This window comes from Bradyrhizobium sp. LB14.3, assembly GCF_040547985.1.
GTDB lineage: Bacteria > Pseudomonadota > Alphaproteobacteria > Rhizobiales > Xanthobacteraceae > Bradyrhizobium.
Window position 1 is genome coordinate 55,012 of sequence record NZ_JBEPQT010000019.1, and the last position, 54,358, is coordinate 109,369.

The 54,358-nt window shown below is 64.5% G+C and carries 56 protein-coding genes and 1 pseudogene (1 of these 57 cut by a window edge); 21 read left to right on the forward strand and 36 right to left on the reverse strand.

Annotation, left to right across the window (positions count from 1 at the left end; all coding sequences use genetic code 11):
- Positions 1-282, forward strand: the end of a protein-coding gene (locus tag ABIB00_RS27925) for a phosphatase PAP2 family protein (RefSeq protein WP_354106568.1). Its footprint begins 495 nt before the window's first position; 282 of the gene's 777 nt are visible here — the last part of the coding sequence; the start codon falls outside the window, past its left edge; the stop codon is at positions 280-282.
- A 93-nt stretch (positions 283-375) separates the two neighbouring features.
- Complete coding sequence (gene argG / locus ABIB00_RS27930) at positions 376-1,713, forward strand: argininosuccinate synthase (protein ID WP_354106569.1); 1,338 nt, start codon at positions 376-378, stop codon at positions 1,711-1,713.
- A 160-nt stretch (positions 1,714-1,873) separates the two neighbouring features.
- Here argG and ABIB00_RS27935 read toward each other — a convergent pair whose 3' ends face one another.
- From ABIB00_RS27935 to sdhC, 10 genes are all read right to left on the reverse strand, one after another.
- Entirely contained in the window at positions 1,874-4,003 is a 2,130-nt protein-coding gene (locus tag ABIB00_RS27935; RefSeq protein ID WP_354106570.1) for an OmpA family protein, read from the reverse strand.
- Positions 4,004-4,190: 187 nt separating this feature from the next.
- The gene (locus ABIB00_RS27940) at positions 4,191-4,433 is read right to left on the reverse strand and encodes a hypothetical protein (protein ID WP_247344586.1); all 243 of its coding nucleotides are present in this window, start codon (positions 4,431-4,433) and stop codon (positions 4,191-4,193) included.
- Positions 4,433-4,942, reverse strand: a complete 510-nt coding sequence (locus tag ABIB00_RS27945) for a pyridoxamine 5'-phosphate oxidase family protein (RefSeq protein ID WP_354106571.1) — start codon at positions 4,940-4,942, stop codon at positions 4,433-4,435. The genes ABIB00_RS27940 and ABIB00_RS27945 overlap by 1 nt, the downstream gene beginning before the upstream one ends.
- A 72-nt stretch (positions 4,943-5,014) precedes the next feature.
- The gene (locus tag ABIB00_RS27950; protein ID WP_354106572.1) at positions 5,015-5,401 is read right to left on the reverse strand and encodes a VOC family protein; all 387 of its coding nucleotides are present in this window, start codon (positions 5,399-5,401) and stop codon (positions 5,015-5,017) included.
- Positions 5,402-5,422: 21 nt separating this feature from the next.
- On the reverse strand, positions 5,423-6,247 hold the full coding sequence (locus ABIB00_RS27955; protein WP_354106573.1) for an FkbM family methyltransferase: 825 nt from the start codon (positions 6,245-6,247) through the stop codon (positions 5,423-5,425).
- A 170-nt stretch (positions 6,248-6,417) separates the two neighbouring features.
- Positions 6,418-8,586 (reverse strand): hybrid sensor histidine kinase/response regulator family protein, encoded by a 2,169-nt coding sequence (locus ABIB00_RS27960; protein WP_354106574.1) that lies wholly within the window; start codon positions 8,584-8,586, stop codon positions 6,418-6,420.
- A gap of 192 nt (positions 8,587-8,778) precedes the next feature.
- Positions 8,779-9,561 carry a succinate dehydrogenase iron-sulfur subunit gene (locus tag ABIB00_RS27965; protein WP_247444127.1) on the reverse strand — a complete coding sequence of 261 codons (783 nt, stop codon included), beginning with the start codon at positions 9,559-9,561 and terminating at the stop codon, positions 8,779-8,781.
- 43 nt (positions 9,562-9,604) lie between these two features.
- Positions 9,605-11,440 (reverse strand): succinate dehydrogenase flavoprotein subunit, encoded by a 1,836-nt coding sequence (sdhA, locus tag ABIB00_RS27970; protein ID WP_247444126.1) that lies wholly within the window; start codon positions 11,438-11,440, stop codon positions 9,605-9,607.
- 3 nt (positions 11,441-11,443) lie between these two features.
- The gene (sdhD, locus tag ABIB00_RS27975) at positions 11,444-11,848 is read right to left on the reverse strand and encodes a succinate dehydrogenase, hydrophobic membrane anchor protein (RefSeq protein WP_354106575.1); all 405 of its coding nucleotides are present in this window, start codon (positions 11,846-11,848) and stop codon (positions 11,444-11,446) included.
- A complete protein-coding gene (gene sdhC, locus ABIB00_RS27980; RefSeq protein WP_354106576.1) occupies positions 11,845-12,243 on the reverse strand; it encodes a succinate dehydrogenase, cytochrome b556 subunit in 399 nt (132 codons plus the stop codon). Before sdhC ends, sdhD begins: the two co-directional genes overlap by 4 nt.
- 502 nt (positions 12,244-12,745) lie before the next feature.
- Between sdhC and ABIB00_RS27985 the strand changes: the two genes are divergently transcribed.
- Positions 12,746-13,606, forward strand: coding sequence for a sulfite exporter TauE/SafE family protein (locus tag ABIB00_RS27985; protein ID WP_354106577.1), 861 nt, complete (start codon positions 12,746-12,748; stop codon positions 13,604-13,606).
- Here the strand turns inward: ABIB00_RS27985 and ABIB00_RS27990 are convergent.
- Together ABIB00_RS27990 and ABIB00_RS27995 are read right to left on the reverse strand one after the other, a co-directional pair.
- Complete coding sequence (locus ABIB00_RS27990) at positions 13,599-14,105, reverse strand: hypothetical protein (protein ID WP_247444121.1); 507 nt, start codon at positions 14,103-14,105, stop codon at positions 13,599-13,601. The two genes, ABIB00_RS27985 and ABIB00_RS27990, sit on opposite strands and share 8 nt — an antisense overlap.
- Positions 14,106-14,132: 27 nt before the next feature.
- Positions 14,133-15,662 (reverse strand): malonate--CoA ligase, encoded by a 1,530-nt coding sequence (locus tag ABIB00_RS27995; protein ID WP_354106578.1) that lies wholly within the window; start codon positions 15,660-15,662, stop codon positions 14,133-14,135.
- A 115-nt stretch (positions 15,663-15,777) separates the two neighbouring features.
- Here ABIB00_RS27995 and ABIB00_RS28000 point away from each other — a divergent pair, with 115 nt between their 5' ends.
- The 4 genes from ABIB00_RS28000 (at position 15,778) to ABIB00_RS28015 (ending at position 19,008) form a co-directional block, all read left to right on the forward strand.
- Positions 15,778-16,539 (forward strand): SDR family oxidoreductase, encoded by a 762-nt coding sequence (locus tag ABIB00_RS28000; protein WP_354106579.1) that lies wholly within the window; start codon positions 15,778-15,780, stop codon positions 16,537-16,539.
- A 305-nt stretch (positions 16,540-16,844) separates the two neighbouring features.
- Entirely contained in the window at positions 16,845-17,399 is a 555-nt protein-coding gene (locus ABIB00_RS28005; protein WP_354106580.1) for a fasciclin domain-containing protein, read from the forward strand.
- Between the two features lie 182 nt (positions 17,400-17,581).
- Entirely contained in the window at positions 17,582-18,211 is a 630-nt protein-coding gene (locus ABIB00_RS28010) for a cytochrome b/b6 domain-containing protein (protein ID WP_354106581.1), read from the forward strand.
- A 14-nt stretch (positions 18,212-18,225) separates the two neighbouring features.
- Complete coding sequence (locus ABIB00_RS28015) at positions 18,226-19,008, forward strand: molybdopterin-dependent oxidoreductase (protein ID WP_354106582.1); 783 nt, start codon at positions 18,226-18,228, stop codon at positions 19,006-19,008.
- Positions 19,009-19,018: 10 nt separating this feature from the next.
- On the opposite strand, the gene ABIB00_RS28020 is transcribed toward ABIB00_RS28015, so the two are convergent.
- Positions 19,019-20,251: a YbfB/YjiJ family MFS transporter gene (locus tag ABIB00_RS28020; protein WP_354106583.1), complete on the reverse strand. Its 1,233-nt coding sequence runs from the start codon at positions 20,249-20,251 to the stop codon at positions 19,019-19,021.
- Between the two features lie 155 nt (positions 20,252-20,406).
- On the opposite strand from ABIB00_RS28020, the gene leuB reads away from it, so the two are divergent.
- A complete protein-coding gene (gene leuB, locus ABIB00_RS28025) occupies positions 20,407-21,519 on the forward strand; it encodes a 3-isopropylmalate dehydrogenase (protein ID WP_354106584.1) in 1,113 nt (370 codons plus the stop codon).
- A gap of 99 nt (positions 21,520-21,618) precedes the next feature.
- Here the strand turns inward: leuB and ABIB00_RS28030 are convergent, their stop codons facing one another.
- Complete coding sequence (locus ABIB00_RS28030; protein WP_247344536.1) at positions 21,619-21,996, reverse strand: hypothetical protein; 378 nt, start codon at positions 21,994-21,996, stop codon at positions 21,619-21,621.
- Positions 21,997-22,152: 156 nt separating this feature from the next.
- Positions 22,153-22,941 (reverse strand): hypothetical protein, encoded by a 789-nt coding sequence (locus tag ABIB00_RS28035; protein ID WP_354106585.1) that lies wholly within the window; start codon positions 22,939-22,941, stop codon positions 22,153-22,155.
- A gap of 116 nt (positions 22,942-23,057) precedes the next feature.
- Here ABIB00_RS28035 and ABIB00_RS28040 point away from each other — a divergent pair, with 116 nt between their 5' ends.
- The gene (locus tag ABIB00_RS28040) at positions 23,058-24,092 is read left to right on the forward strand and encodes an aspartate-semialdehyde dehydrogenase (protein WP_354106586.1); all 1,035 of its coding nucleotides are present in this window, start codon (positions 23,058-23,060) and stop codon (positions 24,090-24,092) included.
- 81 nt (positions 24,093-24,173) lie between these two features.
- On the opposite strand, the gene ABIB00_RS28045 is transcribed toward ABIB00_RS28040, so the two are convergent.
- Positions 24,174-24,818 (reverse strand): carbonic anhydrase, encoded by a 645-nt coding sequence (locus tag ABIB00_RS28045; RefSeq protein WP_247444113.1) that lies wholly within the window; start codon positions 24,816-24,818, stop codon positions 24,174-24,176.
- A gap of 111 nt (positions 24,819-24,929) precedes the next feature.
- Between ABIB00_RS28045 and ABIB00_RS28050 the strand changes: the two are divergent.
- Positions 24,930-25,818: pseudogene (locus tag ABIB00_RS28050) on the forward strand (HpcH/HpaI aldolase/citrate lyase family protein).
- Between the two features lie 17 nt (positions 25,819-25,835).
- On the opposite strand, the gene ABIB00_RS28055 reads toward ABIB00_RS28050, so the two are convergent.
- Positions 25,836-26,354, reverse strand: coding sequence for a hypothetical protein (locus tag ABIB00_RS28055; RefSeq protein WP_354106587.1), 519 nt, complete (start codon positions 26,352-26,354; stop codon positions 25,836-25,838).
- 305 nt (positions 26,355-26,659) lie between these two features.
- Here ABIB00_RS28055 and ABIB00_RS28060 point away from each other — a divergent pair, with 305 nt between their 5' ends.
- Positions 26,660-27,823 (forward strand): MFS transporter, encoded by a 1,164-nt coding sequence (locus ABIB00_RS28060; RefSeq protein ID WP_354106588.1) that lies wholly within the window; start codon positions 26,660-26,662, stop codon positions 27,821-27,823.
- Positions 27,824-28,052: 229 nt separating this feature from the next.
- Here the strand turns inward: ABIB00_RS28060 and ABIB00_RS28065 are convergent, their stop codons facing one another.
- The 3 genes from ABIB00_RS28065 to ABIB00_RS28075 form a co-directional block, all read right to left on the reverse strand.
- Positions 28,053-28,838: a glycosyltransferase family 32 protein gene (locus tag ABIB00_RS28065; protein ID WP_354106589.1), complete on the reverse strand. Its 786-nt coding sequence runs from the start codon at positions 28,836-28,838 to the stop codon at positions 28,053-28,055.
- An 81-nt stretch (positions 28,839-28,919) separates the two neighbouring features.
- A complete protein-coding gene (leuD, locus tag ABIB00_RS28070; protein ID WP_354048397.1) occupies positions 28,920-29,525 on the reverse strand; it encodes a 3-isopropylmalate dehydratase small subunit in 606 nt (201 codons plus the stop codon).
- Between the two features lie 90 nt (positions 29,526-29,615).
- Positions 29,616-30,017 (reverse strand): metallopeptidase family protein, encoded by a 402-nt coding sequence (locus ABIB00_RS28075; protein ID WP_354048395.1) that lies wholly within the window; start codon positions 30,015-30,017, stop codon positions 29,616-29,618.
- Positions 30,018-30,171: 154 nt separating this feature from the next.
- Between ABIB00_RS28075 and ABIB00_RS28080 the strand changes: the two genes are divergently transcribed.
- The 3 genes from ABIB00_RS28080 to ABIB00_RS28090 all read left to right on the forward strand — a co-directional run bounded on the left by ABIB00_RS28080 (position 30,172) and on the right by ABIB00_RS28090 (position 31,490).
- The gene (locus ABIB00_RS28080; RefSeq protein ID WP_354106616.1) at positions 30,172-30,453 is read left to right on the forward strand and encodes a hypothetical protein; all 282 of its coding nucleotides are present in this window, start codon (positions 30,172-30,174) and stop codon (positions 30,451-30,453) included.
- Positions 30,454-30,504: 51 nt separating this feature from the next.
- A complete protein-coding gene (locus ABIB00_RS28085; RefSeq protein ID WP_354106590.1) occupies positions 30,505-30,771 on the forward strand; it encodes a hypothetical protein in 267 nt (88 codons plus the stop codon).
- 152 nt (positions 30,772-30,923) lie between these two features.
- Positions 30,924-31,490, forward strand: a complete 567-nt coding sequence (locus ABIB00_RS28090) for a hypothetical protein (protein ID WP_247444105.1) — start codon at positions 30,924-30,926, stop codon at positions 31,488-31,490.
- Between the two features lie 53 nt (positions 31,491-31,543).
- Here the strand turns inward: ABIB00_RS28090 and ABIB00_RS28095 are convergent, their stop codons facing one another.
- The 7 genes from ABIB00_RS28095 to ffh form a co-directional block, all read right to left on the reverse strand.
- On the reverse strand, positions 31,544-31,753 hold the full coding sequence (locus ABIB00_RS28095; protein WP_247344503.1) for a hypothetical protein: 210 nt from the start codon (positions 31,751-31,753) through the stop codon (positions 31,544-31,546).
- A 94-nt stretch (positions 31,754-31,847) separates the two neighbouring features.
- On the reverse strand, positions 31,848-33,254 hold the full coding sequence (leuC, locus tag ABIB00_RS28100) for a 3-isopropylmalate dehydratase large subunit (protein ID WP_354106591.1): 1,407 nt from the start codon (positions 33,252-33,254) through the stop codon (positions 31,848-31,850).
- A gap of 326 nt (positions 33,255-33,580) precedes the next feature.
- The gene (rplS, locus tag ABIB00_RS28105) at positions 33,581-33,964 is read right to left on the reverse strand and encodes a 50S ribosomal protein L19 (protein WP_247344496.1); all 384 of its coding nucleotides are present in this window, start codon (positions 33,962-33,964) and stop codon (positions 33,581-33,583) included.
- Positions 33,965-34,072: 108 nt separating this feature from the next.
- Positions 34,073-34,828 (reverse strand): tRNA (guanosine(37)-N1)-methyltransferase TrmD, encoded by a 756-nt coding sequence (gene trmD, locus ABIB00_RS28110; RefSeq protein ID WP_354106592.1) that lies wholly within the window; start codon positions 34,826-34,828, stop codon positions 34,073-34,075.
- Positions 34,829-34,935: 107 nt separating this feature from the next.
- Positions 34,936-35,472, reverse strand: coding sequence for a ribosome maturation factor RimM (gene rimM / locus ABIB00_RS28115; RefSeq protein WP_247344490.1), 537 nt, complete (start codon positions 35,470-35,472; stop codon positions 34,936-34,938).
- A 9-nt stretch (positions 35,473-35,481) separates the two neighbouring features.
- Positions 35,482-35,814 carry a 30S ribosomal protein S16 gene (rpsP, locus tag ABIB00_RS28120; RefSeq protein ID WP_014438992.1) on the reverse strand — a complete coding sequence of 111 codons (333 nt, stop codon included), beginning with the start codon at positions 35,812-35,814 and terminating at the stop codon, positions 35,482-35,484.
- An 84-nt stretch (positions 35,815-35,898) separates the two neighbouring features.
- Positions 35,899-37,446 carry a signal recognition particle protein gene (ffh, locus tag ABIB00_RS28125; RefSeq protein ID WP_247444100.1) on the reverse strand — a complete coding sequence of 516 codons (1,548 nt, stop codon included), beginning with the start codon at positions 37,444-37,446 and terminating at the stop codon, positions 35,899-35,901.
- 330 nt (positions 37,447-37,776) lie between these two features.
- Here ffh and ABIB00_RS28130 point away from each other — a divergent pair, with 330 nt between their 5' ends.
- Entirely contained in the window at positions 37,777-38,841 is a 1,065-nt protein-coding gene (locus ABIB00_RS28130) for an MBL fold metallo-hydrolase (protein WP_354106593.1), read from the forward strand.
- A 145-nt stretch (positions 38,842-38,986) separates the two neighbouring features.
- Here the strand turns inward: ABIB00_RS28130 and ABIB00_RS28135 are convergent, their stop codons facing one another.
- Together ABIB00_RS28135 and ABIB00_RS28140 are read right to left on the reverse strand one after the other, a co-directional pair.
- On the reverse strand, positions 38,987-39,706 hold the full coding sequence (locus tag ABIB00_RS28135; protein ID WP_247444098.1) for an SIMPL domain-containing protein: 720 nt from the start codon (positions 39,704-39,706) through the stop codon (positions 38,987-38,989).
- A gap of 5 nt (positions 39,707-39,711) precedes the next feature.
- On the reverse strand, positions 39,712-40,494 hold the full coding sequence (locus ABIB00_RS28140; protein WP_247444097.1) for a GyrI-like domain-containing protein: 783 nt from the start codon (positions 40,492-40,494) through the stop codon (positions 39,712-39,714).
- A gap of 220 nt (positions 40,495-40,714) precedes the next feature.
- Here ABIB00_RS28140 and dapF point away from each other — a divergent pair, with 220 nt between their 5' ends.
- Both dapF and mtaB read left to right on the forward strand, forming a co-directional pair.
- The gene (gene dapF, locus ABIB00_RS28145) at positions 40,715-41,590 is read left to right on the forward strand and encodes a diaminopimelate epimerase (protein ID WP_354106594.1); all 876 of its coding nucleotides are present in this window, start codon (positions 40,715-40,717) and stop codon (positions 41,588-41,590) included.
- Complete coding sequence (gene mtaB, locus ABIB00_RS28150) at positions 41,590-42,843, forward strand: tRNA (N(6)-L-threonylcarbamoyladenosine(37)-C(2))-methylthiotransferase MtaB (protein ID WP_354106595.1); 1,254 nt, start codon at positions 41,590-41,592, stop codon at positions 42,841-42,843. The genes dapF and mtaB overlap by 1 nt, the downstream gene beginning before the upstream one ends.
- A 133-nt stretch (positions 42,844-42,976) precedes the next feature.
- Here mtaB and ABIB00_RS28155 read toward each other — a convergent pair whose 3' ends face one another.
- Together ABIB00_RS28155 and ABIB00_RS28160 are read right to left on the reverse strand one after the other, a co-directional pair.
- Positions 42,977-44,086 carry a DUF2336 domain-containing protein gene (locus tag ABIB00_RS28155; protein WP_354106596.1) on the reverse strand — a complete coding sequence of 370 codons (1,110 nt, stop codon included), beginning with the start codon at positions 44,084-44,086 and terminating at the stop codon, positions 42,977-42,979.
- 251 nt (positions 44,087-44,337) lie between these two features.
- Entirely contained in the window at positions 44,338-45,039 is a 702-nt protein-coding gene (locus ABIB00_RS28160) for an RluA family pseudouridine synthase (RefSeq protein ID WP_354106597.1), read from the reverse strand.
- Positions 45,040-45,099: 60 nt separating this feature from the next.
- On the opposite strand from ABIB00_RS28160, the gene ftsY reads away from it, so the two are divergent.
- Complete coding sequence (ftsY, locus tag ABIB00_RS28165; protein WP_354106598.1) at positions 45,100-46,047, forward strand: signal recognition particle-docking protein FtsY; 948 nt, start codon at positions 45,100-45,102, stop codon at positions 46,045-46,047.
- A 128-nt stretch (positions 46,048-46,175) separates the two neighbouring features.
- Entirely contained in the window at positions 46,176-46,778 is a 603-nt protein-coding gene (locus ABIB00_RS28170) for a septation protein A (protein WP_354106599.1), read from the forward strand.
- Between the two features lie 102 nt (positions 46,779-46,880).
- On the opposite strand, the gene ABIB00_RS28175 is transcribed toward ABIB00_RS28170, so the two are convergent.
- From ABIB00_RS28175 to ccmA, 5 genes are all read right to left on the reverse strand, one after another.
- Complete coding sequence (locus ABIB00_RS28175) at positions 46,881-47,468, reverse strand: DsbE family thiol:disulfide interchange protein (protein ID WP_247344457.1); 588 nt, start codon at positions 47,466-47,468, stop codon at positions 46,881-46,883.
- Entirely contained in the window at positions 47,465-47,650 is a 186-nt protein-coding gene (gene ccmD / locus ABIB00_RS28180; protein WP_247344454.1) for a heme exporter protein CcmD, read from the reverse strand. Before ccmD ends, ABIB00_RS28175 begins: the two co-directional genes overlap by 4 nt.
- A complete protein-coding gene (locus ABIB00_RS28185) occupies positions 47,647-48,417 on the reverse strand; it encodes a heme ABC transporter permease (protein WP_354106600.1) in 771 nt (256 codons plus the stop codon). The genes ccmD and ABIB00_RS28185 overlap by 4 nt, the downstream gene beginning before the upstream one ends.
- A 76-nt stretch (positions 48,418-48,493) precedes the next feature.
- Positions 48,494-49,162, reverse strand: coding sequence for a heme exporter protein CcmB (ccmB, locus tag ABIB00_RS28190; protein WP_247444087.1), 669 nt, complete (start codon positions 49,160-49,162; stop codon positions 48,494-48,496).
- A 76-nt stretch (positions 49,163-49,238) separates the two neighbouring features.
- The gene (gene ccmA, locus ABIB00_RS28195; RefSeq protein WP_354106601.1) at positions 49,239-49,841 is read right to left on the reverse strand and encodes a heme ABC exporter ATP-binding protein CcmA; all 603 of its coding nucleotides are present in this window, start codon (positions 49,839-49,841) and stop codon (positions 49,239-49,241) included.
- A 243-nt stretch (positions 49,842-50,084) separates the two neighbouring features.
- Here ccmA and acnA point away from each other — a divergent pair, with 243 nt between their 5' ends.
- Both acnA and ABIB00_RS28205 read left to right on the forward strand, forming a co-directional pair.
- On the forward strand, positions 50,085-52,805 hold the full coding sequence (gene acnA / locus ABIB00_RS28200; protein WP_354106602.1) for an aconitate hydratase AcnA: 2,721 nt from the start codon (positions 50,085-50,087) through the stop codon (positions 52,803-52,805).
- Between the two features lie 221 nt (positions 52,806-53,026).
- Complete coding sequence (locus ABIB00_RS28205; RefSeq protein WP_247444084.1) at positions 53,027-53,803, forward strand: DUF1223 domain-containing protein; 777 nt, start codon at positions 53,027-53,029, stop codon at positions 53,801-53,803.
- Positions 53,804-54,358 lie beyond the last annotated feature (555 nt).

The window sequence follows — 54,358 nt, forward strand, 5'->3', positions numbered from 1 at the left end:
CCGGCGTGGCGGCCGCTCGCTTATGCCGGAGCGGTGGTGTTCGGCCTCGTGACCAGCGGGCTGCGGATGGCCTTCGGCGGCCACTTCTTCACCGATGTCTCGATCGCCGGCCTCGTGACCTTCGTCGTGATCTGGTTTGCCTTCGCGCTGATCTACCGCTGGCCGCGGACCCGGTTCTCGGACGCGGCGGTCGATGCCACCCTGACCCGGCTGAACTGGCCCGCCTACAGGCTTCGTCAGCGCCTGTTCGGCCGCAAGACGGGCGCCGAGCCCTCAGTTTGAGCCATTAAATGGGTGCCGAGACCCGCGAAATTTGATAATCGCGCGGTCAACCCGTGAAACGACATCAGCCCTTCGAGACCGATTGGAAGCCCCATGACCACGATCCTGAAAAGCCTGCCCAAGGGTGAGAAAGTCGGTATCGCTTTTTCGGGCGGCCTCGACACCAGCGCGGCGCTGCTCTGGATGAAGCAGAAGGGCGCGCGCTGCTACGCCTATACCGCCAATCTTGGCCAGCCGGATGAAGCCGACTACAACGAGATCCCGCGCAAGGCGATGGAGTTCGGCGCCGAGAAAGCGGTGCTGGTCGATTGCCGCACGCAGCTCGTCCACGAAGGCATCGCCGCGATCCAGTCCGGCGCCTTCCACATCTCGACCGGCGGCATCACTTATTTCAACACCACGCCGCTCGGCCGCGCCGTCACCGGCACGATGCTGGTCGCGGCGATGAAGGAAGACGGCGTCAACATCTGGGGCGACGGCTCGACCTTCAAGGGCAACGACATCGAGCGCTTCTACCGCTACGGCCTTCTGACCAATCCGGGCCTGCGCATCTACAAGCCCTGGCTCGACCAGCAGTTCATCGACGAGCTCGGCGGCCGCGCCGAGATGTCGGCCTTCATGACGGCGCAGGGCTTTGCCTACAAGATGAGCGCCGAGAAGGCGTACTCGACCGACAGCAATCTGCTCGGCGCCACGCATGAGGCCAAGGATCTCGAAAGCCTCGACAGCGGCATCAAGATCGTCAACCCGATCATGGGCGTGCCGTTCTGGCGCGACGACTGCAGCGTCAAGGCCGAGAAGGTCGTGGTGCGTTTCGAGGAAGGTCAGCCGGTTGCGCTGAACGGCCAGACCTTCAGCGATCCCGTCGCGCTGTTCCTCGAAGCCAACGCGATCGGCGGCCGCCACGGCCTCGGCATGAGCGACCAGATCGAGAACCGCATCATCGAAGCCAAGAGCCGCGGCATCTATGAAGCGCCGGGCATGGCGCTGCTGCACATCGCCTATGAGCGCCTCGTCACCGGCATCCACAACGAGGACACCATCGAACAATATCGCATCAGCGGCATGCGTCTCGGCCGCCTGCTCTATCAGGGTCGCTGGTTCGATTCGCAGGCCCTGATGCTGCGCGAGACCGCGCAGCGCTGGGTCGCGCGCGCCGTCACCGGCGAGGTGGCGCTCGAGCTGCGCCGCGGCAACGACTATTCGATCCTCAACACCGAGAGCCCCAACCTCACCTATGCGCCGGAGCGGCTCAGCATGGAGAAGGTGGAGAACGAGGCGTTTACACCGGCCGACCGCATCGGTCAGCTCACCATGCGTAACCTCGACATCAACGATACCCGCGCCAAGCTGAAGCTTTACAGCGACACGGGTCTGCTCTCGGGCAGCGAAGGCTCGCAGATATTCCGGCTGGAGAACGACAAGGATTAGCCGGAACAGGGATTGCGATTTCGTTCGTCATTGCGAGCGAAGCGAAGCAATCCAGAATCTTTCCGCGGCGGCAGTCTGGATTGCGTCGTCGCTTCGCTCCTCGCAATGACGAAAAAAATGGCCGGGATCGCTCCCGGCCATTTTGCATTTGTGTGTCGCCTCAGCGCGGCGGCGCAGTGCCGGGCGGGGGCGGCGGCAGTGAGGCCTGGCCGCCGTTGAGCAATGGCGTGATGTTGCGGACGGTGACGCGCCGGTTGATCGCGCTCGGCTCTTGCGTCTGCTCCTTCAGGTACTGCTCGCCGTAGCCCTGCGACGTCAGGTTCTCAGCCGGCACACTGAATTGCTGGGTCAGCAATTCGGCCGCGGATTGCGCACGGCGGTCCGACAATGACAGATTGTCGACGTCGTTGCCGACCGCGTCGGTGTGACCTTCGATCAGGAAGACCACGCGCGGGTTGGCCTGGATAGCGCGGTTGAGACCGTCGGCGATCGCTTGCAGCTTCTCCGCCTGGTCCGGTGGGATGGTCCACGATCCTGTCTCGAAGTTGATCGTGTTGACGTCGATGCTCGGCATTTGCATGCGAACATTGGGGCTGTAGCGGATCTCGTCGAGCGTGTAGCGGCGATCGATCCGCTGCACCGGCGGTGCCACCATGGTCTGGTAGATCACGTCCGGCGACGCCTCCTCGGCGTCGACGATGTAGCGATCGTAGGGAATGTTGACCACCGGAGGCGGCGCGTCGACGTAGAAGCCGCCGACCGACCGCGGATCGCGGTAGCTGTTGTCGATGATGATGATCTCGCGCCCGGCTGGGTCCCTGCGGATTCGACGCAGCAATCGACCGTCCTGACCCACCACGGTGATGATCTCGCTGCCGTCGGGACGGATCACCACGGTGCGGTTATCGCCGCCGACAGTGTCGGTGCGGATGTCGCGGGCGCCATAGCGGAAGCGATAGAGATCGTTGCCGCGGACGTATGTCTGCCCACCCGGATCTCGAACGATGATGCGGTCCGGCTCGGTGTAAACGGTGCGGCCGCCTTCGACGGATTCGCGTCGCTGGTTGCGGTAGTCGGCGATGGTGGCGCCGATCACAGCACCGGCGACGACACCTGCACCGATCGCGATCGGCGTCAGATCACGCTGTGGCGGACGCGGCGGTGGTGGCAGGGGTGTGGTCGTCGTGGGCGCGGCGCGGAAGGCCGGCGCAACCGTCGGCGGAGCGTATTGCGCCCTGTTGGGCGGTGGGGTTGCGGCCGCCGAGCCGGGGACGGTGCTCGGCGCTGCGGCCCCGGGGGGAGGCGTCGGCCGGGGTGGGACACCTGCCTGCGGCTGGGTCGGTGGAGCTCCCGCAGCGGGCGCGCCAGCAGGAGGGGTTCCACCCTGACGACCGGGCGGGGACGTTACGGCGCCGCCTGGGGCCGGCGTCGCTGTCGGGGCCGGGGTAGCGCCGGGTGCGGGAGCCGAACCCGGACGTCCGGACGGCGGCGGCGTCGGAGCGCCACCGGGTGCCGGCGTGGCGGTCGGTGCGGGTGTAGCGCCTGGAGCAGGTGACCCTGCGGCCGGAGGCGCGCCAGGACGTCCGCCAGGGGGCGGTGCACCGGGGCGGCCGGTCGGCGGCGTGCCCGGCGTGCTGCGCGGAGCCGGGGTTGCAGTCGGCGCAGGGGTTGCTGTCGGAGCGGGCGTGGCGGTTGGGGCATTAGGCGTCGCCGGGCGCGCTGTGGGAGCGGCAGGTGCCGGAGCAGGCGTCGCCGTGGGAGCAGGCGCGGGCCGTCCCGAAGGGCCCGCTGCGGGAGGCGGCGGTGGCGTCGGGCGAGCCGAAGGCGGCGGCGTGGGCGCGTGCTGCTGCGGAGCTGCGGCGGGCGGCGGTGTGGGAGCCGGGCGCGCCGCGGGCGGTGCCGGAGGCGGCGCATGCTGTTGCGGAGCCGCAGCCGGCGGCGGCGAAGGCGGCTTCGGCGCGGCAGGCGGCGGTGGGGGCGTCGGACGGGCCGCAGGTGGCGGTGGCGGCGCTGCTGGGCGCGGCGGTGCGGCGGCCGGCGGAGGCGCCGCGGGCGGATGGGGCGGTGCAGCTGCGGGCGGCGGTGCGGCCGGGCGCGCGGGCGCCGCCGGAGGCGCGGCCGCTGGTGGTCCCTTCGGCGGCTGCTTCGGTTTTCCGTCAGGGCCGGTTTCCTGTGGCTGCGCCTGCGCAACCACGAGCGGCGCTGCGCTTTGCGCATGCGATGCCGAGTTTGCCAATTGCATCGCGGTCAGAGCCGTGGTGGCAAGCAGCACGAAACGAAGATTAGTCATGATGGTGAACTTCCCCGGAAGGTTCTTTGACGACACGTTGGGATGAACAGCTACGCGTTAGGCCGGATTGTGGCGGACAAAGCGGTCGTGGCCCGATTTATTTCTGCACGCAAATCACCGCACTATAAGTGACGTTCATTGCGCATTCAGGCGCAGGTTGCAATTGCCTCAGACCTGATGCTCGGTCTCAAACGCGATCCCGCGGCGGACTTGCGTCCTTCGCGGGATTCGGTGTGAGCGGGCCGTTCGGTCCGCGCGATGGAATCTCTTCAGGCATGCGGCCCGGCAATTCGTCGGGCGGCGCTGGCGAGCCGGGCTCGCGCACCGGCGGCGCGATTTCGGGCTGCGGATTACCGGGCGGAATCCCCGGCGGCGGCTCGGCGGGCGTGCCGGGTGTCGACGGCGGAATCTCGGGCGGCTCGATCGGCATTACATCGAGACCTTGCGGTTATCGTCGATATCGGGCCGCGTGTTTGTCACCGCCGCAGCCGCCATCTTCACATAAGAGATCACGGTGCCGGGCGAGTCCCAGAACTCGGCATCATCAGGCGTGACCTTGAGCACGCGGATGTTCGGATCTTCGGCAGAGTCCCACCACGCCTTGGCCGGCGTCGAGAACAGCTCCTTGATCTTCGCACGGTCGTTGGAGACGATTGCGGTGCCTGTCAGTGAAACGTACTTCTGGCTGCCGGCATCCGCGAACGACAGGTTGATGGACGGGTGACGCGCGATCTCCTCGTCCTTGTGACGCCGCGCGTCGGTGAGGAAATAAATCGTGTTCGCGTTGCGATCGAGATAGGCGCTCATCGGCCGCGCCCGGAGCTTGTCGCCGTCGCGCGTCACCAGCATCGCGAATCCGATCGTCTTCATCAGATCCCAGGCGCGGTTCAAATCGCGGTCCAAATCGCGGTCAACGTCGCGGGCATTGTCGTTGGCCATATCGTGCTCCCTGTTGCAAGAGACGACAACGGCGGGCCCGGAACGAGGTTCCGGCCGAAAGACGGAACTTATCTATTCCGGCGCGTGGCAAACCGCCTCGATATTGTGTCCGTCGGGATCGAGCACGAACGCGCCGTAATAGTCCGGATGATAATGCGCCCGAATGCCGGGTGGTCCATTGTCGCGGCCGCCGGCGGCCAAGGCCGCTTTGTAGAACGCGTCCACCGCGGAGCGGTCCTTGGCCCTGATCGCGACATGCACCGGCTTGTTCAGCGCGCCCTCGCCGCCGATCCAGAAATCCGGCTTGCCGTCGGCGCCGAAGCCGGCGGCCGGATCGTGGCCGGTCTGCTCCTGCGTGACCTCCATGATCAGGCTGTAGCCGAGCGGCGCCAGCGCTTTGGCGTAGAACGCCTTGGCGCGCTCATAGTCGGAGACCGAAAAGCCCATATGGTCGATCATCGCAACCTCCGTCGTTCGTCGTCAGCGCGACAGGAACGTATTGCTCCGCGTCTTGCGCGCAACGGCAAAGCCGCGCGCGGTCATGTCGGCAATACAGTCCTGCTGCCATTCCTTTTGTGACAGATGTTCGATCACCACCGCGCGCGGCCATAGTGATTGCGGCGCGTCGCGGAAGAAACCGATCAGCACGCGGTCCTCGAAGCCCTCGACGTCGATCTTCAACGCGTCCACCTTCGTGACGCCGGCCTCGTCGAGAATGCGCGTCAGCCGCAGCGACGGGACCTTGATGGCCTCCGCGCTGGCGGTGCCGGTGACGACATGCGTGGCGCCGAGATTGCCGCCGCCGCTCTCGATCATGAGCTCGCCGTCGCTGTCGCCTGCGGCAGCCTGCACCAGGCGCACCTGCGTCGCTTTCGATGCGGCCTGGTTGAATGAGAGCCGCCCAAACGTCATCGGATGCGGTTCGATTGCGACCACTTTCCCTGATGGCCCGACCTGCTGCGCCATCACCAGCGCAAAAGTGCCGACATTGGCGCCGAGGTCGACGAACACGCCGCCCGCTGGGGTGTGCTGGCGCAGGAAGTCGAGCTCGTCGAGATTGTAGCCGGGATTGAACAGCGCACCGCGCTCGGTCGCGCTGCCCTGGTGATAGAACCGGAACGATGCGCCCTGATACGTCACGTCGACCGGACCACCGCGCAGCAAATTGACCAGCCGCGACATCCAGGGCCGGAATGCGCCGCGCTTCAGCCCCGAGCGTTGTGCGAGGCCGATGATCGCGGCCTGCGCCGGATTCGGCGCAAACGCGCCGAATGGCGCGGACGAAGGGGCATTGTCGGTCGTCAAGTCAGAGTCCTCGTTGCAAGCGGCGCATGCATAGCCGGTTTTGCCGGGGACTCCAACGGCGGAAGACGTCTGTACGGGCTTTCCCGGATTGCGCTGCGCACCGTCCGAGCTACGCCTCACGCCGCCTTCTTGACCATCTTCATCATCTTGTCCTGATTCCATGTGCCGGATCATTCGGCAGCGCCGCCACGCACCCGGCGGAGCCGGGCGACCCGATGCAGGATGCGCGACAGCTGATCGATTGCGTAGGGCTTTTGCACGAGCTCGAAATTGCCGTCCTGGGACAGTGCCTCGCTGTAGCCGGTCGTCAGCACGACCGGCACGCCGATGCCGCGGTCGCGGATCGCCTGCGCGAGATCGAGCCCGGTCATGCCCGACATCACGATGTCCGAGAAAACGACATCGAAGCGATCGGCGTCCATGACCAGCTCGGCGAGCGCATCGGTTGCATTGTCGACCAGCGTGATGCTGTAGCCGAGTTCGGTGAGGCCGTCGGCGGCGAAATTGGCGAGCTCGATATTGTCCTCGACCAGCAGCACCGACATGCCGCTGCCGGCCACTGCCGGGGCCGTGTTCGGTGCCTGCCGCTGCGGCAGCAGGTGCGGCGCCACGCGCGGCAGATAGAGCGAGAAGGTGCTGCCTTGGCCCACCTCGCTGGTGACCGTCACCTCGCCGCCGGACTGCCGGGCGAAGCCGAACACCTGCGACAGTCCGAGACCGGTGCCGTGCCCGACCTGCTTGGTGGTGAAGAACGGCTCGAAGATGCGCTCGAGCCGCGCAGCCGGAATGCCGATGCCAGTGTCGCTGACGGCAATGCTAACGAAGCCCAGATGACCTGGAAGATCATGGGTGCCTGTTCGGTGATGGCTGCCCGAGACGGGAGCCCGCGTCTTCGCAATCGTCGTCACGGTCTCGACGTTGAAAACGATCCTGCCCTTGCCGTGCATGGCATCGCGCGCATTGGTCGCCATGTTGATCAGCGCAGTCTCGAACTGGCTTGCATCGGCATTGACGAGGCAGGGCTCGGCCGGCAGCCGCATCGCGATTTCGATCGCGGGTCCGAGCAGCGTCGCGAGCATGTCGTGCAGCGACTGCATCCGCGCGCCGACGTCGAACACCTCAGGCTTCAAGGTCTGGCGCCGCGCAAACGCGAGCAGCTGCGATGTCAGTTTGGCCGCGCGTGCGACCGCGTCCGCGATGGCGGTGATGTAGCGCTGGCGCCGCTCCTCGCTCAGTTGCGGCCGGTTCAACAGGTCGACGGAGGCGCGGATCACGGTCAGGAGGTTGTTGAAATCGTGCGCGACGCCCCCGGTGAGCTGCCCGAGCGCCTCCAGGCGCTGGCTGTGCTTGAGCGCCTCCTCGGCTTCACGCCGCGCTGCGGCCTCGGCCTGGAGATGCTGGGTGCGCCGGATCGCCAACGCCAGCAGCAGGAACAGCAGCGCGGTGGCGGGAACGCCGAACACCAGATGCTGGCCCATGGTGGCGAACCAGCGCGCGCGGATGGCCGAGGTCTCGAGCCCCGCGCTGACATAGATCGGATATTCGGCGACGCGCCGGTAACCGATGCGGCGCTCGATCCCGTCCGAAGGCCATGCGACGGTGATGAGGCCGTGCTCGGGGTGAGCTGCGATGTTCCGGCCGACCGGTCCGTTGGGATCGAGCCGAAGCTCGCGGTCGAGCCGCGGAAGATGCGCCAGCACCACCCCGTCGGTGCGTCCCATCGCGAAGAAGCTGCCGGGATCGGAGCCGATCCTGGCATAGAAGCTCTCGAAATATTCCGGCAGGACGGAGGCCTGGATCACGCCCATGAAACCGCCGTCGTCGGAGTCACGGCGGCGGCTAACCCCGAAGAAGCGCGCACCCTGATAGGGCGCGCGCGGCGTCAGCGAGGCGCCGATGAATGTGCCGATGGTCTGGTCGACATGGGCATAGAAATAGTCGCGGTCCGCAAAGCTCTGCTCCGGCGGCGGCGAGGCAAGGCTGTTGACCAGCGACTTTCCGTCCGCATCGAATATCCAGGCCGATTTGAGCTGCGGCAGCGCATTGGTCAGCTGCTTCAGGCGGCGGTGCAGGGCCGGTTCGCGCGAGCGGATGACGTCGTCGGGCAGGCCGCGCACCACCTCGTTGAGCTCGGCGAGGCTGCGGTCGATCGTCTCGAACACCTTGAGTGCGTGCTCATGTGCGACATCGAGGGTGCGCTCGATCTCGCGGTCGGCGATGTCGTGTGTCGAGGTGTAGGAGATCGAGGATGCGATCGCGAACAACGCAATCGGGAGCGCCAGGGATGCGCCCATCATCCACTGCAACAGTCTCAGCGAATTGCGTTGCGCGCCCTGCACGGTCGCTCCGGTCCCCCACCGGAGAGCTTACTTGAATTTTACGCCGGGAAGGAAGCGGCTTGTGGCGATAACCGGAGGTTGCAATTCGCCGGTGCGCTCGCTCACGGAGCGGAGGAGAAATCTACTCCAACAGGCGCCCGCCATAGAAAATGCCCCGGCCGTTTCGGCCGGGCATCGCAGCATGAATGACGCCTAGATCTGGCGCTCGACCAGCTTGAGCTTGAGCTCGGCGATGGCTTCCGCCGGGTTGAGGCCCTTCGGGCATGCCTTGGCGCAGTTCATGATGGTGTGGCAGCGGTAGAGGCGGAACGGATCCTCGAGATCGTCGAGGCGCTCGCCGGTGGCCTCATCCCGTGAATCGGACACCCAGCGGTTGGCCTGGAGCAGCGCGGCGGGACCGAGATAGCGCTCGCTGTTCCACCAATAGCTCGGGCACGAGGTCGAGCAGCAGGCGCAGAGGATGCACTCGTAGAGGCCGTCGAGCTTCTCGCGGTCCTCGTGGCTCTGCTTCCATTCCTTCTGCGGCGTCGGCGAGGTCGTCTTCAGCCACGGCTCGATCGACGCATATTGCGCGTAGAAATTGGTGAGGTCGGGGACCAGGTCCTTCACCACCGGCTGGTGCGGCAGCGGATTGATCTTCACCGCGCCGTCCTTCACGTCGTGCATCGAGCGGGTGCAGGCCAGCGTGTTCTGGCCGTCGATGTTCATCGCGCAGGAGCCGCAGACGCCTTCGCGGCAGGAGCGGCGGAAGGTCAGCGACGGGTCGATATGGTTCTTGATCCAGATCAGGCCGTCCAGCACCATCGGACCGCAATCATGGGTGTCGACGTAATAAGTGTCGACGCTCGGATTTTTGCCGTCGTCCGGGTTCCAGCGATAGACGCGGAATTCGCGCGTTTCGGTCGCGCCCGCGGGCTTCGGCCAGGACTTGCCGCCGGTGATTTTCGAGTTCTTCGGAAGTGCGAATTCAACCATTTCGATCAAGGCCTTCGCTGTTCGATCAATACACGCGCGCCGCTTAGTAAACGCGAGCTTTGGGCGGGATGTACTGGACGTCGTTGGTCATGGTGTAGTCGTGAACCGGGCGGTACTCGATCTTGACCTTGCCGGAGTCTTCCAGCCAGGCCAGCGTGTGCTTCATCCAGTTCTTGTCGTCGCGGTCGGAAAAGTCCTCGCGAGCATGCGCGCCACGGCTCTCGGTGCGGTTGGCGGCCGAGTTCATCGTCACCACCGCCTGCGAGATCAGATTGTCGAATTCGAGCGTCTCGATCAGGTCGGAATTCCACACCAGCGAGCGGTCGGACACGGCGATGTCGGTGATGCCGCTGTGGACCTTCTCGATCAGATTCTGACCTTCGCTCAGGATGTCGCCGGTGCGGAACACTGCGCAATTGTTCTGCATCACATGCTGCATGCCTTCGCGCAGTTTTGCGGTCGGCGTACCACCGGAGGCGTAGCGGTAATGGTCGAGGCGACCGAGCGCGAGATCGGCCGAATTCGCCGGCAGTTCGGGCTGCTTGGCGTTGGGCGTGAGCTTTTCGGCCAGCCGCAGCGCGGCGGCGCGGCCAAACACGACCAGGTCGATTAGTGAGTTCGAGCCGAGGCGGTTGGCGCCGTGCACGGAGACGCAGGCCGCTTCGCCGATCGCCATCAGACCGGGGATGATGGCGTTGTCGTCGCCGTCCTTCTTGGTCAGCACTTCGCCGTGATAATTGGTGGGGATGCCGCCCATGTTGTAGTGCACGGTCGGCACGATCGGGATCGGCTCGCGCGTCACGTCGACATTGGCGAAGATCTTTGCCGATTCGGAGATGCCCGGCAGGCGCTCGGCGAGCACCGCGGGATCGAGGTGGTCGAGATGAAGAAAGATGTGGTCCTTCTTCTTGCCGACGCCGCGGCCTTCGCGAATCTCGATGGTCATCGCGCGCGAGACGACGTCGCGTGAGGCGAGGTCCTTCGCCGACGGCGCATAACGCTCCATGAAACGCTCGCCTTCGGAGTTGACGAGATAGCCGCCTTCGCCGCGCGCGCCTTCGGTCACGAGACAGCCCGAGCCGTAGATGCCGGTCGGGTGGAACTGCACGAATTCCATGTCCTGCATCGGCAGGCCGGCGCGCAGCACCATGCCGCCGCCGTCGCCGGTGCAGGTGTGCGCCGAGGTGCAGGAGGCATAGGCGCGGCCATAGCCGCCGGTCGCGAGAATCACCGTCTGGGCCCGGAAGCGGTGCAGCGTGCCGTCCTCGAGCTTGATCGCGACGACGCCGCGGCAGGTGCCCTGGTCGTCCATGATCAGGTCGATGGCGAAGAACTCGATGAAGAACTCGGCCGCGTGACGCAGCGACTGGCCGTACATCGTGTGCAGCATGGCGTGACCGGTGCGGTCGGCGGCGGCGCAGGTGCGCTGCGCCTGGCCTTTGCCGTAGTCCAAGGTCATGCCGCCGAACGGGCGCTGGTAGATCTTGCCGTCTTCGGTGCGCGAGAACGGCACGCCCCAGTGCTCGAGCTCGTAGACCGCCTCGGGCGCGTTGCGCACCATGTATTCGATCGCGTCCTGGTCGCCCAGCCAGTCCGACCCCTTCACGGTGTCGTACATGTGCCAGCGCCAGTCGTCCTTGTGCATGTTGCCGAGCGAAGCCGAGATGCCGCCTTGCGCCGCGACCGTATGCGAGCGGGTCGGAAACACTTTGGTGATGCAGGCCGTGCGGAGGCCGGCTTCGCCGCAGCCGACCACGGCGCGCAAGCCCGCGCCGCCGGCGCCGACCACGACGACGTCATAGGTGTGGTCTTCGATCGGATAGGCTTTTCCGTTGGTGGCGGGAGCGCCGTTGCCCTTGCCATTCGTTCCTGTGGCCATGGGTTACACTCCGGAGGAAAGTTTCAGGATCGCGTAGGTCGAGGCGAACGCCACAGCGATCGAGAAGAAATTGTTGAGCATGACCGAGATGAGCTTCAGCTTCTCGTTATGGATGTAGTCCTCGATCACGACCTGCATGCCGATCTTCATGTGCCAGACGCTGGCGACGATGAAGAGCAGCATGATCACCGCTATCGGCAGCGAGCCGAGGATCACCTTGGCGCCGGCCTGGTTGCTGCCGAGCGTCATCATCACGACGACAATCACCGGCAGCATCAGCAGGGTCATCGCGACGGCGGTGATGCGCTGGCGCCAGAAATCGGAGGTGCCGGAATGTGCGGCGCCGAGATTGCGGACGCGCCCAAGTGGGGTGCGCATGCTGCGCTTCGGGGTGTTGGCTGCGCTCATCGTACACCTCCGATCGCGTAGGCGATGATCCAGATCAGCACCGTCAGCACGATGCCGCCGATCAGCGCGCCCCAGGTCAGCGCTTCGCGCTCATTGGCCTTGAAGCCGTAACCGAGATCCCACACCAGGTGCCGGAGGCCGCTCAACGTATGGTGCATCAGCGCCCAGGTGTAGCCGAACACGATCAGCCGGCCGATGATGCTGCCGGTGAACGCCTGGACGGTGGCGTAGGCGGCGTGGCCGGAGGCTGCGGCGACCAGCCACCAGACCAGTAGCAGCGTCCCGGCGTAAAGGGCGATGCCGGTGGCGCGATGGACGATGGAAAGGGCCATCGTCAGCGTCCAGCGGTAGACTTGCATGTGGGGAGAAAGCGGTCGTTCGATCCGTGCGGTCATGGGCTTCGATTGCTTTATTGCGGCCCAGCATGGGCGCGCGGGGATCGCGGAAGGTCGGCTCTATTTACGGAGTCGATTTGACCTGCGCAATCACCAATTCGCCATCAATCGAACCGGCGTTCAGCGCTATGGCGTTGATGAAACAAGGCCAATCCGGTGCCTGGTATACCAGAGCGCTGGCCCACGGACCAAATATAGAATAGTTATTCATTTCTTCGTGCTTCCCGTCCATCGTCATTGAAATCGCTGTTGGAACACCTCTAAACGGACCATCCGTCCAAACTTCCGATGGCGTGTGCCAGCTGACCTCCCGACCCGGTCTGCAAGCTGCCGCTTCACCATTTTTGGGGCATCTGCTGGATATGCGCAGCCTGCATTCCACCCCAGCCCGCAAATGCGATGTGTCGACCGCGCAAACCAGATCGCTTACAGCTTTCCGCGCAACCATGTCCGGGCGCATGCTTCGGAGACGTTGCGACGAGTTGCGGGGGGCAGGTCAGGGGTGATTGCAGGTCTCGATATCAAGGAGATCGTCGAACTCGCGCTGCTGCTGATCGCAACGGGCGCGGTCTCGGGATTTCTGGCCGGCGTGTTCGGCATCGGCGGCGGCGCGATTCTGGTGCCGGTGTTTTATGAATGCTTCCGCATCGCAGGCGTGCCACTGGAAGTGCGTATGCCGCTCTGCATCGGCACATCGCTGGCCGTGATCATCCCGACCTCGATCCGTTCGTTCCAGGCGCATTACAAGCGCGGCGCCGTCGACATCCCCATCCTTCGCGTCTGGCGGCTACCGATCGTAATCGGTGTCATCGCAGGCAGCGTGGTCGCGCGCTACGCGCCGGAGCGGCTGTTCAAGATCGTGTTCGTCGCCGTCGCCTGGTCGGCCGCGGTACGGCTGATCTTCGCGCGCGAGAGCTGGAAGCTCGGAGATGACTTGCCGAAGGGTCCGCTGATGCGAATCTACGGCTTCTGCGTCGGCATTCTGTCGACGTTGATGGGCATCGGCGGCGGCCTGTTCTCGAACCTGCTGATGACGTTCTACGGCCGGCCGATCCATCAGGCAGTGGCGACCTCATCGGCACTCGCGGTCTTGATCTCGATCCCGGGCGCGCTTGGCTACATCTATGCCGGCTGGCCGGCCGCAGCGAGCTATCCAGCGGTCGCAGCGTTGCAGGTCCCGTTCGCGCTCGGCTACGTCTCGCTGATCGGCGCCGTCCTGGTGATGCCGATGAGCCTCGTCACCGCACCACTCGGCGTGAGAGCCGCGCACGCGATGTCGAAGCGGACGCTGGAGGTGGCGTTCGGGTGTTATCTCTTCATTGTCGGCAGCCGGTTTGTGTTGAGCCTGGTGGGCGCTAGTTAACCGACCGGTCCTTCAATCTCACTTCGCTCCGAGTCCACACCCGGAGATCACCTTGCGCATCCAGGAGGTCGGCCTCGACCAACGCCTGAATGCGGGCCGCGAACACTTCATATTCGATAGGTGCGCCTAGCTCTCCCTCCTCGACCTTCTCCGCCGCGCAGTAAAGGACCATCGCCACCTTCTGCCAGCGAGGTTTCATCACGGAGAAAATGATTCGATCGATATCGGTCTCCAGCACCGACGGCGGCAGCGAGACTTCCTCCCAGCGAACTGTGCTGTCGATTGTTGCCGGCGGTAGCGGCGGCTCCAGGTCAGGGTATCTTTTGTAGATCAGTCGCAGAAGCTTGAACTGCAAATGGAAAACCGCCGTTACAAGCGGTTCTGCAAACAGCTTTCTGCCGTCATCGCCAACATCGACGATCGCGGCCTCAGCTCGGCGGAATGCCGCGGCAGCATCGAGCAGGTGTTTGTGTATCTTTTTTGCTTGCTCTCGGTTCATGTCCCCCAGCCCGGAGCGATTGCGCCCCTATTTCTTCGCGTACAGATCCTTGTACGTATCCCGCAAAATATTCTTCTGCACCTTGCCCATGGTGTTGCGCGGCAGCTCGTCGACGACAAAGACGCGCTTGGGCATCTTGAACTTTGCCAGCCGGCCGTCGAGCGCCTTCAGCACCGCCGCCTCGCTCACATCGGCGCCCTTGTTGCAGACCAGCACGGCCGTGACGCCCTCGCCGAAATCGGCATGGGGCACGCCAATCACGGCTGATTCGATCACGCCGGGCATGGCGTCGATCTCGCTCTCGATTTCCTTGGGGTAGACGTTGAAGCCGCCGGAGATCACGAGATCCTTGCCGCGGCCGAGAATGTGGACATAGCCCTTGGCGTCGATCTTGCCGAGGTCGCCGGTGATGAAGAAGCCGTCGTCGCGGAATTCCGCCTTGGTCTTCTCCGGCATGCGCCAATAGCCTTTGAACACGTTCGGGCCCTTGACCTCGATCATGCCGATTTCTTCACGCGGCAGTTCCTTGGCCGTCTCGGGATCTGTGACGCGCACGGAGACGCCGGGGAGGGGAAAGCCGACCGCGCCGGGCACGCGCTCGCCGTCATAGGGATTCGACGTATTCATGTTGGTCTCGGTCATGCCGTAGCGCTCGAGCACCGCGTGCCCCGTGCGCGCCGACCATTCGCGATGGGTTTCGGCCAGCAGCGGCGCCGAGCCCGAGATGAACAGCCGCATGTGTTTTGTGGTTTCGCGCGATAGCCCGGCGTTCTGGAGCAGGCGGGTATAGAAGGTCGGCACGCCCATCAGCACCGTGGCACGCGCCATCAGCTTGATGATCAGATCCGGGTCGAGTTTTGGCAGGAAGATCATCGACGCGCGCGCGAACAGCGTCACGTTGGTGGCCACGAACAGGCCGTGGGTGTGGTAGATCGGCAGCGCGTGGATCAGCACGTCCTTGTCGGTGAAGCCCCAGTAGCCGACGAGCGCGAGCGAGTTCGATGCCAGATTGTCATGGGTCAGCATCGCGCCCTTGGAGCGGCCGGTGGTGCCCGACGTGTAGAGGATCGCGGCGAGATCGTCGTTTGCACGCGACACCGTGGCGAATTCGCTGCTCGCCTTGTCGGCGGCCTCTGTCAGCGAGCCCTTGCCGTTCGGCCCGAGCGTCTCGACTTTTGCCCTCACCTTGGCGGCGATCGGGGCAAGGCCCTCCGCCTTGGAGGGATCGCAGACCACCAGCGAGGGCTCGGCATCGCCGATGAAGTAGTCGAGCTCGTTCAGCGTATAGGCGGAGTTGAGCGGCAGATAGACCGCGCCGGCCCGCACCGTGGCCAGGTACAGCACGATGTTGGCCACGGATTTCTCGACCTGCACCGCAACGCGATCGCCGGGCTTCACGCCGCGCGCGACCAGCCCATTCGCCATTTGACCGGCCCGCGCGATCAGATCGCCATAGCTGATGCGCCCTCCGTCATGCGTCTCGATCGCAAGGCGCTTCGGATCGTCCAGGCCGTCGAACAGGCGGGAAAACAGGTTGGCGTTGGCAGCTGGGTTCATGCAAGATTTCCTCGACCGCAGGAACTTGTACGACAAGGCTCGTCAGACAAGGCCGGTCAAAACCGAGGGCTGGATTAGCAAAAACCGCCCCAATGAAGCAACGGAGACAGTTTGCATGACCAAAAACGGGAAACGCGTGGCCTGGGTCACGGGCGGGGGCAGCGGGATCGGGGAAGCCGGTGCCGAGGCGCTCGCGGCCGACGGCTGGATCGTCGTGGTCTCGGGCCGCCGCAAGGACGCCCTGGATAGCGTGGTTGCGAAGATCGCCGGGGACGGCGGGGCGGCCGAGGCGATCGCGCTGGACGTGTCGGTCGCCTCCGAAGCCCAGAAGGCGGCCGATCAAATCGTCGCGAAGCACGGCCGGATCGACCTGCTCGTGAACAATGCCGGTATCAATGTCCCCAAGCGGAGCTGGAAGGACATGGAACTGGAGGGCTGGGACCAACTGGTCCAGGTCAATCTCAACGGCGTGCTCTATTGCATGCGCGCGGTGCTGCCGACGATGCGCAAGCAGCAGGACGGCGCCATCATCAACGTCTCGTCCTGGGCCGGCCGCCACGTCTCGAAAATGCCGGGCCCGGCCTACACCACCACCAAACACGCCGTGCTGGCGCTGACCCATTCCTTCAACATGGACGAATGCGTCAACGGCCTGCGTGCCTGCTGCCTGATGCCGGGCGAGGTGGCGACCCCGATCCTGAAGCTGCGCCCGGTGGTGCCGAGCGAGGCCGAGCAGGCGAAGATGCTGCAATCCGAAGATCTGGGCCGCACCATCGCGTTCATCGCGAGCATGCCGGCGCGGGTGTGCATCAACGAGCTGCTGATCAGCCCGACGCATAATCGCGGGTTTATCCAGACGCCGCACAACAGGGATTAGCAGGACGTAGAGCCGCTCGCGTCATTGCGAGCAAAGCGAAGCGATCCAGAAATGCGTGCGCGGTAGCAGTCTGGATTGCTTCGTCGCTTTGCTCCTCGCAATGACGGGTTGATGCACCCCACGAAGCATCTCCCACATAGTTTCACGCATCACGATAAATTATTGTTCGAAACCCCATCGCAAACCCTCCCGTAGTTTGAGCCAACGACGGCGCTGCTGCTTCACGCTCACAGGTTCGCAGCCACTGTTGTTGCCCAACTCGAACGCCGGCCGATGCCGGTCACCATCCAATCGGGAGACTCTCCATGTCGAAGCGTATTGCCTATCTCGCTGCCGCCGCGTTCAGCACCCTGGCCATCACCGCGACCGTCGTCGCGCCCGCCCGCGCCGAGGAAAAGACCGTCATGGTCGGCGGCGCCGCGATGTTCCCGTCCAAGAACATCGTCCAGAACGCCGTCAACTCGAAGGACCACACCACGCTGGTGGCGGCGGTGAAGGCGGCCGGCCTGGTGCCGACACTGGAAGGCAAGGGCCCGTTCACAGTGTTCGCGCCGACCAACGCCGCCTTCGGCAAGCTGCCGGCCGGCACCGTCGACACTCTGGTCAAGCCTGAGAACAAGCCGACTCTGACCAAGATCCTGACCTACCATGTCGTGCCCGGCAAGCTCGAGGCCTCCGACCTCACCGACGGCAAGAAGATGAAGACCGCCGAAGGCGAGGAACTGACGGTGAAGAAGCAGGACGGCAAGGTCTGGATCGTCGATGCCAAGGGCGGCACCTCGATGGTGACGATCAGCAACGTCAACCAGTCCAACGGCGTGATTCATGTAGTCGATACCGTGCTGATGCCCGCGACGTAACCCCGCGCGGTCCGGCTTCATCCCCGAACCGGATGCGACGAAAAAGCGAGCCGGGGATACCCGGCTCGCTTTATTGTGACCTCGATAGCTCGCCGGTATCGATTCGATGTCGGACAGGGCGTAACGAAAGCGGAAGCATCGGCGTATAATTGCTGTCAGACGATGTTCAGGACGGAACCATCATGTCGAGCCTCACAGTCACCGATGAGCAGGTCAGCGCCGCCCCGGCCAAAGTAATCCAGCCGGCCTGGGTCCGGGTCATGCACTGGATCAACGCCCTCGCCATGATTCTGATGATCCTGTCGGGTTGGCAGATCTACAACGCCTCGCCGCTGTTCGGCTTCACCTTTCCCCGCGACTACACGCTCGGCGGCTGGCTCGCCGGCGGCCTGCTTTGGCATTTTGCGGCGATGTGGCTGTTGATGATCAACGGCCTCGCCTATCTCGTCACCGGTTTCGCCACCGGCCGCTTCCGCAAGAAACTGCTGCCGATCACCCCGTCCGGCGTGCTTCACGATGTCAGGGCGGCGCTGACCTTCAAGCTCGGCCATGCCGATCTCACCGTCTACAATTACGTCCAGCGCGTGCTCTATGCCGGCATCATCGTGGTCGGCGTGCTGATCGTGCTGTCGGGTCTGTCGATGTGGAAGCCGGTGCAACTGCATTGGCTGGTCATGCTGTTCGGCGACTATCCGACCGCGCGCTACATCCATTTCTTCTGCATGGCCGCGATCTGCGCCTTCCTCGTCATTCACGTTGTGCTCGCGCTGTTGGTGCCGAAGAGCCTGCGCGCGATGATCATCGGCCGTTGAGCGGAGCAAGAACCATGGCAAAACGCTCATTCCTGATCCCCGGCGTCGACAAGCGGCTGCTGATCAAGGACTCCCTCAAGACGATGCCTGATGTCAGCCGTCGCCGCTTCATCGCGGGCGGCGCCAGCTTGGGGGCGCTGACGCTGCTCACCGGCTGCGACGTGATCGACTCGTCCTCCGCCGAGGAGATGCTCAAGAGGGTTTCGAAATTCAACGACGCTGTGCAGGATTTCATCTTCAATCCCGACGCGCTGGCGCCGACATTCCCCGAGAGCGCGATCACCAAGCCGTTTCCGTTCAACGCCTATTACGATCTCGACGACGCGCCGGATGTCGACGGCGCCGACTGGAAGCTCGAAGTCCGCGGCCTCGTCGACAACAAGAAGTCGTGGACGCTTCCGGAGTTGTACAAGCTGCCGCAGGTCACGCAGATCACCCGTCACATTTGTGTCGAGGGCTGGAGCGCGATCGGCAGCTGGACCGGCACGCCGTTGCGCGACTTCCTCAAGCTGATCGGTGCCGACACGCGCGCAAAGTACGTCTGGTTCCAGTGCGCCGACAAGGACGGCTACAATTCTCCGCTCGACATGCGTACCGCGCTGCATCCGCAGAGCCAGATGACGTTCAAATACGCCAACGAGATCTTGCCGCGCGCCTACGGCTTCCCGATGAAGATCCGCGTGCCGACCAAGCTCGGCTTCAAGAACCCGAAATACGTCGTGTCGATGGAAGTCACCAACGACTACAAGGGCGGTTATTGGGAGGACCAGGGGTATAATTCGTTTAGCGGGAGCTAGTCACGCTGTCCTACGGCACCGAGCCCTTCGGCCCCACCTTGCGCTGGCACAGCGCCGCAATCGCACCCAACGCCAGCAGTGCCGCCGACACATTCAGCGCGTAACTCAAGCTCCCCAGCGCATCCGTGATCGCGCCGACCACGATCGGGCCGAGCGTCTGGCCGACGCCGAACGAGATCGTCATCGCCGCGATTGCGGTCGGCCACACCTCCGGCGGATAGTTGAAGCGCACGAAGGCGGTGGTCGAGCCGACCACGGCGAAGAAGGCGACGCCGAACACGACGGCGGAGACCGCGAGCCATGCCGGCGAATGCCCGAGCATCGGCAGGGCGGCGCCGAGCGCGTTGGTGCCGAGGATGATGGCGGTGGCAAGTCCGCCGCGATCGAGCGCGAGCACGCCGCGCCAGGCCCACGGCGTGACGAAGGCGCTGAGACCGATCAGGCTCCAGAACGCCGCCTGCGCCGCGGGGCCGCCGCCGCCGTCGCGCACATAGGCGATCATGAAGGTCATGTAGGCGATGTAGCCCGCGCCGAACAGGAAGTAGCCGGCGAGATAGATCAGTACGGGCACAATCGCGAAGGCGGCTTGGCCGCCTTGCGAGAAACGCACCCCGCTCTCGATGCGGACCAGGAACAGCGGCACGGTCATCACGACGGACAGCAGCGTCAGCGCCCACCACACGATCCACCACGAGCCCGGCCCGAAATATTGAAGCGTGAACGGGGCGATCAGGCCCGATGCGAGAATGCCGATGCCCGGCCCGGCATAGAACAGGCTGAGGAGGAAATTGGCCCGCTGCGGGCGCGATTGCGCGATCGAAGCGGCCAGCGCGCCTCCGGCGACGAAACCGGCGGCGGCACCGAAGCCGAGCACGAGGCGCGCCAGGCTCAATGCAACGAAATTCCCGGTCAGCGCGCAAGTCGCAAGGGCGGCGACGCAGGCCAGGGTTCCGCCGCGGATCGCGGCCGCCCAGCCGACGCGCTGGATCAGCCGGGATGCCACAAGCGCGCCCACGAGATAGCCGACGGCGTTGATGGTGTTCATGAAACCGGCGGCCGAGTAGGACCAGCCGAGGTCTTCCCGCATGTCCGGCAGCACCAGGGCATAGGCAAAGCGGCCGATGCCGAGCCCGACCGTCGCAGCCAGCGACAGGGTCAGGATCAGCCGCGCGGGATGGGCGTCGGGTGGAGGGCGGCGGTCTTGAGCAAAACAGTCTTGGGCGGGCAAGGGGTACTCCGGCATGCGCAGTGTGGCAGGCCCTGCCTGCCTTGCACAGCCGCGAGGCGGCAATGGTGTCTTGCCAAGCGCGCAACGCCGCTCTAGCACTCCGGCCGAAATTCAAGAGCGCCGTCATGCCCGGCCTTGTGCCGGGCATGACGAAACGGAGGAAGAACGTCATGGCGACCCACAAGCTGCTGCTGCTCCCCGGCGACGGTATCGGCCCCGAAGTGATGGGCGAGGTGAAGCGGCTGGTCGACTGGCTCAATTCGGCCGGGATCGCCAGGTTCGAGACCGACACCGGCCTGGTCGGCGGTTCGGCCTATGACGCGCACAAGGTGTCGATCTCGGAAGGCGACATGGCCAAGGCGCTTGCCGCCGACGCCATCATCTTCGGCGCGGTCGGCGGCCCGAAATGGGATGCCGTGCCCTACGAGGTGCGCCCCGAAGCCGGCCTGCTGCGCCTGCGCAAGGATCTCGCCCTGTTCGCCAACCTCCGGCCGGCGGTGTGCTATCCGGCGCTGGCGGATGCCTCGAGCCTGAAGCGCGAGGCGGTCGAGGGTCTCGACATCGTCATCGTGCGCGAGCTCACCGGCGGCGTCTATTTCGGCGAGCCCAAGACCATCACCGATCTCGGCAACGGCCAGAAGCGTGCCATCGATACCCAGGTCTACGACACCTATGAGATCGAGCGCATCGGCCGCGTCGCCTTCGAGCTTGCCAGGAAGCGCAAGAACAAGGTGACGTCGATGGAGAAGCGCAACGTCATGAAGTCGGGCGTGCTCTGGAACGAGGTCATGACCCAGGTCCACAAGCGCGAATATGCCGACGTGACGCTCGAGCACCAGCTCGCCGATTCCGGCGGCATGATGCTGGTGAAGGCGCCGAAGCAGTTCGACGTCATCGTCACCGACAATCTGTTCGGCGATATGCTGTCCGACATCGCCGCCATGCTGACGGGTTCGCTCGGCATGCTGCCCTCGGCCTCGCTCGGCGAGGTCGATGTCAAGAGCAAGAAGCGCAAGGCGCTGTACGAGCCCGTGCACGGCTCGGCGCCCGATATCGCAGGCCAGGGTCTCGCCAATCCGATCGCGATGATCTCGTCCTTCGGCATGGCGCTGCGCTATTCCTTCGACATGGGTGATCTCGCCGACAAGGTCGATGCCGCGATCGCGGCCGTGCTGGCCAGCGGCCTGCGCACCGCCGACATCAAGTCGGACGGCACCATTGCCGCCTCGACCACCCAGATGGGCGAAGCGATCTTGAAGGAGTTGCAGAAGCTGCACGCTTAGGGTCGTAGCCCGGAGCGCTTCGCGAAATCCGGGCTACACGACAAACAAAAATGGCCGGGCGCGAGCCCGGCCATTTTGATTCAGGTCGATAATTCCGCCTCAGTACAGCGGGAAATTCCGCGGGTACCCGCCAACATCCGACGGGGTGCTGAGCGGCTGGCGATCGATTGGACGGGTGTTGTTCTCGCGCGCGAATGTCGGGAGACCGTTCTCCGGCGGAAACGCATAGTCGGAGAACTTGCGGTCGCCCGGATTGACCTCGGTGCCGCCGTCGAGCCAGGAGCGTTTGCTCACATAGAGGCGGGTGCGGCCCTGCTGATAGACGGTGTTGGGGCCGCTCGGTCCGTAATAATGCCGGCCGCGATCGTCATAGCGCTTGGGCTTGGTGTCGGCCGAGGCCGGCGTCGCGAGGCTCATGGCAACCACGGCGCCTGCCGCGAGCCACGTCGCCAATTTGGCAGAGAATTTCGAGCTCATCACGTCCCCTTCAGGCGGCAAGCCGCCAGTCGATATCATCCCATACTAGCCCGGCCCGGGCGGCCGCAACTAGGTCTATTGGGTCACACCAGCGCGGAATAATCGTGCGCGTTGGCAAAAGTTGCATGAATACCAGCCACTTGAGCTTGATGCCGGTCAGAGCGCTCCGCGCAATTGTGCGTTCGCGGCACCCAGCAGCCAGTCCGACGAACCCTGGGAAGTGCAAGCGCGGCGCTTCAGCTCCGCATGGGCGAACAATTCGGCCAGCTTCGGCTCGTTGCCCGAGGTCAGTAGCGTCAGCCGGTTCAACGTGCAGGCGATCGCCGCGCGCCGCTCGGGCAGGGTACCGCCCTGGCAGGAGAAGCCGGAGATCTGGAGCGCTGGCTCCTCGCTGCGCTTGAGGTAGCCGAGGCAGGACGACGCGCCCGCCGCTGTGCCCGTTGGCCGGAACAGGGCGACATGGCCGAATTTGGTGTCGATCAGGCCGGCCTGCTCAAGCGGGGTCGCGGTGCCCAGTCCCATCTGGACGGCCAGGTCCGCGGTCGCCGGACGCGCCACGTCAAATTCGTCGCCTTCCCGGTAAATCTCGAGCTCGGCCACGGGCCTGTCCGCCTCGCTCGCCCAGCGCATCACGTCCCTGCGGCCGCCTTCGGGATGCGTGAGGATGGTGTAGGCTCCTGTTTTTTCTGATGAATCGAGCCGGCTGAGGGCGAAGGCCGGATGCGAGCGGTCGGCTACGCTCCAACCCGGCTTCACCGCCGGTCCATCGTCGCGGAGCTCAGGCAGCTGGCCGAGTGCCGCAAGCCCGAGGATGGCAAACAGCACCAAAGCCCCCACATAGACGAACAGACGCGCCAGCGTGCCGACGATCTCATCGGCGAAGGCTGCGAGCGCCAATTGGATTTGGGTGGGGGTTGCGGCCGTGCGGGCCTCAGGCGACTGCATCCACGGCCTTCAGGCATGGTCCAACGTTGTCTTGAGGCCGGTTCTCGCATAGAAGCGCTGCTCTTCCTGTTTAAGCCTCAGCTTCAGGAAAGAGCTTTTTCGTCGGAGAGTGAACGATGGGTTACAAAGTCGCAGTCGTCGGCGCGACCGGCAATGTCGGACGGGAAATGCTCAACATCCTCGATGAGCGCAAATTCCCCGCGGACGAGGTGGTGGCCCTGGCGTCACGCCGCAGCATGGGCGTCGAGGTCTCCTACGGCGACCGCACGCTGAAGGTCAAAGCGCTCGAGCATTACGACTTCTCCGACGTCGACATCTGCCTGATGTCGGCGGGCGGCGAGGTGTCGAAGGAATGGTCGCCGAAGATCGGCGCCGCCGGCACCGTCGTGATCGACAATTCCTCGGCTTGGCGCATGGATCCGGACGTGCCGTTGATCGTGCCGGAAGTGAACGCGGATGCGACCGCGGGCTTCAAGAAGAAGAACATCATCGCCAACCCGAACTGCTCGACCGCGCAGCTCGTGGTCGCGCTCAAGCCCTTGCACGATAAGGCGACCATCAAGCGCGTGGTGGTCTCGACCTATCAATCGGTGTCGGGCGCCGGCAAGGATGCGATGGACGAACTGTTCTCGCAGACCAAGGCCGTCTACACCAACCAGGAGCTGGTCAATAAGAAGTTTCCCACGCGCATCGCCTTCAACGTCATCCCCCAGATCGACGTCTTCATGGAGGACGGCTACACCAAGGAAGAGTGGAAGATGATGGCGGAGACCAAGAAGATTCTTGATCCCAAGATCAAGCTCTCCGCGACCTGCGTGCGCGTGCCGGTTTTCGTCGGCCATTCCGAGGCCGTCAACATCGAGTTCGAGAACCCGATCACCGCGGATGAAGCGCGCGACATCCTGCGCAAGGCGCCCGGCTGTCTTGTCATCGACAAGCAGGAGCCCGGCGGCTACGCCACGCCGTACGAAGCGGCCGGCGAGGACGCCACCTATATCAGCCGCATCCGCGAGGACGCGACGGTGGAGAACGGTCTCGTGCTGTGGTGCGTGTCGGACAATCTGCGCAAGGGCGCCGCGCTCAATGCGATTCAGATCGCCGAAGTCCTGATCAACCGCAAGCTGATCAGCGCGAAGAAAAAGGCGGCGTAAGCGCGGGATCCCACCAACTTTCCAAGATGACGAAAGAAGTGGTGGGCACGCTTCGCTTTGCCCACCCGACGAAGGGCGACTTCAAGCCACGCTTCGCGCGTTCTTGAATTCCTTCGCGTCCTTGTCCAGCACGAACAGCGACCCTTCCGCGACGCCGAAATAGGCGCCGTGGGTCTGCATCTGGCCGGCATCGACCGCCTTCTGCACGAACGGGAAGGTCATCAGGTTTTCGAGGCTGCGGAACACCGCGGCCTTCTCAATGCGCTCGACGAATTGCGCCATGGTTTCGTGGTCGCGCTGCTCCACCACTTCGCCGGGCTTGATGAACATCTGCATCCATTTGCCGATGAAGTCGCCAGGCGTCAGCGGCTCGATCTTGTCGACGAAAGCGCGGATGCCGCCGCATTGCGCGTGCCCGAGCACCACGATGTGCTTCACCTTCAGCACCGTCACGGCATATTCCAGCGCCGCCGAAACGCCGTGCGCGTTGCCGTCGGGTTGATACACCGGCACCAGATTGGCGATGTTGCGGACCACGAAGAGCTCGCCCGGGCCGACGTCGAAGATCACTTCGGGCGAGACGCGGCTATCGCAGCAGCCGATCACCATCACTTCCGGGAACTGCCCCTTCACCGACAGCTCGCGGTAGCGGGTCTGCTCGGTCGGCAGCCGCTGGGTCGCGAAGGCCTTGTAGCCTTCCAGCAAGTGCTCTGGGAATGTGTTCATAGCCTATGCCTAATCATATACCGCAGGGGCGAACAAGCCTTTCGAATAGGCAGGCCAGATGCTATCGGCTTCGGTCGGAAGTGAGACGAGGAAACCGGAAGGAACGCTTGCATGACCCGCCCGCGCCGCAGCCATCTGTTCATGCCCGGCTCCAACCCCCGCGCGCTGGAAAAGGCGCGCAATCTCGCCGCCGATGGCCTGATCCTCGATCTGGAAGACTCCGTCGCGCCTGATGCGAAGGCATTGGCGCGCGACGGGATCGCTGCCGCGATCGCGGCCAAAGGGTTCGGCAAGCGCGAGATCCTGATCCGGACCAACGGCCTCGACACGACTTGGTGGGCCGACGATTTCGCGATGGCGGCCAAGGCCTCCGCCCGACGGCATCCTGGTCCCGAAGGTCTCCAGCGTCGAGGACCTCGACACGATCGGCCGCCGTCTCGCCGAGCTCGGTGCGGCGCCGACCGTAAAAGTCTGGGCCATGATCGAGACCGCGCGCGCGGTGCTGCATGCGGAGGAACTGGCTGCCGCCGGGCGCGATCCCAAGAGGCGCCTATCAGGTTTCGTGTTCGGTCCGAACGACATTTCGCGCGAGACCCGGATCAAGATGCTGCCGGGCCGCGCCGCGATGATCCCGATGATCACGCATTGCATCCTGGCAACGCGCGCCCACGGCCTCGAAATCCTCGACGGTCCCTACAGCGACATCGCCAATTCCGACGGCTTCGCCACCGAATGCGCGCAAGGCCGCGATCTCGGTTTTGACGGCAAGACGCTGATTCATCCGTCGCAGATCGACGCCTGCAACGCGATCTTCACGCCGCCCGAGGAGGAAGTCGCGCGCGCGCGAAAGATCATCGCGGCGTTCGAATTGCCGGAGAACGTCTCGCGCGGCGCGATCCGTCTGGATGGCGCCATGGTGGAGCGCCTGCACGCCGATATGGCCCGACGCACGATCGAGATCGCGGATGCGATCGCCGCGATGAGCAAGGGTCAGGGCTAGGGCGCGTACCGCATCAGCTAGTCGCGGTATCGGCAGAACTCGTCCCCGTTTTCGTATTCGAGACAGGTCTTTACGCGAGGACGAGGCCGGACTTCGTGGTAATTGCGGCCTTCGCTGCGATTCGCAGAGCCATATCCGGGGCCGCGATCCATATCATCATCGTCGCGCCGCCAATTTCGTCCCGTGGTCTGATGATCCTCATCCCGGTCCATCATGCGTCCCATCTGGCGCTGACGCATGCGGTCCATGTCCATGCGGTCCTCGCCACGCTGCCGCGTCGTCCAATCTCGATTGATCCGCGTGTCTTCGGCGCTGCGGCGATCTCGGTCGCGGGATTGGTCCGACTGCTGAGGTGTGCGGTCCGGCTGAGTTGGGGTGTTTTGGGTTTGGGATTGGCCCGACTGTTGGGGGGTGCGATCAGGGCCAGCTTGGCTGGAAGATTGGTTCGTATCCGGCGTCGTCTGCTGAGCAGACGCGGTGACGGGAACGAAGCCAGAGAGCAGGAACAGGAGGGTTGCTAAGTCTGAACGGCGCATGATCTCACCTCGCGAGTTTGCTCTCTAACCGCGTGGCTCAGCTTTTGTTCTTAGTCATCTTCGCCTTTCGGCCGCGATCTCGGTTTTGACGGCACGACGCTGATTCATCCGTCGCGGATCGACGCCTGCAACGCGATCTTCGCGGACACGATCGCAGCGACGAGCAAGCCGTAGCTCAGCCTCGTCACTCGGCGCTTCCATACAATGGGCGCGGGTCCCTTGGGGAACCGACGCCGTCATCGGCCGTTGCTTTGCATCGAGCGGCTGGGACAATCGGAGCCCGCCTTGGCGCGGGCCATCGCCGCATGCGCATTTGGCAAGGAAGTTCGCCGGCCTTCACGTTCGTGTTCACCATGGGCATCGTCAATCTGTTCGGCGATGTCACCTATGAGGGCGGCGGCAGCATCAATGGTCCGTTCATGGCTACGCTGGGGGCGAGCGCCGCCGTGGTCAGCATCACCGCCGGCGCGGGAGAGTTTCTTGGCTATGCGCTGCGGCCCTTCTCCGGATACCTTGCCGACAAGAGCGGGCGCTATTGGCTCATCACCTTCATTGGCTATGGCATCAACCTGATTGCGGTGCCTGCGATGGCGGTTGCAGGAAACTGGCAGGTCGCCGCTCTGCTGGTGCTGGCCGAGCGTGTCGGGCGCGCGATCCGCAAGCCGACGGTCGAGGCGATGATCTCGTACACGACCGGCGAACTCGGCAAGGGGTGGGTTTACGGTCTCAACACCGCGCTCGACGAGGTCGGAGCTACGATCGGACCGCTCATGATTGCCGCCGTCCTTTTCTGGAATGGCAGCTATCAGCTGGGCTATCTGCTGCTGCTGATTCCGGCGTTGCTTGCATTCCTGTCGCTCGCTGTGGCGCGCGCCGGCTTTCCCGTGCCTTCGAAGCTCGAGCAGGGTCAGACCGCTTCGGCCGGTGATTTCTCGCCTGCCTTCTGGGGCTACATGATCGCAGGCGCATTCTTTGCTGCCGGCCTTATGAGCTTTGAGCTGATCTCGTATCATTTCGATCGAACGCACGTCGTGACCGGGCAGTGGATACCTGTCTTCCTCGCGATCTCCACCGGATGCGGAGTCCTCGTCAGTCTTGCTTTCGGGAAGCTGTTCGATCGCTTCGGGCTGCCGGTCCTGCTCGTTGCAGTTCTGCTGTCGGCGACGTTCTCGCCCTTCGTGTTCTTCGGCGGCTTCGGCACGGCGCTTGTGGGCATCGTATTGTGGGGAATCGGCTACGCCACTCAGGACACGCTGCTCAAGGCGCTGGTTGCCACCGTCCTGCCGGAAGGCAGGCGCAACCTTGCCTTCGGTCTGTTCTATGGAGGCTATGGCATTGGCTGGCTGATCGGCAGTGTCGTGACGGGTCTGCTCTATGAGCGCTCGATTCTGGCGCTGGTCATCTTCGCAATCGCCGCGCAGCTTGCATCTTTGCCGATGTTTGTCCTTGCCAGCCGCTTACAGCGTTAGCGGGTCACCGGCGCCGCAATCATCGCTGCCGCGCGTCCGCTCCGTTGGCATAGAGCAGGCGCCCCGACAAATGACCCGCATCCGTAAAGACGGGCAGCAGGCACAGGAACCCAGCAATGCGCAGGGCAGATGCAGTTCGCCGTGGGTCACCCAATCGAGCGTTTCCAACGTCGACGCATTGGCACAGTAGCCCTGATAGTTCTCCGCCGCGCTGGATCAAATTAGGTGCTCAGCCGAACCGCTCCGCCGCCCACGCATACAGGCTGCCCGGGATCGGCTTTTCGCCGCCGCGCCCTTTCGGCGAGATGTGCAGGCCGATGATATCGGGGTCGGTGACGAGGCCGAGATAGTTCGAGGGGTCGAAGAACAGTTTTGGCTCGGCATGCACGGCGTAGAACGACTGCTTCGGCAATGCGCAGCTCAGCTCGCCGGTGCGGCGCGCGAGCGCGGTCAGGGCCGCCGGCCCGAAGATCGCGACGCGGATGTCGGAGAGCCGGTTCGAACCGCCGCGCAGGCGGCGCACCGCAAAGGTGATGCGATGGCGCAGCGACAGCCAGTCCGGCGTCAGCTCCTCCTGCTCCATCAGCTCCTCAAAGGCGTCGACGATGCCGTGCTCGGCCGGCAGATAGATCACGGAATTGCCGAGCTGGCGCGGCCGCTCCCAGGCGAAGTAGGGTTTTGCCGGATCGATCTCGGCAGGCTTGAGCAGCAGCACGTCAGCGTCGAGCCAGAGACCAAGACCCTTCGCCATCAGCTTCATGCGGAAGAAGTCACTGAACTGAAGCGTGGTCCAGTCGCGCCAGCTTCCATCCGGCTGCGGCGGGCGCAATCGTTCGGAGAACGCGTGCGGCAGGATCGCCTCCGCCTCCGCATTGCCGACACCCGCTGGCAGGCCGGGAATGGTGTCGAAGCTGTAGACCGTGACCTTGTGGCCGGCCGCGAGCTGCGAACGCAGACAGGTCTGGCGCAGAGCGTCCATCGGGCCATGCCAGAAGGTGACGATGTCGGGCAGCATGGGCGGAAGCTATAATGGATATCGAGGGCAAAGAAAAAGCCCCGGCGCTGATGGCACCGGGGCTCGTCTAAAAGCTTGCGGTCAAGCCCAGGCGCGTTCGCTCTTGAGCTTCTCTTCATAAGTGTCGATCGAGGACTTCTTCTCCATCGTCAGGCCGATGTCGTCGAGGCCGTTGATCAGGCAGTGCTTGCGGAACGGGTCGATCTCGAACTTGACCGTGCCGCCGTCGGGGCCGCGGATCTCCTGGTTCGGCAGGTCGATCGTCAGCGTCGCGTTGGCGCCGCGCTCGGCGTCGTCGAACAGCTTGTCGAGGTCTTCCTGCGACACGCGGATCGGCAGGATGCCATTCTTGAAGCAGTTGTTGTAGAAGATGTCGCCGAACGACGTCGAGATCACGCAGCGGATGCCGAAATCGAGCAGCGCCCAGGGCGCGTGCTCGCGGCTCGAGCCGCAGCCGAAATTGTCGCCGGCGACCAGCACCTTCGAATTGCGATAGGCGGGCTGGTTGAGGACGAAATCCGGATTCTCGCTGCCGTCGTCCTTGTAGCGCTGCTCGGAGAAGAGCCCCTTGCCAAGGCCGGTGCGCTTGATGGTCTTGAGGTACTGCTTCGGAATGATCATGTCGGTATCGACATTGATGATCTTCAGCGGCGCCGCGACGCCTTCCAGCGTGGTGAACTTGTCCATGGTTGCGCTTTCCCGGGGTGGCTCAGAAGAACCGATATTTATCGCGATCGGGCCCCAAATCCTAGGCCGAATTCGGCAGATCTCGTCTGCTCAACCCGGCTCTTGGGCCTCAATCGCGGCCATATCGTCGTCCGAGAGGCCGAAATGATGGCCGATCTCGTGGATCAGGACGTGGCGGACGATATGGCCGAGGCTCTCGTCGTGCTCGGCCCAGTAATCCAGGATCGGCCGGCGGTAGAGCCAGACCATGTTGGGCAAACGCGCCACATCGCCAAAACTCTGCTGCGGCAGGCCGATGCCCTGGAACAGGCCGAGCAGGTCGAACTCGCTCTCGCATTCCATCGAGTCCAGGACTTCCTCGGTCGGGAAGTCGTCGACGCGGATGATCACGCCCTCGCAGAGCTTGCGAAATTCCGCCGGCAGGCGCTCGAAGATGTCATGGGCCGTCGCTTCCATCTCGGCCAGCGAAGGCGCTTTCAATTCCGTCCACATGGATCCCTCTTAGCGCGGGTTCCGCGGCGATGCATCCGGCATTATAAGCGCGGCGAGGTTGACGGGCGCCGTCAAAACGGGGAGCGTAGGCCTCGAATAGGACGTTCAAGTGGGCGGAAAAATGCGAACGAAAACAGCGCTGACGCTACTGTGCATGGGGTTGTTTTCGCAGTTTTGCGTTGGCGCGGAAGCCCAGACCGCGACCCCCGGGATCAGGCTGGCCCAGGCGGCCTCGTCAGACGATGTCCCGCCGCCGCGCAAGCGGCGCCCGGCGCGTCTGCGCGTTACGCCCTACTACACTCCTGACGGCGTCTATCCGCGCTACAACCCCGGTCCCGATGCGGTCCGCGAGTGCAACGCCACCTATGTGCAGGAATACCGCCCCAGCGGCACGGTGATCGTGCCGCATATGAGCTGCTACTGGCGCCGGGGCTGAGTTGGCCGATCCCGCCGGCAGCACCGCATGCGGGCGCAGCAGAGGTCGGTCATGACGAGATGGATCGGAGTAGCGGTTGCCCTCGGGCTGATCGTCGCTTCGCCCGGCGTCTCCATTGCCGCGACGCCGGATGCCGCAAAGTCAAAGGCATCGGCGTCCGCAACAGACCTCGGTGCGCCGCGTCACAGGCGCCATCATGACGCCGTGCGCCGTGTCGCACCTCACGAGCCGCGTTACTACGCGCGGCCTGTCCACTACCGTCCTTATCCTTACGGCGTGCCCGCACCGTTCGTGCTCGGCTTCGGGCCGTGGTGGTGACGTCGCAGCACGACGCCGGGAACGTCGTTCATTCATGAGGCATTCACGTCGCCGTCCCTAATTTAATCTTGGGAGCGACCATCAATGAACAGCGCAGACGCGCGGCGCGAACGAGTGTTGCAACTCCGCTGTCCAGACTCAGGGAGAAATCGATGCTGAGGATATTGGGTCTCAGAGCGAGCCCGATCCGCTTGCTCGGGATTGCGGCCGCCGCGACGCTGATGCTGTCGGCCGGGACCACGCGTCGTGCTGAAGCAATGACTCCGATCAATCCGACGGCGTTGCCGGCGGCGAAGGCCGCAAGCGACGACATGATCCAGGTTCGCCACGGCGGCGGTGGTGGCGGTGGACATGGCGGTGGTGGACATGGCGGCGGCTTCCATGGAGGAGGCGGCTTCCACGGTGGCGGAGGACATTTCGGCGGCTTCCGCGGCGGTGGCTTCCGCGGCGGTGGCTTCCACGGTGGTGGCTTCCGCGCCGCGCCCGCCTTTCATGGTGGCGGCTATCGCTACGGCGGAGTTCATCGCTTTGGCGGCTATCACCGTTATGGCGGCTATCGTCCCGCCTACTACGGCCATCGCCATTTCCACCGGCGCTATTACGGCGGCTACTATCCCTATTACAGCTATCCGCGTCGCTGCCGGGTCATCTGGACCTATTACGGCCCGCGCCGCGTCTGCCGCTGGCATCGCTGGCACCATCCGTACCGGTATTGGTAAGCACGATCGAAATGAAAAGGGCGCCTCGGTGGCGCCCTTTTTCATTCGGTGGCTTAAAGCCAATCCTTCAGCTTCCACGAAGCCGACTTCCAGCGTGTGAGGTTCTCCAGCTTCCACTGCTTGAACATCGCCGGCGGCCAGCGGCTGAGCCTTGAGGTTTCCTCGACCTCGGGTTTGGCGACGATGCGCAGCGGCGCGGTGCGCCGCCGATGCTGGGGCGTCGCCGCGCTGATCAGATCGACATATTCAGGCTTGTTGACCATGAGGCGTGTCCTCGCGAAACCGTCGCGAGGACGCAGTGTCGGCGCTGCCGATTAACGGCGGTTTGCCGCGATCGTTCAAATTGCAGGAAGCGGCTCAGCGCCACTCCCTGATGTCGACGAAGTGACCCGCGATCGCCGCGGCCGCCGCCATCGCCGGCGACACCAGATGGGTGCGGCCCTTGAAGCCCTGGCGGCCCTCGAAATTGCGGTTCGAGGTCGAGGCGCAACGCTCTTCCGGAGCCAGCTTGTCCGGATTCATGGCGAGGCACATCGAGCAACCGGGCTCGCGCCATTCGAAGCCGGCCGTGATGAAGATCTTGTCCAGACCTTCAGCCTCGGCCTGCTCCTTCACGAGGCCGGAGCCCGGCACGACCATGGCGTTGACATGCGCTGAAACGGTCTTGCCTTGCGCAATCTTTGCTGCCGCGCGCAAATCCTCGATGCGGCCGTTGGTGCAGGAGCCGATGAAGATGCGGTCGAGCTTGATGTCGGTGATCTTCGTGCCCGCGGTCAGGCCCATGTACTTCAAGGCGCGGTGCTTGGAGAGGCGCTTTGCCTCGTCCGCGATCTTGTCGGGGTCGGGCACGATGCCGGTCACCGAGATCACGTCCTCGGGGCTCGTGCCCCAGGTCACGATCGGCGGCAGCTTTGCGGCGTCGAGGCGCAGCTCATGGTCGAAATGCGCGCCATCGTCGGAGCGCAGTTTCTCCCAGTAACGCATCGCCGCGTCCCAGGCGGCACCCTTCGGCGCCTTGGGACGATCGCGCAGGAAGTCATAGGCTTTCTGATCGGGCGCGACCAGGCCGGCGCGGGCGCCGCCTTCGATCGACATGTTGCAGACGGTCATGCGGCCTTCCATGCTGAGCGCACGGATCGCATCGCCGGCGTATTCCAGCACGTAGCCGGTGCCGCCCGCGGTGCCGATCTCGCCGATGATGGCCAGGATGATGTCCTTGCCTGTCACGCCGTCCGGCAATTTGCCGTCGACGGTGACGCGCATGTTCTTCGCCTTCTTCTGGATCAGCGTCTGCGTCGCCAGCACGTGCTCGACCTCGCTCGTGCCGATGCCGTGCGCGAGCGCGCCGAACGCGCCATGCGTCGAGGTGTGGCTGTCACCGCAGACGATGGTGGTGCCGGGCAGCGTAAAGCCCTGCTCGGGGCCGATGACGTGGACGACCCCCTGGCGCTTGTCGAACTCGTCGTAATATTCGATGCCGAATTCCTTGGCGTTGTCAGCCAGCGCCTTGATCTGCTCGATGCTCTCCGGATCCGGGTTCGGCTTGGTGCGGTCGGTGGTCGGGACGTTGTGATCGACGACAGCGAGCGTCTTCTCGGGCGCGTGGACCTTGCGCCCGGTGGTGCGCAGGCCTTCGAACGCCTGCGGTGAGGTCACCTCGTGCACCAGATGGCGATCGATATAGAGCAGGCAGGTGCCGTCCTCGGCTTCGTGCACCAGATGGTCGTTCCAGATCTTGTCGTACAATGTGGTCGGCTTGGACATGAGCGTCAGCTCCAGGAATGTTGTGTAGAGCGGGTTGCGCGGGTGGCGCGCGGGGCAACAAAATCGTCAGCGCAGCTTTTAGGCTGCGCGCGTAAGCTCTGACGTTGCCGAGGTCGCGAAGCGCCCGAAGAACCGGCCAGGCAGCCGTGAGCGATCGTCGATGACGATGCGCTTGGCGGACGAGAGGCTGGTCGGATCTGGAAACATTCCAGGAATATATAGCAGGCCGAATTGGAATCGCGAGGGCTTTGACGCGCACGGCAGACGCAACAAAAAAGCGCGGGGTTTGGCCCCGCGCTCTCCGAAATTCGCCTGTAAGCGAAAGCTTACTCGTTGACGGCGGTGGCGCGGTCCTGCTTCTTCTCGACGATGCGGGCCGACTTGCCGCGAAGGCTGCGGAGATAATAGAGCTTGGCACGACGCACCTTGCCGCGGCGCACCACCTTGATCGAGTCGATCATCGGCGACATCACCGGGAACACGCGCTCGACGCCCTCGCCGTAGGAAATCTTGCGGACGGTGAAGCTCTCGTTGAGCCCACCGCCGGAGCGGCCAATGCAGACGCCTTCATAGGCCTGCACGCGGGATCGGTCGCCTTCGACCACCTTCACGTTGACGATCACGGTGTCGCCCGGTCCGAACTCCGGAATCTCCTTGCCGGCGGCGAGCTTGTCGAATTGCTCTTTTTCGAGCTGTTGGATCAGGTTCATGGGTAAGTCTCCATCGGCGCGCCCAGCCGCAGGACGGGGGCTGCGCGAAATTCGTCTATCCAGCTATTGCGGATGTGGCCGCTCCTATAGGACAAGCCGGAGCGTTTGTCACCCGTCTGTCTTGTTTTTTGGCGTTTTTTGACGTCCGGCCCGATTCGGGGCCTTGCTCGGGATTTGGGCCGACAAATCGGGTCGCCGGGCCGCCGTCAGGGCCTCGGATTCCGCCCGCCGCCAGCCAGCGACCTTGGCATGGTCGCCTGAGGTCAGGATTTCGGGGATCGGAGTTCCCTCGAACAGCTGCGGACGGGTGTATTGGGGGTATTCGAGCAGGCCGTCCGAAAAGCTTTCCTCGGTTCCCGAGGCTTCCTTGCCCATCACGCCCGGCAGCAGCCGGACGCAGGCATCGATCAGGGCCAGGGCCGCGATTTCGCCGCCGGAGAGGACATAATCGCCGATCGAGACCTCCTCCAGCCCCCGCCCGTCGATCACCCGCTGATCCACCCCCTCGAACCGCCCGCAGACGATCAGGGGACCCGGACCCTTGGCCAGCTCCAGGACGCGGGCCTGGGTCAATGGCCGACCCCGAGGGCTCATCAGCAGTTTCGGCCGATCCTGTTCGCTTTCGGCGGCATCAATGGCCGCCGCCAGAACATCGGCCCGGAGCACCATGCCCGGCCCGCCGCCGGCCGGGGTGTCGTCGACGCTGCGGTGGCGGTCGGTGGCCGAGGCCCGGATGTCCCGCGCCTCCAGCTCCCAAAGCCCGGACGCCAGCGCCCGGCCGGCCAGGCTCACGCCCAGCGGCCCCGGAAACATGTCCGGAAACAGCGTCAGCACCGTCGCGCGCCAGGGTAGGGGATTGGTCATTGGTCCTAAGAAATCCGTCGTCCCGGCGAAGGCCCGGGACCCATAGCCACCGCTGCCCGTTTTGCGATGATCGGCGCTACCAGCTTAACCAAAACCACGTGTCGTGGTTATGCGTCCCGGCCTTGGTCCTTGTCCTTGTCCTCGCCCTCGATCTCCTGCGGCAGCGCGATCACGACGCGGCCGCCGGCAAGATCGACCTCGGGCACCACCGCGTTCGTGAACGGCAGCAGCAGCGTCGGGCCTTTGGGTGGAGCGATCTCGATGAGGTCGCCGGCGCCGAAATTATGAATCGCGAGCACGCGGCCGAGCGCGTCGCCGTCAGGGGTGACGGCGGCAAGCCCGATCAGATCGGTGTGGTAATATTCGTCCGCGTCGGTCGCGGGCAGCTTTTCGCGCGCAACGTAGAGCTCGATGCCGTTGAGCCGTTCGGCCTCATCGCGGGTCGTGACGCCCTTGAACGTCGCGACCAGATGATCCTTGGCCTCGCGCGCCTGCGCGACCTCGAACTGGCGCTTGCCGTCCTTGGACGAGAGCAGACCGTAGCGCCTGATGGCAAAGGGATCTTCGGTGAAGGTCCACAGTTTGACGGCGCCGCGCACACCATGCGCGGCGCCGATCCGCGCGACGCAGACCAGCTCCGGCATGGTCTGGCCTTAACCCTTCGCGGCGGCTTCGGCCTGCGCCTTGCGCTCCTTGCGCGGCACGGCCTTCTCCGGATTGTTGCGCGCTTCGCGCTTCTTGACGCCGGCGGCGTCGAGGAAGCGCGACACACGGTCCGACGGCTGCGCGCCCTTGGCGAGCCAGGCCTTCACCTTGTCCATGTCGAGCTTCAGGCGGGTCTCGTTGTCCTTCGGCAGCAGCGGGTTGAAATAGCCGAGACGCTCGATGAAGCGGCCATCACGGGGAAAGCGCGAATCGGCGACGACGACGTGATAGACGGGGCGCTTCTTGGTGCCTGCGCGGGCGAGGCGGATAACGACGGACATCTGGTTCTCCTTGAAAGTACGGTTTGTTCGGTTGATCGGTATTTCGCGTTGCGCGGGACACCTACGACCCGTGCGACGAATTCCTCATTTCTTCTTGCCCGGAAATCCGCCGAGGCCCGGAAGCATCGGCTTGCCGCTCAGCCCGGTCAGGCCGGGAACGTTCGGCAGACCGGTGCGCAGACCAGCCGGCAAATCCTTCGGCAGGCTGGGCAGACCTTGTCCGCCGCCACCCTGCATCTTCTCCTGCAGCGCCTTCATCTCTTCCGGCGAAGGCGGCTTCATGCCGCCGCCAAAGCCCATCGCCTGCGCGATGCCGGCGAGCGGGCCGCGCTTGCCCGAACCCATGGCCTTCATCATGTCGGCCATGTTCCGGTGCATCTTGAGCAGCTTGTTGACCTGCTCGACGCTCTGGCCGGAACCTGCGGCGATGCGCTTCTTGCGGCTCGCCTTGAGCAAATCGGGATGACGGCGCTCGTCGCGCGTCATGGAATCGATCACCGCGACCTGGCGCTTCAAAATCTTGTCGTCGATGCCGGCGGCCGCGATCTGGTTCTTCATCTTGGCGATGCCAGGCATCATGCCCATCAGCCCGCTGATGCCGCCCATGTTCGCCATCTGCGACAGCTGCTCGCGCATGTCGTTGAGGTCGAACTGACCCTTGCGCATGCGCTCGGCGGTGCGCGCGGCCTTTTCGGCGTCGATGTTGGCGGCGGCGCGTTCGACCAGCGAGACCACGTCGCCCATGCCGAGGATGCGGCCGGCGATACGGTCGGGATGGAAATCCTCCAGCGCATCGGTCTTTTCACCGGTGCCGAGCAGCTTGATCGGCTTGCCCGTGACGGCGCGCATCGACAAAGCGGCGCCGCCGCGGCCGTCGCCGTCCACACGTGTGAGCACGATGCCGGTCAGGCCGACGCGCTCGTCGAAGGCGCGGGCCAGGTTGACGGCGTCCTGGCCGGTGAGGCTGTCTGCCACCAGCAGCACTTCATGCGGATTGGCGGCGGCTTTGATCGCTGCCGCTTCCGCCATCATCTCTTCGTCGAGCGTGGTGCGGCCGGCGGTGTCGAGCAGCACGACGTCGTAGCCGCCGAGCTTGCCGGCCTCCAGCGCGCGCTTCGCAATCTGAGCCGGCTGCTGGCCGGCGACGATCGGCAGCGTCGGAATGTCGAGGTCGCGGCCCAGTACGGCCAGCTGCTCCATCGCCGCGGGACGGTAGATGTCGAGCGACGCCATCAGCACCTTGCGCTTGTCGCGCTGGACCATGCGGCGGGCGAGCTTTGCGGTGGTGGTCGTCTTGCCGGAGCCTTGCAGGCCGACCATCATGATCGGCACCGGCGGCACGGAATTGACGTCGATGGTCTGGCTTTCGGCGCCGAGCATGTTGATCAGCTCGTCATGGACGATCTTGACCACCATCTGGCCTGGCGTGACCGACTTGACGACGGTGGCGCCGATCGCCTGCTCGCGGACCCGCTCGGTGAAGCTGCGCACCACTTCGAGCGCGACGTCGGCTTCCAGCAGCGCGCGGCGCACCTCGCGCATCGCGGCGTCGACGTCCTTTTCGGTCAGCGCACCGCGCCCCGTCAGACGATCGAGAATGCCGCCAAGCCGTTCCGACAGATTGTCGAACAATGCCGTTGTCCTTTTTCACCTCTCCCCGCAAGCGCGGGGCGAGGGAGCAGAAAATCCAAACACCTTTACGCCCGAGGGCGCATAGCGCTGTCGGGCGTTGGCCTCTGGCCTCAGGGACCAGTCGGCGGGTCGAAAAGAAAGCCTTTCCGAGAAGTGGCGGGGTTAAACGCCGCTGACGCTCAAAAGTCAAGGAAAGTTAGGGGGGCGGAACGCCTTCGCCAGGGTAAGTCACTGAAAAGATGATTCTTTTGACCGCAGGTTCCTTTTTCTCTGGCCCGGCCCATATGAGGGTGATGTCCTGCCGCTCCGACCAGTCCTGAAGCTTGACCCGTGAAGATCACCCGCCGCCGCCTTTTCGGACTGCTTGCCGGGGCCAGCGCGTTGGTTGGCGTGCCCTCTCTTTGGATGTCCCGCATGAAAACCTATGACGGTCCCGCCTCCGACCATTTCGACGGCCTGACCTTCTTCGATCCGGACGGCGCGCCGCCGAAATCGCTTCGCGAGGTGCTGCGCTGGCAGTTCGGCAGCAAGCGACAGCGCGCGGCCTGGCCGGACTGGGCGCCGAGCCCTCACGCCGATACCCCGCCGGCGCGCCTCGACGGCGACAAGGTGCGGCTCTCCTTCGTCGGCCATGCCAGCTGGCTGATCCAGACCGGCGGCCTCAACATCCTCGTCGATCCCGTCTGGTCGACGCGGGTCTCGCCCGTCAGCTTCGCGGGACCGAAACGGCATAACGATCCCGGCATTGCCTTCGACAAGCTGCCGAAGATCGATATCGTGCTGGTCTCGCACGGCCACTACGATCACCTCGACATCGCGACGCTGTCGCGGCTCGCCAAGAATTTTGCCCCGCGCGTGGTCACCCCGCTCGGCAACGACGTCACGATGCGGAGCACCGATTCCACGCTCAAGGTGGAAGCCTTCGACTGGCACGATCGCGTCGAGCTCGGCGGCGGCATCGCCGTGACGCTGGTGCCGACCCGACACTGGTCGGCGCGCGGCATGTTCGATCGCAACAAGGCGCTGTGGGCGAGTTTCGTGCTGGAGACGCCGGCGGGGAAAATCTACGTCGTCTGCGATTCCGGCTACGGCGATGGCAAGCATTTTCGCCGCGTCGCCGAGAAGTATGGGCCGCTGCGTCTCGCGATCCTCCCGATCGGCGCCTACGAGCCGCGCTGGTTCATGCGCGATCAGCACATGAATCCGGAAGATGCGGTGAAGGCGCTGGCGGATTGCGGCGCGCAAGCCGCGCTGGGGCATCATCACGGCACGTTCCAGCTGACCGATGAGGCAATCGACGCGCCGGCCAAGGCGCTGGTCGAGGCGCTGGATGCCGCGAAGATTCAGCAAGAGCGGTTCGTGGCGATGAAGCCGGGGCAGGTGGTGGAGATTTAACGTCCTGGCAAACCGCTGGTGCCCCGGACGCAGCGCAGCGTCTCTTCGACGGTGCGCTGCAGAGCCGGGGCCCATGCTTGCGGCACGCTGGGTCCCGGCTCAGCGCAGCAGCGTTTCACGCTGCAGCGCGTCCGGGACACGAGACCTACTGCTCCTTTGGCTTGATCGCCCAGCTCACATTCACCGTCACCGACAGTGTTTCCTCGCCCGGTGCGACGGCGGCGCCGCCTGCGGCCATTGGAGCAGCGGCCATGCGGCCCTTGAACAGCGGCATCGGGGCACCGCCTTCGGACACGCTGAGCGGCGCACCTAATGTCACACCGGCGGCCCTGGCATAGATCTCCGCCTTGCGGCGGGCATCGGTGACCGCCTGCTCGCGGGCGTCGTCGAGCAGTTTTGACGCCTGCGTCACTTCGAAGGAGATATTGCCGATATCGTTGGCGCCGGCGCCGACCAGCGTGTCGATGATGCCAGCGACCTTGGTCACGTCGCGGATTTTCACGGTGACGCGGTTAGAGGCGCGGAAGCCGACCACGGGCGAGGCGCCGGTGGATTTGTTCTGGCCATATTGCGGTTGCAGCGACAGCCGCGAGGTCTGGTAATCCTTCTCGGCAATGCCTGCGCTCTTCAGCGCCAGCAGCACCTTGCCCATCGCCGCATTGTTGGCGTCGGAAGCTTCCTTCGCCGACTTGGCGTCATTGGCTACGCCAGCATTGATCTGCGCCAGATCAGGCGCGGCGGAAATCGTGGCTTCGCCGCTCACCGAAATCGCGGACGGAAAATCGTCGGCGAGCGCAGGCGTTGCCGGCAGCGCGGCGGCAAAGGACGTAACAAGGGAGGCAAAAAGGATGGCGGGCTTTTTCATCGGTCTCACTTCAGCGGCACGAAAACATTGATCACGAGCTTGTCCTCCGCCGTCTTCAGGGGATCGGTGAGGTACTCCTCGATGAAGGTGTCCTTGGCTTCCAGCTTCTTGTCGTCGAGGTGATTGGTGATCGCCTCGTAGGTGTTGTCCATGTTGTCGTAGGAGCCGCGATGGACAAATTTCAGGGCTTTGCCCTCCGGCGATTTGCCGACGCTCATGTCCTTGGGCAGGTTCTTCGGGTCCTGCTCGACCGGGATCTCGGCAAGGAAGGTGAAGCCGGTGTCGTCGGTCGAGGTGTAGACGATCATCGAATTGCCGGCGTGCTTGATGCCCTGCTTGTCCAGCAGCGTGTTCAGCGCCTTGAAGGCGTCGATCAGCGTGTCGAAGGCCGAGTCCCAATTGGCGGTGCCCTTGACCATCACGACCTTCTTGGGCTCGAGCGTGGCCTCCTGGCCGAAGGGATCGGCGGTCTGCACGGGAGCCGGGTTTGCGGCGGCAGCGGGCGGCGGGGCGGCGGGGCTCGGTGAGGCACTGGCTGCGGGTGAGGGCGACGTTGCAGGGCTTGACGTCGCAGGGCTTGGCGAGGCGCTGGCCGCCGGCGAGGGCGTAGCCACGGGTGCGGGCGAGGCACTTGCCGCGGGGGCGGGCGAAGCCGACGGGGCCGGCGAGGGGCTCGCTGATGCGGCCGGCGCCGGGCTCGGCGTTTGGGCCAGCGTGGCGGACAGACCAAACGACAAGGCCGCTGCCGGGATCAGGGCGGCCAAAGCGAGACGACGAAACCTGAACATTTTTACTCTCCCCAAAACCTTATGCACCAAGGCCTTAATCCACCAAGGGCTTAACCCGGCTGCGCGTCCCGGTTTGCGCGAATTGCGTCGTTCTAACACGCGACCGCCGAATTCGTCCCATGACAGATGCGTCATGGCAGACGTCCTGACGTCAGGTGGCAAATCACTGGCCAAGCCGGCAACGATCGCCATATAAGGCAGGCGAAATTCGGGAATTTTCATGAGCGCGCTGGCCAATCACGCATTTGCCAAGATGAACGGCATCGGCAACGAGATCGTCGTTGTCGACATGCGCGATTCCACCTCGCCGGTCACCCCGGACGATGCCCGCGCGGTGGCGTCGGCTCAAGGCGGCGTGCCCTACGACCAGTTGATGGTGCTGCAGAAGCCGCGGTTCGACGGCACCGAAGCCTTCATCCGCATCTACAACAATGACGGCTCCGAGGCCGGCGCCTGCGGCAACGGCATGCGCTGTGTGGTTCGGCGCCTGTTCGAGAAGACCGGCCAGACGACGGTGACGTTCGAGACCGCCGCGGGCCTGCTCAATTGCTGGCAGGGTCCTGCGCCCGATCTCTACACTGTCGACATGGGCGCGCCGAAGTTCGGCTGGCAGGACATTCCGCTCGACCAGGAATTCCGCGACACCCGCTACATCGAACTGCAGATCGGTCCGATCGACAATCCGATCCTGCATTCGCCCTCGGTGGTGAGCATGGGCAATCCGCATGCGGTGTTCTGGGTCGATGACGTCAACGCCTACGATCTCGAGCGCTTTGGTCCGCTGCTGGAAAATCACCCGATCTTCCCCGAGCGCGCCAATATCACGCTGGCCCATATCGTCGATCGCGACCACATCACGATCCGCACCTGGGAGCGCGGCGCCGGCCTCACCAGGGCCTGCGGCTCCGCGGCCTGCGCCACCGCAGTCGCGGCAGCGCGGCTGAAGCGCGCCGGGCGCAATGTCGAGATCACGCTGCCCGGCGGCAAGCTCGGCATCGAATGGCGCGAGCGCGACGACCACGTGCTGATGACGGGCACGGCGACCTTCGAATATGAAGGCCATTTCGATCCGGCGCTGTTCGCGCCGGTCGGCTGATGACCGTCGACATCGTCACCTTCGGCTGCCGCCTCAATGCCTTCGAGGCCGAGGTGATCCGCCGCGAGGCCGAGAGCGCGGGCCTTTCAGATACCATCGTCATCAACAGCTGCGCCGTCACCAACGAGGCGGTGGCGCAGGCGCGGCAGTCGATCCGCAAATTGAAGCGCGAGCGGCCGGGAGCGCGCATCGTCGTCACCGGCTGTGCCGCGCAGACGCAAAGCGGCATGTTCGCCGCTATGGCCGAGGTCGATCGCGTCGTCGGCAATGACGACAAGATGCGCAGCAGCGCGTGGCGCGAGGCGCGTGCGGCGTTTGATCTCGGTGCCAGCGAAAAAATCGCCGTCAGCGACATCATGGCAGTGAAGGAGATGGCGCCGCATCTTATCGACGGTTTTGCGAGCGGCTTGCCGCGCGTGTTCGTGCAGGTGCAGAACGGCTGCGACCATCGCTGCACCTTCTGTATCATTCCGTTCGGGCGCGGCAATTCGCGCTCGGTGCCGATGGGCGCCGTCGTCGATCAGGTGCGGGCGTTGGTCGAGCGCGGCCATGCCGAGATCGTGCTGACCGGTGTCGACCTCACCAGTTACGGCAGTGATCTGCCGGGTGCACCGAAACTCGGGATGCTGACGAAGCAGATTTTGCGGCATGTGCCGGAGCTCAAGCGGCTGCGCATCTCTTCGATCGATTCGATCGAGGCAGATCGTGATCTGTTAGATGCTATCGCCGACGATTCGCGGCTGATGCCGCATCTGCATCTGTCGCTGCAGTCCGGCGACGACATGATCTTGAAGCGCATGAAGCGGCGGCATTCGCGTGGCGACGCAATTGCGTTCTGCGACCAGGTGCGCCGTCTGCGGCCGGACATCGCGTTCGGGGCCGACATCATCGCGGGCTTTCCGACCGAGACCGAGGAGATGTTCTCGCGCTCGCTCGATCTGGTCGAGGAATGCGGCCTGACTTTCCTGCACGTCTTCCCCTATTCGCCACGCCCCGGCACGCCGGCCGCGCGGATGCCGCAGGTCGCGGGGCCAGTCATCAAGGAACGCGCGAAGCGGCTACGTGCGGCGGGCGAAGCGGCATTGCGCCACCGGCTGCAAGCCGAGATCGGCGCCACGCGTGAAGTGCTGATCGAGAGCGCGGAGCAGGGACGGACGGAGCACTATCTGCCGGTGGCGATTGGGGGCGAAGAGGTGGGAAGCGTCGTGCCGCTCAGAATTACGGCTAGTGATGGCGAGCGGTTAGCCACATAGTCAGTGTCGTCGCCCGGCTTGACCGGGCGACCCAGTACGCCGCGGCCCCTCCGTACCTCACGAATGTCTCTGGAATACTGGATCACCCGCTTTCGCGGGTGACGACATCTTCAACTTGGTACGCAGCGTACGCCTACAACGCCCGCACCTGCCAGAACCTGAGCGTCCGCCGCGCATTCTCCGGCGTCATGCGTGCGTAATGGCCTTGCGCTCTCGCGATGTCCGCCGGCTTCATCGCGCCCGTCGCAAAACGGCTTTCGAGCACGGCGGCGGTGGTTTCCCAGCTGAGCTGTGCCGCCTTGCACGGCACCAGCAGGCCGTCCTCACGCAGGCTCTGCATCAGTGGGCGAATCACTTCGACGGTCGATCCAGACAGTGCCGCCAACGCCGCCACGGCCTCTTCATAGCGCCGCTGCGTGGCGAAGCCGAGCAATGTCGTCTCGGTCAGCTGGCCGCCCGCCTTGAGGTTTGCAATTGCCCGTTTGGCACCTTCGAAGTCGCGGACCCCCGACATTTCGCGCTCGACGCCGACGGTGACCGCTGCAATCGCGCCCTGGATCTCGTCGAACAGATGCGTCGGCGCGCGCGACAACAGGCGGGTGCGCACGGCGTCGGTCGCCGAGCGCAGCAACTCGCGGCGCAGATCCGATGGCAGGTCGACGCGGACGCCGACGCTGACGGCGAGTTCGGGATCAGCCTCGGCCTGTCCGACGATGACGGCAAATCCGTTGCCGGAAACGCGCGCGCCGGGATTGGCGGCAAGTCGCCGGCTGACGCTGGGATAGCGCCGCGCCAGCAGCGCATCGGTGACGATCTCCTTTAACCACCAGCGCCCGGCGACCGCGAGCAGATGCGGCTCGCCTTTGCTCGATGCGATCTTCACCAGCTCGCCATCGTCGAGGCGCGCGGATTCCTGGAGCACGGGACCGGCGATGCGGATCTCGTCATTGTTGGCGAGGCGGCGGATGACCGATGGTGGCGCCTGCGCGATCGGCGCGAGCTGCGCGCTGATCTCGGCGAGAGCAACGCGCGCGGCCATGTCCGCGATGGCCCGGAGCTCGATGGTGCCGATCAGGCGCTCGAGCACGTCGTCGAACAGTGCGATCTGCTCGTCGTCAAAACTGGCGGCGGAGGACAGGAACAGGTCGGTGACGCGGCGGGCGGTTGCCAGCCCCTTTTCCGCGGAGCCTGTCCGAAGCGCGGACTCGACCTCGTCGATGATCGATAACCCGGCCGTGGACATGACGCGCAGCTCGTCCTGAGCAGATTGACGGAAGCTTGTTCTAAGCAACCGCTATCATGAGGGACGAGCACTGAACGTTTCGTAAACTATAGGAAGCCCAACGGGTACTGATCCTCATCCTGAGGAGCCCGCGAAGCGGGCGTCTCGAAGGATGGCCGCAGGTGAGATCCGGGCCTGCATGGTTCGCCCGGCGATGCAAGGCATCGTCCGGAGACGCGTTCCGCGCTCCTCACCATGAGGGTCTGAAATGGCTATTCTCCGTTCCACCCGCAGGCGCGGAGCCGCTCATGCATGTGGGGCGGGGCTGGCGCCACGACGCGGACCGGCTCCTTGTTCCGGGAGATCGGCACTACGATCTCGCGGGAATGCAGATGTAACTTCGGCTCCCCGAAGCGCGGGCCGCTGCCGTAAATGTTATCGCCGAAGATCGGCCAGCCGGTGGCTGAGGAATGCACCCGCAATTGATGGGTCCGGCCGGTTACCGGTTCCATGGCGAGCCAGGTCAGGCCCTCGCTCCGGCCCATCACCTTCCAGTTGGTGACCGCCTTCTGGCCCTCCGGGTCCGGCTTCTGCCACCAGCCGCGTTCGGCATTGAGCCGGCCGAGCGGCATATCGATGGTGCCTTCGTCCTGGGCGGGGCCGCCCTCGACGATGGTCCAGTAGGTCTTGCCGATCTTGCCATGCTTGAACAGCAGGCCGAGCGAGGCGGTCGCCTTGCGATGACGGCCGAGGATGAGGCAACCGGAGGTGTCCTTGTCCAACCGGTGGGCCAGCACCGGCGGCCGCGGCAGGCCGAAACGGAGCGCGTCGAAGGAGGTTTCCAGATTGGCGCCGCCCTTGGGGCCGCGATGCACCGGCAGGCCGGCCGGCTTGTCGATGACCAGCATCAATCCGTCGCGATGGAGCACGCGCGCCAGGATTTCGTCGGCGGTCAATTCTGGAACATCGAGCAATTGCAGGACTTTCGGTCAAGACTTTCGTTTGGGAGCCGGAACGGCTAACACACCGCCACCATGAACGATACCACCCCCGAGACCCCCAAGCAGAGCTGGTGGCGCCGCCTGTCCAACGGGCTGAAGCGCACCTCGTCCTCGCTCGGGACCGCGGTCGCCGACCTCGTCACCAAGCGCAAGCTCGACCGCGCCATGCTCGACGACATCGAGGACGTGCTGCTGCGTGCCGACCTCGGCACCTCGGTCGCGGTGCGGATCGCGGACGCCGTCGGCACGGGGCGTTACGACAAGGCGATCTCGGCAGACGAGGTCAAGGACGTCGTCGCGACCGAGGTCGAGAAGGTGCTGGCGGCGGTGGCGAAGCCGCTCGAGATCGACGCCGGCAAGAAGCCCTTCGTCATCCTCGTGGTCGGCGTCAACGGCTCCGGCAAGACCACCACCATCGGAAAACTCTCGCAAAAATTCGCGTCCGAAGGCCGCAAAGTGATGCTGGCCGCCGGCGACACGTTTCGCGCCGCAGCGATCGAGCAGCTCAAGGTTTGGGGCGAACGCACAAAGACGCCCGTCATCTCAGGCGCGCAGGGCTCGGATTCAGCGAGCCTCGCCTTTAACGCGCTGACGGCGGCGAAGGAGCAGGCCGTCGACGTGCTCCTGATCGACACCGCCGGTCGGCTTCAGAACAAGGCCGAGCTGATGAACGAGCTCGAAAAGGTCGTGCGGGTCATCCGCAAGGTGGACGCGACTGCGCCGCATGCGGTGCTGCTTGTGCTGGATGCCACCGTCGGCCAGAACGCGCTCTCGCAGGTCGAGGCCTTCCACCGCACGGCAGGGGTCACCGGCCTCGTGATGACGAAGCTCGACGGCACCGCTCGCGGCGGCATTCTGGTGGCGCTTGCGGAAAAATTCAAACTGCCGGTGCATTTCATCGGCGTCGGCGAAGGCGTCGACGATCTCGCGCCGTTCACCGCGCGCGACTTCGCCCGCGCCATCGCCGGAATCGAATCGTAGGTTTCTATCGTCATGCCCCGCGCAGGCGGGGCATCCAGTACGCCGCGCCGTTAGTTGTGGATCACCAGCGCCTCGGAATACTGGATCCCCCGCCTCCGCGGGGGGCTGACAGCAACAAAGGTCAAGGAATGGACAAGACCCAGCCGCATCCGCTGTTCAAGCTGGCGACCGAGCTCGGCCCGCTGCTCGTGTTCTTCTTCGTGAATGCGAAGTTCAATCTGTTCGCCGCGACCGGCGCTTTCATGGTCGCGATCGTCATTGCGATGGTCGCCTCCTATGTGGTGACACGGCACATCCCGATCATGGCGATCGTGACAGGCGTCATCGTGCTGGTGTTCGGCACGCTGACCCTGGTGCTGCACGACGAGACTTTCATCAAGCTCAAGCCGACCATCATCTACGCCCTGTTCGCCGCGATCCTCGGCGGTGGCCTGTTGTTCGGTCGCTCCTTCATCGCCGTCATGTTCGACCAGATGTTCAACCTGACGCCGCGGGGCTGGCGCATCCTCACACTGCGCTGGGCGCTGTTCTTCGCCGGCATGGCGGTGCTGAACGAGATCGTCTGGCGCACCCAGAGCACGGACTTCTGGGTGAACTTCAAGGTGTTCGGCGTCACCCCGCTGACCATGGTCTTCGCCATCGCCCAGATGCCGCTGACAAAGCGTTATCATCTCGAGCCGGCGTCGCTGGAAACGAGCGAGGCCGAGGCGGGCGACGTGCGGAAGGGTTGAATTTCCCAACTCGTCATTGCGAGCGAAGCGAAGCAATCCAGAATCCCTCCGCGGAGACAGTCTGGATTGCTTCGTCGCAAGGGCTCCTCGCAATGACGGTGACTATTTCAGCGCCTTCTCCATCTGCGGCAACAACACCGTCCGCAGATTGTCCGGCGTGATCGGTCCCACCATCTTGTAGACGATGGTGCCTTCGCGTCCGACGACAAACGTCTCCGGCACACCATAGACGCCCCATTCGATCGAGGCGCGGCCGTTGGCGTCCACGCCGACGTGGCCGAACGGGTTGCCGTAGCGCCCGAGGAAGCGCCGCGCGTTGTCGGCGGCGTCCTTGTAGTTGATGCCGACGAGCTGGAAGCGTTTGTCTTTTGCCAATTCGGTCAGGAGCGGCGCCTCGTCGTGGCACGGCACGCACCAGGACGCCCAGACATTGACGAGGCTGACCTTGCCCTTGAAGGCGGCGGGATCGAGGCCGGGGATCTGCGCGTTGTCAGCCTGCAATCCATCGAGCGGCGGCAGCGTGGTTTGCGGCGCGGGACGACCGATCAGCGCGGAAGGAATCCGCGAGGGATCGCCGCTGCCGAGCCGGAACCAGAATAACAGTGCCAAGCCGATAAAGGCGACCAGCGGCAGCACCATCAGGAAGATGCGGCGCTGCGGCGGAGCGGACGTCGGTTGATCGCTCGTCATCGCTGATCACTCCCGCTGCGCCCCGAACGGCGGGTGATGCCGCTGCGGTCGAGATCGCGCAGGCGCTGGATCTGGCTACGGTAGTCGAGCACGATCCAGCCGATCAGGATCACGACCACGAGGGCGGCTGCCGCGTAGGACGTCACGATGAAGGATGCGTAGGGGCCAAGCGACATCGTCATGCAGCCCCAATTTCTTTCGATGCGCCCACGTCGCTCGAAAACGCCACACGGCTCGCCTGCATCATTTGCAGCGAGCGGACACGGCGGCGCAAAATCTCGTTGCGCATCGCTGCCAGATGCAGCGTGACGAACAGCAGCGTGAACGCGATCGCCATCACCAGCAACGGGATCAAGAAGGATTTGTCGAGCGACGAGCCGCCCATCCGCATCACCGATGCCGGCTGGTGCAGCGTGTTCCACCAATCGACCGAGAACTTGATGATGGGCAGGTTGATCGCACCGACCAAGGTCAGCACGGCCGCAGCGCGCGCCGCGCGGGAGGGATCGTCGACCGCGCGCCACAGCGCCATCAGGCCGAGATACATCAGGAACAGGATTAGCACCGAGGTCAGCCGCGCGTCCCATTCCCAATAGGTGCCCCACATCGGCCGGCCCCACAGCGAGCCCGTCAGCAGCGCAAGAAAGGTGAAGGCGGCGCCGATCGGGGCTGCAGCTTTGGCGGCGACATCGGCGAGCGGATGCCGCCACACCAGCGTGCCGAGCGAGGCCAGGCTCATCACGCCCCACACGAACATCGACAGCCACGCATTGGGCACGTGGATGAACATGATCTTCACCGTCGCGCCCTGCTGGTAGTCGTCGGGCGCGTAGGCCGATTGGTAGAGCCCGACCGCGAGCAGGATGACAGTCGCGGCCGCAAGCCATGGCAACACCCGCGCCGTCAGCGCGAGGAACCGTGTGGGGTTGGCGAGGTCGATCAGGGTCATGGTATTCTGATAGTCACAGGTAAGCGCTCAGGCAATCAGCACGAAAGTCCGGAGCGAAAATTGATTGGGGTCAAGGTCAGTCCAGTCCATGCTTCAGGCTCGCCGCGGCCGCGAAAGGGCCGACCACGAGGCTGACCAGCGACAGCGCGCACAGGATCGAGAACGGCGCGCCGAACGTCATGGGTCCGACGATCACGGCCTGCGAGGCCGCGACCCCGAAAATCAGGACCGGAATCGACAGCGGCAGCACCAGGACGGCCATCAGCAAGCCGCCGCGGTGCAGCGTCACCGCCAGCGCCGCGCCGATCATGCCGGTGAACGTCAGCGCCGGGGTGCCGGCAAGCAGCGTCAGCGCCACAGCGCCGGTTGCGACCATGTCGAGGTTGAGCAGCAGGCCGAGCACGGGGGTTGCGACGATCAGCGGCAGGCCGGCGGCGAGCCAATGCGCCAGCGCTTTCGACGCGCAGGCGAGTTCCAGCGGTGTCCGGCTCATGGTGATCAGGTCGAGCGAGCCGTCCTCGTGGTCGGCCATGAACAGCCGGTCGAGCGTCAGCAGGCTCGCCAGCAGCGCGCCCAGCCACAGGATCGCCGGCCCGAGCCGCGACAGCAGCGCCAGATCCGGCCCCACCGCAAACGGCATCAGCACCACCACGGTCAGGAAGAACAGCACGCCAATCAGCGCCCCGCCGCCGACGCGAAGCGCGATCCGGATGTCCCGGCGAATGAGGGCGGACAGGGCGGTCATGGGGTGGCTCTCGCAAGGCAGCGGCGGAAGGACGAGGCTAGACCCGACCGCCTGGAAATCTGAGGGTCGGACCGTCTCATGCCACACCCCCGATCCGAAGCTCCCGCGAATCGATGCCGAGCGGGGCGTGGGTGGCGGCGATGATCAGGCCGCCGCGGCCGAGGTGCTCGCGCATCAATCCGGAAAACATGTCCCGGCCGGCGACATCCAGCGCCGTGGTCGGCTCGTCGAGCAGCCAGACCGGACGGCGGACCGTCAGCAGGCGGGCCAGCGAGAGCCGGCGGCGCTGGCCGGCGGACAGGAAGGCGGCCGGCAGATGGGCGGCGTGGTCGAGGCCGACGATGGCGAGGCTTTCGACAGGGTCAAAACGCTCCCCGCCGAGAAAATCGGCCCAGAATGCCAGATTCTCTGCCACGCTCAGGGCCGGCTTCAGGGCGTCGCGATGACCGAGATAGTGGCATTGCTCCGGCAGGGTCAGCTCGGCATCGCCTCCGTCCAGCGCGATCGTGCCGCCCGCCGGAACGAGCAGGCCCGCGATCAGCCGCAGCAGCGACGTCTTGCCCGATCCATTGCGGCCCACGACCGCCACGGCTTCGCCCGAGCCGGCCTTGAAATCGAGCCCGGAAAACACGTCGCGTCCGCCCCGCACGCAAATCACCCCGCGTCCGGAAAGCTGCATCGTGCCTCGTATCAATCCGCTCAAGCCAGGCCTCAGGAAATCTTGGGGTAGCGCATGGGAATTTTTGGCTCGCGAATTGCTGCGGCACCATTGTGGCTGTGGCGGCGCCGTTAGAAAGCTTCTATAAGCCCGGAACTACTTGATGCAGCAACTTAACCTGCCCCTGCAAGCGACCTAGCCGGAATCGCTGACGGTGTTAAAATACCCCTTGCCGGGTATAACTAACAATTGGGATTTCCTTTCATGACCTCGCTCGACAGCTTCAAATGCAAAAAGACCCTCAAGGTCGGCGCCAAGACCTATGTCTATTACAGCCTGCCCACGGCCGAGAAGAATGGTCTGAAGGGAATTTCCAAACTTCCCTATTCGATGAAGGTTTTGCTCGAGAACCTGCTCCGCAACGAGGACGGTCGCTCGGTCAAGAAGGAAGACATCGTCGCGGTGTCGAAATGGCTGCGCAAGAAGTCGCTGGAGCATGAGATCGCGTTCCGCCCGGCTCGCGTGCTGATGCAGGATTTTACCGGCGTGCCGGCGGTGGTCGACCTCGCTGCCATGCGCAACGCGATGCAGAAGCTTGGCGGCGATGCCGAGAAGATCAATCCGCTGGTGCCGGTCGATCTCGTTATCGACCACTCCGTGATCGTGAACTTCTTCGGTGACAACAAGGCTTTCGGCAAGAACGTCACCGAGGAATACAAGCAGAACCAGGAGCGCTACGAGTTCCTGAAGTGGGGCCAGAAAGCGTTCACGAACTTCTCCGTCGTGCCACCCGGCACCGGCATCTGCCACCAGGTCAATCTCGAATATCTCTCGCAGACGGTCTGGACCAAGAAGGAAAAGATGACGGTCGGCAAGAAGACCGGCACCTTCGAGGTCGCCTATCCCGACTCGCTGGTCGGCACCGACTCCCACACCACCATGGTCAACGGTCTCGCCGTGCTCGGCTGGGGCGTCGGCGGCATCGAGGCGGAAGCCTGCATGCTCGGTCAGCCGCTGTCGATGCTGCTGCCGACCGTCGTCGGCTTCAAGCTGAAGGGCGCGATGAAGGAAGGCGTCACCGCGACCGACCTCGTGCTGACAGTGACGCAGATGCTGCGCAAGCTCGGCGTCGTCGGCAAGTTCGTCGAGTTCTTCGGCCCCGGCCTCGACCATCTCTCCGTCGCCGACAAGGCGACCATCGCCAACATGGCGCCCGAATACGGCGCGACCTGCGGCTTCTTCCCGGTCGACGCCGCTGCGCTCGATTATCTCAAGACGTCCGGCCGCGCCCCGGCGCGGGTCGCGCTGGTGCAGGCCTATGCCAAGGCGCAGGGACTGTTCCGCACCGCCAAGTCGGCCGATCCGGTGTTCACGGAGACGCTGACGCTCGACCTCGGCGACGTCGTGCCTTCGATGGCCGGTCCGAAGCGTCCCGAAGGCCGCATTGCGCTGCCGTCGGTCGCCGAAGGCTTTTCGGTCGCCCTCGCCAGCGAATACAAGAAGACCGACGAGCCGGCGAAGCGCTTTGCCGTCGACGGCAGGAACTTCGACCTCGGCCATGGTGACGTCGTGATCGCGGCGATCACCTCCTGCACCAACACCTCGAATCCGAGCGTGCTGATCGGCGCCGGTCTGCTGGCGCGTAACGCCGCCGCGAAGGGCCTCAAGGCGAAGCCGTGGGTGAAGACCTCGCTCGCCCCGGGCAGCCAGGTGGTGGCGGCCTATCTCGCCGATTCCGGTCTCCAGGCCGATCTCGACAAGGTCGGCTTCAACCTGATTGGCTTCGGCTGCACCACCTGCATCGGCAATTCCGGCCCGCTGCCCGAGGAGATCTCGAAGTCGATCAACGACAACGGCATCGTCGCGGCTGCCGTGCTCTCCGGTAACCGCAACTTCGAAGGCCGCGTCTCGCCGGACGTGCAGGCGAACTATCTGGCCTCGCCGCCGCTCGTCGTCGCCCACGCGCTCGCGGGCAGCGTCACCAAGAACCTGGCCGTCGAGCCGCTCGGCGAAGGCAAGGACGGCAAGCCGGTCTACCTGAAGGACATCTGGCCGACGACGAAGGAGATCAACGCCTTCATGAAGAAGTTCGTGACCGCGGCGATCTTCAAGAAGAAGTATGCCGACGTGTTCAAGGGCGACACCAACTGGCGCAAGATCAAGACGGTCGAGAGCGAGACCTATCGCTGGAACATGAGCTCGACCTATGTGCAGAACCCGCCCTATTTCGACGGCATGAAGAAGGAGCCGGAACCGGTCACCGACATCGTCGAGGCGCGCATCCTCGCCATGTTCGGCGACAAGATCACCACCGACCACATCTCGCCGGCCGGTTCGATCAAGCTCACCTCGCCCGCGGGCAAATACCTCAGCGAGCACCAGGTGCGTCCGGCCGACTTCAACCAGTACGGCACGCGGCGCGGCAACCATGAAGTCATGATGCGCGGCACCTTCGCCAATATCCGCATCAAGAACTTCATGCTCAAAGGTGCGGACGGAAATATCCCCGAAGGCGGCCTAACCAAGCACTGGCCCGACGGCGAGCAGATGTCGATCTACGACGCCGCGATGAAGTACCAGCAGGAGCAGGTCCCGCTGGTGGTGTTCGCGGGCGCGGAATACGGCAACGGCTCCTCGCGCGACTGGGCCGCGAAGGGCACCCGTCTGCTCGGCGTGCGCGCCGTGATCTGCCAGAGCTTCGAGCGCATCCACCGCTCCAACCTGGTCGGCATGGGCGTGCTGCCGCTGACCTTCGAGGACGGCACCTCCTGGTCGTCGCTCGGTCTGAAGGGCGACGAGAAGGTCACGTTGCGTGGTCTCGTCGGCGATTTGAAGCCGCGCCAGAAGCTGACCGCGGAGATCGTCTCCGGCGACGGCTCGTTGCAGCGCATTTCGCTGCTTTGCCGCATCGATACGCTGGACGAGCTCGAATACTACCGTAACGGCGGCATCCTGCACTACGTGCTGCGCAAGCTCGCGGCGTAAGCGCGGATTTGTGAACGGTGGCTCACTGCGAAGTGAGTAGAAGGTTGAACGAAGGCGGCCTATCACAAGGCCGCCTTCGCGCCTTTGCGGCAGGCTTCAGATGGGCCTGTCCGGCAGAGAACTTCGCCAAGGACGGTCGAATGTGTGAGGCCCGTAAGACTACGGTGACCATCCGGCGGTAAGATTTCCCCTCTCACGAGTAATGGTGTGCGGCGTTCGACATGACAACAATGACGGCTTCTCATCTGGTTTCGCGTTGGTCCGGTGCCCTCTGGTCGGGCGCACTCGGGATCTGCGCGATCGTCGCCGTCATTCGTCCTGCCGAAGCTGAGCCCCGCGCCGTTGTCGAATTGTTTACCTCGCAGGGCTGCTCCTCCTGCCCGCCGGCCGACAAGATCATCGGCGACCTCTCCAGCGATCCCTCGATCATCGCGCTGAGCATGCCGATCGACTATTGGGATTATCTCGGCTGGAAGGACACACTGGCGGATTCGCGTTTTTCTGCACGGCAGCGGGCCTATTCGCGCATGCGCGGCGACCGCGAAGTCTATACGCCCCAGGTCGTGGTCAACGGCTCCACGCATGTCGTCGGCAGCGACCGCACCGGCATCGAAAGCGCGATCGGCAAGACCGACAAGGGCACGGGCGTGATGAGCGTGCCGGTGACGATGTCGCTCGCGGGCAAGCAGATCAATGTCTCGGTGGCCGCGAGCAAGGAACCGGCGGTCTCGCGTGGCGAGGTCTGGATCTGCTCGATTGCGAAATCGGTGCCGATCGCGATCAGCCGCGGCGAAAATCGCGGACAGCAGGTCATCTATCACAACGTGGTTCGCAACCTACTCAAGGTCGGCGACTGGACCGGCCGTTCGGAAAGCTGGACGGTGCCGATCGAGAACCTCACGCGCGACGGCGTCGACGGCGCTGTGGTCTATGTCCAGGACGGCAGCCGGGAAAAGCCGGGGCCGATGCTGGGCGCGGCGTATACGTCGCTGCACTGATTCGATTCTCTCTCTAAGAGTCGTACTGGGCTCTCAACCCTCATGGTGAGGAGCGCGCCCTTGCGCGCGTGGCGGACGATGCTGCGCATCGCCGCGAGAACCATGCAGGCCCCGCTGATGCAGCCCGGCCTCGATCCTTCGAGACGCCGCTTCGCGGCTCCTCAGGATGAGGGGAGTTTGCGCGGTGTGGAGAGGAATTGGTCGAGCCAGAAACATCCCGGCACAAACAAAAAAGGACCAACTTGCGTTGGCCCTCCTTGTCGTGCGAACAGACCCGATCCTGACGACCCCGGGGGGCTGGGGGCTGAGGAATCCGGAACCGAAAGGACCGGGTCAACGCACACCCGCTTTTTGGCAGGGCAGGGCGGCAGTCGCTTGGCGGAAAAGCGGCGACACTATGATTCTTGCTAACGATCCCGTGACGGTTTGCGCGACAGAGTTCCACCCTGCGTGTGCCCGGAATTCGCACCGGATTCTATGCGCCCTCTCAAGGCCCCCTTGCGGTGGGGAACAGTTGGGGCAATCATGCAGCTGTCATGATCCGCGGTTCCGGGG

What these genes read in the sequence shown, in the direction of transcription:
- argG (WP_354106569.1), top strand. Translation starts at nt 376, where the DNA reads ATGACCACGATCCTGAAAAGCCTGCCCAAGGGTGAGAAAGTCGGTATC.
- ABIB00_RS27935 (WP_354106570.1), bottom strand. Translation starts at nt 4,003, where the DNA reads ATGACTAATCTTCGTTTCGTGCTGCTTGCCACCACGGCTCTGACCGCG.
- ABIB00_RS27940 (WP_247344586.1), bottom strand. Translation starts at nt 4,433, where the DNA reads ATGCCGATCGAGCCGCCCGAGATTCCGCCGTCGACACCCGGCACGCCC.
- ABIB00_RS27945 (WP_354106571.1), bottom strand. Translation starts at nt 4,942, where the DNA reads ATGGCCAACGACAATGCCCGCGACGTTGACCGCGATTTGGACCGCGAT.
- ABIB00_RS27950 (WP_354106572.1), bottom strand. Translation starts at nt 5,401, where the DNA reads ATGATCGACCATATGGGCTTTTCGGTCTCCGACTATGAGCGCGCCAAG.
- ABIB00_RS27965 (WP_247444127.1), bottom strand. Translation starts at nt 9,561, where the DNA reads ATGGTTGAATTCGCACTTCCGAAGAACTCGAAAATCACCGGCGGCAAG.
- sdhA (WP_247444126.1), bottom strand. Translation starts at nt 11,440, where the DNA reads ATGGCCACAGGAACGAATGGCAAGGGCAACGGCGCTCCCGCCACCAAC.
- sdhD (WP_354106575.1), bottom strand. Translation starts at nt 11,848, where the DNA reads ATGAGCGCAGCCAACACCCCGAAGCGCAGCATGCGCACCCCACTTGGG.
- sdhC (WP_354106576.1), bottom strand. Translation starts at nt 12,243, where the DNA reads ATGACCGCACGGATCGAACGACCGCTTTCTCCCCACATGCAAGTCTAC.
- ABIB00_RS27990 (WP_247444121.1), bottom strand. Translation starts at nt 14,105, where the DNA reads ATGAACCGAGAGCAAGCAAAAAAGATACACAAACACCTGCTCGATGCT.
- ABIB00_RS27995 (WP_354106578.1), bottom strand. Translation starts at nt 15,662, where the DNA reads ATGAACCCAGCTGCCAACGCCAACCTGTTTTCCCGCCTGTTCGACGGC.
- ABIB00_RS28000 (WP_354106579.1), top strand. Translation starts at nt 15,778, where the DNA reads ATGACCAAAAACGGGAAACGCGTGGCCTGGGTCACGGGCGGGGGCAGC.
- ABIB00_RS28005 (WP_354106580.1), top strand. Translation starts at nt 16,845, where the DNA reads ATGTCGAAGCGTATTGCCTATCTCGCTGCCGCCGCGTTCAGCACCCTG.
- ABIB00_RS28010 (WP_354106581.1), top strand. Translation starts at nt 17,582, where the DNA reads ATGTCGAGCCTCACAGTCACCGATGAGCAGGTCAGCGCCGCCCCGGCC.
- ABIB00_RS28015 (WP_354106582.1), top strand. Translation starts at nt 18,226, where the DNA reads ATGGCAAAACGCTCATTCCTGATCCCCGGCGTCGACAAGCGGCTGCTG.
- ABIB00_RS28020 (WP_354106583.1), bottom strand. Translation starts at nt 20,251, where the DNA reads ATGCCGGAGTACCCCTTGCCCGCCCAAGACTGTTTTGCTCAAGACCGC.
- leuB (WP_354106584.1), top strand. Translation starts at nt 20,407, where the DNA reads ATGGCGACCCACAAGCTGCTGCTGCTCCCCGGCGACGGTATCGGCCCC.
- ABIB00_RS28030 (WP_247344536.1), bottom strand. Translation starts at nt 21,996, where the DNA reads ATGAGCTCGAAATTCTCTGCCAAATTGGCGACGTGGCTCGCGGCAGGC.
- ABIB00_RS28035 (WP_354106585.1), bottom strand. Translation starts at nt 22,941, where the DNA reads ATGCAGTCGCCTGAGGCCCGCACGGCCGCAACCCCCACCCAAATCCAA.
- ABIB00_RS28040 (WP_354106586.1), top strand. Translation starts at nt 23,058, where the DNA reads ATGGGTTACAAAGTCGCAGTCGTCGGCGCGACCGGCAATGTCGGACGG.
- ABIB00_RS28045 (WP_247444113.1), bottom strand. Translation starts at nt 24,818, where the DNA reads ATGAACACATTCCCAGAGCACTTGCTGGAAGGCTACAAGGCCTTCGCG.
- ABIB00_RS28055 (WP_354106587.1), bottom strand. Translation starts at nt 26,354, where the DNA reads ATGCGCCGTTCAGACTTAGCAACCCTCCTGTTCCTGCTCTCTGGCTTC.
- ABIB00_RS28060 (WP_354106588.1), top strand. Translation starts at nt 26,660, where the DNA reads ATGCGCATTTGGCAAGGAAGTTCGCCGGCCTTCACGTTCGTGTTCACC.
- ABIB00_RS28065 (WP_354106589.1), bottom strand. Translation starts at nt 28,838, where the DNA reads ATGCTGCCCGACATCGTCACCTTCTGGCATGGCCCGATGGACGCTCTG.
- leuD (WP_354048397.1), bottom strand. Translation starts at nt 29,525, where the DNA reads ATGGACAAGTTCACCACGCTGGAAGGCGTCGCGGCGCCGCTGAAGATC.
- ABIB00_RS28075 (WP_354048395.1), bottom strand. Translation starts at nt 30,017, where the DNA reads ATGTGGACGGAATTGAAAGCGCCTTCGCTGGCCGAGATGGAAGCGACG.
- ABIB00_RS28080 (WP_354106616.1), top strand. Translation starts at nt 30,172, where the DNA reads ATGGGGTTGTTTTCGCAGTTTTGCGTTGGCGCGGAAGCCCAGACCGCG.
- ABIB00_RS28085 (WP_354106590.1), top strand. Translation starts at nt 30,505, where the DNA reads ATGACGAGATGGATCGGAGTAGCGGTTGCCCTCGGGCTGATCGTCGCT.
- ABIB00_RS28090 (WP_247444105.1), top strand. Translation starts at nt 30,924, where the DNA reads ATGCTGAGGATATTGGGTCTCAGAGCGAGCCCGATCCGCTTGCTCGGG.
- ABIB00_RS28095 (WP_247344503.1), bottom strand. Translation starts at nt 31,753, where the DNA reads ATGGTCAACAAGCCTGAATATGTCGATCTGATCAGCGCGGCGACGCCC.
- leuC (WP_354106591.1), bottom strand. Translation starts at nt 33,254, where the DNA reads ATGTCCAAGCCGACCACATTGTACGACAAGATCTGGAACGACCATCTG.
- rplS (WP_247344496.1), bottom strand. Translation starts at nt 33,964, where the DNA reads ATGAACCTGATCCAACAGCTCGAAAAAGAGCAATTCGACAAGCTCGCC.
- trmD (WP_354106592.1), bottom strand. Translation starts at nt 34,828, where the DNA reads ATGACCAATCCCCTACCCTGGCGCGCGACGGTGCTGACGCTGTTTCCG.
- rimM (WP_247344490.1), bottom strand. Translation starts at nt 35,472, where the DNA reads ATGCCGGAGCTGGTCTGCGTCGCGCGGATCGGCGCCGCGCATGGTGTG.
- rpsP (WP_014438992.1), bottom strand. Translation starts at nt 35,814, where the DNA reads ATGTCCGTCGTTATCCGCCTCGCCCGCGCAGGCACCAAGAAGCGCCCC.
- ABIB00_RS28135 (WP_247444098.1), bottom strand. Translation starts at nt 39,706, where the DNA reads ATGAAAAAGCCCGCCATCCTTTTTGCCTCCCTTGTTACGTCCTTTGCC.
- ABIB00_RS28140 (WP_247444097.1), bottom strand. Translation starts at nt 40,494, where the DNA reads ATGTTCAGGTTTCGTCGTCTCGCTTTGGCCGCCCTGATCCCGGCAGCG.
- dapF (WP_354106594.1), top strand. Translation starts at nt 40,715, where the DNA reads ATGAGCGCGCTGGCCAATCACGCATTTGCCAAGATGAACGGCATCGGC.
- mtaB (WP_354106595.1), top strand. Translation starts at nt 41,590, where the DNA reads ATGACCGTCGACATCGTCACCTTCGGCTGCCGCCTCAATGCCTTCGAG.
- ABIB00_RS28155 (WP_354106596.1), bottom strand. Translation starts at nt 44,086, where the DNA reads ATGTCCACGGCCGGGTTATCGATCATCGACGAGGTCGAGTCCGCGCTT.
- ftsY (WP_354106598.1), top strand. Translation starts at nt 45,100, where the DNA reads ATGAACGATACCACCCCCGAGACCCCCAAGCAGAGCTGGTGGCGCCGC.
- ABIB00_RS28170 (WP_354106599.1), top strand. Translation starts at nt 46,176, where the DNA reads ATGGACAAGACCCAGCCGCATCCGCTGTTCAAGCTGGCGACCGAGCTC.
- ABIB00_RS28175 (WP_247344457.1), bottom strand. Translation starts at nt 47,468, where the DNA reads ATGACGAGCGATCAACCGACGTCCGCTCCGCCGCAGCGCCGCATCTTC.
- ccmD (WP_247344454.1), bottom strand. Translation starts at nt 47,650, where the DNA reads ATGACGATGTCGCTTGGCCCCTACGCATCCTTCATCGTGACGTCCTAC.
- ABIB00_RS28185 (WP_354106600.1), bottom strand. Translation starts at nt 48,417, where the DNA reads ATGACCCTGATCGACCTCGCCAACCCCACACGGTTCCTCGCGCTGACG.
- ccmB (WP_247444087.1), bottom strand. Translation starts at nt 49,162, where the DNA reads ATGACCGCCCTGTCCGCCCTCATTCGCCGGGACATCCGGATCGCGCTT.
- ccmA (WP_354106601.1), bottom strand. Translation starts at nt 49,841, where the DNA reads ATGCAGCTTTCCGGACGCGGGGTGATTTGCGTGCGGGGCGGACGCGAC.
- acnA (WP_354106602.1), top strand. Translation starts at nt 50,085, where the DNA reads ATGACCTCGCTCGACAGCTTCAAATGCAAAAAGACCCTCAAGGTCGGC.
- ABIB00_RS28205 (WP_247444084.1), top strand. Translation starts at nt 53,027, where the DNA reads ATGACAACAATGACGGCTTCTCATCTGGTTTCGCGTTGGTCCGGTGCC.